Below are 56353 nucleotides of genomic sequence, written 5' to 3'. Positions count from 1 at the left end.
TTCTATCGGAAGGAGTTCGTTAGAACTTGAGTCAATTTGAGGCGATTTTTAAAGAGTTGAGGAGATCTATCGTTTGACGCTGGCCCACAGTCAGATTGGACTTGGGCCAAGGCGAGTCGAGGGAAATTACTGCCCAGAAGCAGCAGAATGTGCCGAACTTTCAGTCGTTTTAGCAGGTGTCACCGGAACTTCAGTGAGAATTTTGTTAGCCAACTCTGAAGGAGATGTCGACTTTTTCATTGTACGAAGACTGCGTTCGTTCGCCGCCTCTTTCGTTACTTCAATCTTAGCATTGCGCACGCGTTCTGCTAATTTTCTCTCGAAGCCGTCTGTTTTCAAGTAAGGTTTGACTTCAGACAAGAGGTTCTCAAGGAAGACCATATAAGTGACTTGCACCGCTGGTTTAAATGCTTTTGGATTTTTCAGAGCATTGATGGCTTCGTCAGTTAATTGACTGAGAACTTTTTCCCATGAGTCTAACTCATCGAGTTGTGTTCTAAGTGGGCCCACAACTTTGTCGATCATTTGATCATCGTTGGGTCTTGCATAAACGGCTTGCAATGCTTCTTTCAAAGGAACAATTTTGCCGTTCTCTTCTTTTTTAGACTCTTCCACTTTGTTAAGTACCATCTCATTCATTTGGTCGAGGTCTTTCAACATCAACTGAGAGTAGTTAAATAACAAACCCGCGTGGGCCTGCGTTGAAAATACAAAGGATAAAACTGTTAGAATAAAAATTGATTTTTTCATAGCTCTCAGTCTAAGCGGAAGAAGCTCACATTCAAGGCCAGAATTCCCTGGACCAAAGGCGTGAACAATTCCCTTGCGCAAGTGCTAAAGAGCTTCCATCTCTGTTAAAAGTAGTGGCAAGATAAAGGGGCTCAAAAAATTTCAAAATTATCCATATGGAGGCACCTTTTGAAAGCACTTAAGTTAGCAACAATTTCCGCATTGGCACTTTCCCTTGTGAACTGTGCTCCTTCTGCAAAACAACTCAAAGAAGCAGTTGAAAAGGATCCAAGCATCGTTTTCGCTGCTATCGAAAAAGATCCAGAGCAATTTATTGAAGTAGTGAACAAAGCTGCTCAAAACGCTCAACGTAAGGCTCAAGAAAAAGCTGTAGCTGACGAAGCTAAAAAGCGTGACGAAGAGTTCGCGAATCCTTTGAAACCAACTATCGAAGAAGGCCGCGTTGTTTTCGGTCCTAAAGACGCAAAAATCACAATCGTAGAATACTCTGACTTTGAATGCCCATACTGCTCTAAAGGTCACGCAACTGTTGACGAAGTGATGAAAGCTTACCCTAAAGATGTACGCGTTGTTTACAAACACTTGCCTTTGGATTTCCATCCGATGGCAATGCCAGCGGCTCGTTACTTCGAAGCAATCGCTTTGCAAGACCATGCTAAAGCTGAAAAGTTCTATAACATCGTATTTGAAAACCAAGGCGACCTTCGCTCTAAAAAAGAAGCTTTCTTGAAAGAAGCTGCTAAAAAAGCCGGCGCGGACTTGAAAAAAGTTGAAAAAGACCTTGGCTCTGAGTCGATCACAAAACGTATCGAAGCTGACATGGAAGAAGCTCGTAAGTTCAACTTCTCTGGAACTCCAGGTTTCTTGATCAACGGTGTTTCATTGCGTGGTGCTTATCCATTCCCTGAATTCAAATCGATCATTGATCGTCAATTGGGCACAGAGACTAAAAAAGAGTAGTTTCAAGTTAAAAATCGAAACATTGAAAACCCACAATTCGAAAGGATTGTGGGTTTTTTATTTCCCAAAATTCCTTCAAACGTCTAGAGTAAGGCAAAGGAGTGAAACGCATGAATCCAGCCGTGAAATCCCTGATCATCAAAGCCCAAGACAATATCGACACCGCTAAAAAACTCCTCTCCGACGATAAACAGCACGATATTGTCGGTTACAATCTTGCCCAAGCTGGTGAATTGCTGCTTAAAGCACTTTGCGAGATGCGCCAAGTTGAGTATTCACATGAAGATGAAGGACACGATCTTGATCTTTTGATGGAAACTTTGGAAGAAAGCGGTTTTGGTGCCGTTTCTTCTTATGCAGACGTTGTCGAATTAACTATGTATAACGCAACAAATGCGTCTGTTCGCAAAGATGATCGTTTAGATTTAACGGAGTACTTAGGACATGTTGAAGATCTTAAGAAGTTCGTTGGTGAACAGTACAAACTTCACTAATTCGTGAATTTAAGGGCCCTTAAACAGAAGGGCCAATATTTGGTGGGCAAACTCCACTTCTTTCTCGCTCTTACTTTTCAAAAGCATCTGCACTCTGCGAATGGCATCACTTTCTTTATCACTCATTTGCTGAGGCATAAAAAGTTCGTACGGATCACACCCTACTGATTGCGCCAAATTTTCCAATGAAACTAACGTGACAAAGCGATCTCCATTTTCAATCTTCGCAATATTTTGTGGAGAAAGGTGGCTGAGTTCGGCGAGCTCTTCGCGCGTGTAGCCCATGGCCTCACGTCGTGAGCGTAAGTTCTGGCCAAATACCAGTCCCAATGTCTTGAATTGTTTTCCTTTGGCTGCCATTCTTCCCCTATTGTGGGTCCCTTTATAGAAGAACTAACATATTCTTTAAGGATATTTAAATTATCCCTAAAGGATTAATCCTCACATCCGAAGAGTCAGCTAAACAGAGATGAGTGCAGAAACATTACCATCTCACACCAAATACTAAAATTAGCGGGAGTAATAGATGAAAGCTTGGAGCCTGAACGCCAAAATGGCGTTCGTTATTTGTATTCTGATCGCCGGCAGCGTGATCATCTCTGGAACTGGTCTTACTAAAATGAGCGAGATCAATGGTCTACTCACAGAGGTGACTGAAGTCACGGCGAAACGAATCGAAACTGATTTAAATGTAAAAGCTTTGTTCTATATTCAAGTAATCAACGAACGAAACTACGTGATTGACGACTCGCCAGCTGGTCGCAAAACAAATTTGGAACGAATTCAAGGACGCGACAAGGAACTTCGTGCCTTGCTTGTTGACCGCCGCAAAATCGCCGATGAAAACGGCCTGAAAAGTATCGATGACTTCGAACAGGCATATGAAAACTGGCTCACAGTCAGCCGTGAGATTCTGGCCTTAGCTGATGCTGGCGATCAAAAAGGGGCGATTGCATTGAGCTTAGCAAAAGGTCGCCAATTGCGTTTAGCAGTTGAAGACATCGTGGATAAGATGGTGGAGAGAAACATTCAAGGCTTAGCTCGCAAAACAGAAGAAGCTCATACTCTTTATGCAAACGCGCGCTCTTTTTCTTTGATCACGACAGTTGTCAGTATTCTTTTTGGTGTGTCGTTAGGTTTTATTATTCTCCGCGCTCTGGCCCAGGCTGTTAATAAAGTGATTTCAACACTCACGGACAATTCGAACCAGGTCACCACGGCTGCCCATCAAATTGCAGCTGCATCAGAGGAACTTTCTCAAGCTTCCACTGAACAAGCCTCATCTTTAGAAGAAACAGTTGCAACACTTGAAGAATTGACATCAATGGTAAAAATTAATTCAGAAAACGCCAAAGAAGCGGCCAAACTTTCTGAGAGCACACAAAGCGTGGCCTTTAAAGGTGAACAAGAAATTCGTGCCTTGGTTCAATCGATGGGCGAGATCTCGGCTGATTCGAAAAAAATCGAAGACATCATCAATGTTATCGACGATATCGCATTCCAGACAAATCTTTTGGCTTTAAATGCTGCTGTTGAGGCTGCTCGTGCCGGCGAGCAAGGTAAGGGCTTTGCCGTGGTAGCCGAAGCCGTTCGTAATTTGGCGCAAAGAAGTGCTTCTGCAGCGAAAGACATCACCGACCTTATCAAAGGCAGCGTTCAAAAAATCGAAGTGGGCACGCAACAAGCGGGTCGCGGCGGTCAAGTTTTGGGCGAAATCGTTTCGTCCGTAAAAAAGGTTTCAGAATTAAACGCTGAAATCGCCAATGCTGGCGAAGAGCAATTCAATGGCATCAATCAGATTGGCAAAGCGATGAACCAACTGGATCAGGTGACACAAATTAATGCTGCAACTTCCGAGGAAGCAGCAGCATCAGCGCAAGAGCTTTCAGCCCAAGCCACTCACCTCACACAAACAGTAGATCTCCTTGTGACGACCATCAAGGGAGCCAACGCGAAGGTTTCATCCCACGATGATATCGTCCCCGCACCGACAGCGCATCACTCTAAAAAAGTGGTGCCTTTTGAAAAGAAAAAGTCGACAGCGATGCATCGATCTGACGATGAATCTCAGCAAAAACTCGGCGACACTGTCGGTTTCTAATTTGACTCTTGAATTTTTCCTGGGCCCTGCAATGGGCCCCTTCTCTACCATCCAATGCTTGTCCATGTTTCCGCTCATGTTGATGCAGTTTGCCGCAGATTTCCCCTTCCAACCTAGGTCCTGTAATTTTCATTTCCTTTTCATTGGTTGAGAATGCTTCTCAAGTCAGAACATCCTTTGTTAGCCTTGAAGAGTGGCCCTTTCACGGAAGGACGTTGCAATGGTACTCACAAGAGTGGTTTCTCAGGATGAATGGAATTCGGTACTTACCAATCCCAAGGCGTTGTTAAAACTGCGCGTGCTTTTCTGGAGAGATCCAGTGATCGAAGAAGCCTTAAAGGCGATGTCGCATGAAGGGAAAATCTGTCCGGTTATTGTGGCCTGCCGCAAGATTTTGGATCTCGCGAAACAAGCCGCTTAGAAGGTCACTAGTTCATCGCGTAGATGATACTGCCGCCCTTGATCGTGTTGATAATCTTGGTTTTATTCGCTTGCGAGAATGCTGGGCAACCCCAGCTGCGACCTTGAATTCTGTTTCTGTCTTCGACATAGTCGGCACCGTGAATAACAACGGCACGCGAACGAGCATTGGAATTTGTTTTAGACAGACCATCCAGGCGAAGCGAGTAACCATTGCTGCCGTTATACGTTTCAGCCGTCATGTAAAAACCTAGCGAACTCGCATTCGATCCTTCCGTGTTGCTGAATTTTTCTGCGTAGCCGTCGTGATTGCTATCAGAGCCTTTACCATGTGACACGTGATAAGCCGCGACCGCACCTGTTTTCATGTCGATCAAGAAAAATCTTTTTTGCGTTGAAGACTTTGAGAAGTCCAAAACTGAAAGATAATTTTTGTTTTTGATTTTACTTAAGTTCGCATCGTAATACAAAATCGCTGCTTTCAAGTGTTTTGTTGGCACGATGTTTTCTGGATCAACGTAGTCATATTTTGCAAGGATGGCATCTTCACCGCTTCCTGGATTAGGAGCCGGTTCCGTCACTTCCGGAGTTGTCGGAGGCACCACACTGGAACTGCCGTTTTCACCATTGTCGACGGCAGATGATTCGTCTTGGGGATCATCCGGAAGTTGTGAAGCCATATCAAACCCGCCCGGAGCGCAGGCAGAAATCATCATCGAAGCCAGAGTGAGAGTGATTATTTTATTTACTGAAAGCTTCATATTTCCTCCGTAGTTCAAGCACAGGAGCAACATCGGCCTTCGATAGAGCGAACTTTAATATCCAAAATTGTGTCGGTTTCATTGACGAATTTTGAGATTTTGATGCTAGACCAATAGACAGAAAACTTAAAAAGTCTTCAAAGCCCTCCTCTGAAAAACCGATAAAATGAGAGATGTTAGGTACTGTTTTTTGGAGTTTATTTTCTGTCGCCACTGCTGTTCATGCGGAGAACCTTCGCGTGGGTGATTTCGATTGCGCACGAGCACAGGCTAAGAAAGACAAGGTCTGTGAGTACTATGTGTGCCAAGGTCCCCACGGCTTTGCATTGGGAAATAAGATTTTAGGAAATACACCTAAAGGAAAATCCAAAGAACCCGACCGAGTTTTGCTCTTTCCGGTGAATACACAAAATAAAAATTCCTATTTCGAACGCTGGATATACGGAACTATCAACAAAGATGGCTCCATCACCCGTCTGCCAACCAAGCAAGACTACCTACCAACGGTCTTACCGGACGAAGCCAAGGACGACTTCTTCTCTTACCAAGTGTTGTCGCGAAAAGGTTTTACTAAAAACCGCGATCAAGAAATCGAAGAAAAATGCGATGACACCGAACTACTAAAAACAATTTCCGCAATTGAAAAACATAAAAAAGTCATAAGTGACAGCCTCGTGAATCGAGATTACGTCAAAGTCGTTGATGCCGTTGGCGATATGAATCTTGCTTCTAGAATGATTCCTCGCGACGCGATACCTGCGGAATATTGCAATATTGGCGGTAGCACTTTTGCATCACCTGAAGCCGTCGAGCGACTGGAAAAAACCCAATTCAAAGAACCCAAAGGAAAAATTCTTTCTGAGAAAGAAGCGCAAGAGGCGTTTGACGAAATCAAAGCGATGAAAGATCTTCCGTGGGAGTTCACCTGGGATGGCTGTTTCGCACGAGCGCAAACGTCCGCCGAACGCTTGGAAGCCAAAGGCATTGCGGTCGGCAAAGCTTGGTTTTTCGGAGATGATATTTGGCCTAACAATATGGAAAAGAAACAAAATGACGGTTGGGGATATCACGTCGCCCCTTTTGTGTACGTCAAAGGTTCTGATGGAAAAATTCGCAAAATGGTTTTAGATCCCGCTAGCCAAAAAGGGCCCGTCGAGTCATTCGAATTTGCAAAAAAATTGACAACTCGAAAGGATGCTCAAATCATCACGACTCGTTGGGCCGGCGGACCTTCGCAGGTCGGCCTCCCGTCGATTCAAATGATTTTTACAAATTTAGATCATTACAACCCGACCGAAGCTTATCCCTCTGATCGAGCTAAAAATCACGAAAGAGCTGAACAAGACAACGCGTCTTATATGAAAAGCCTCAAAGAGCTTGAACAAAAAAAGCAGCGCGACTTAACCAAGTGATGCCGTATCAATCACGAAACGGTATCGCACATCACCTTTGAGCATTCTCTCGTAGGCGGTGTTGATATCCTGAATTTTGATTTTCTCGATATCAGAGACGATGCCGTGTTTCGCACAGAAATCCAACATCTCTTGAGTTTCGGCGATACCACCAATCAATGATCCCGCGAGACTGCGACGACCCATGATCAGAGGGAAAGGATGAACTGGTTCAGGTTTTTCTGGAACTCCTAAAAGCACCATGGTTCCGTCACGCTTCACCATCTGCAAATATGAATTCAAATCAAGAGCCGCTGACACCGTATTAATCATCAAATCAAAATAACGATTATGAGTTTTGAAAGTTTCAGGATCAGCTCCGTTGGCAAATCTTTTCGCACCCAAGCGAAGAGCATCTTCCTTTTTCTTCTCCGAGTGACTGAGTACTGTGACTTCGGCGCCCATAGCTGCCGCAAGCTTAACAGCCATATGCCCCAAACCGCCAAGACCGACAACAGCCACTTTGCTCCCCGGTCCGACCTTCCAATGCCTCAATGGAGAATAAGTCGTGATCCCCGCACACAACAGAGGTGCTGCTTTATCGAGAGGTAAATTGGGAGCAATTCGCAGAACGAATTTTTCATTCACTACAATTTTAGTCGCATAGCCACCGTAAGTAGGGCGACCATCTTTTTCTCGACTGTTGTAAGTTCCAACAAAACCTTTTTCACAATACTGCTCAAGACCTTCTCCGCAGGAAGCACATTCTTGACAGGAGTCCACCATGCAACCCACACCAACCGAATCGCCTACTTTGAATTTTGTGACAGACGATCCAACCTGTGCGACATACCCCACAATTTCATGTCCCGGCACCATTGGAAAAATGGATCCGCCCCACTCGTCGCGAACCTGGTGCAAATCCGAGTGACAAACACCGCAAAACTTGATGTCGATCACCACATCGTGACGACCTACTTGGCGAGTCTCGAATGAAAATGGGCGAAGTTCTTCTTTTGCTTTATAAGCCGCAAACGCGTGTACAGATGACATAAGAATCCTTTCTTAAAGTTTCACTGGTAAGATATTTTCTGACAGACTGATTTCAAGGGGCGTGAGATCCACCACGAACGGACTGATTTTCAATCCCTTATGATAAGCTTCACGCAGCAACTTTCCGTATTCAGGATCAATATCGTCAGCTGGCGCAAAAGAACCACAATCATGACGTTGAACTGTAAATACGAGTTCGGCTGTATGACCTTGCTCTATTAACGTCATCAGCTCACGCAAATGCTTTTGCCCACGCACCGTTTCCGCATCTGGAAATTTCGCGACACCTTCTTCACAAAGCGTGACGTTTTTAACTTCAATAAAATGCATTTTGTCGGAGTTTTTCTTCTTCAACACAAAATCCAATCGCGTTTCCGCGGAAATTTTGTATTCGTGTTTTAACTCATCAAACTGAGACCAATCAGAAAAAGGTCCCGGAGTTTTTTCATGCTTCCCAACCCATTGTTCGAGAGATTCTTTCACGATCATGTTTGGTACTGCTGTGTTCACACCCACCCAAGATCCCGCTGGTGACTTGATCATTTCCAACGTGAATTTGAGTTTTCTTTCGGGATTATCGCTTTCTGAAAACAGACAGTGCTGGCCAGGGTTATTTGCGCTTTTGAGGCTGCCTGTATTGGGAACGTGAGCGACAATGGTATTGCCGTTCCATTCGATATCGGCAAAGAAGCGTTTGTAGCGTTTAAGGAAGATTCCTTCCTGCAACTTACGAGAGTATTTCATAGCAGTCTCCACTATACTAATTTCAATAACTTAGGCTCTCCTATCCGGGGTGTTCAACCCGAAATGCCCCACGGCGATAAATACCTGCTTGCTAACACGGACTTTCCCTTCGGGCGCGGCGCGTAATTCAGTGCAAATGCTCTATGACCGGACTAGAAGGAAGAGTTCTAAATTTAGATGATTCTTCATAGATAAAGGAAAGGAACTTTCTCATCATGGCAACTGACGTAAAACTCCCTGAATTGGGCGAAGGCGTAACGGAAGGTGAATTGGTTAAATGGTTGGTAAAACCAGGAGACTCAGTTAAAGCGGATCAACCTATTGCCGAAGTTCTCACTGACAAAGCCACTGTTGAAGTTCCTTCTCCAACAGCAGGTGTTGTTCAAGATTTGAAATTCAAACCGGGCCAAGTTGTTAAAGTTGGTTCGACAATGATCACATTGAATGGCGCGTCCTCCTCCGCTAAAGCTCCGGCGGATGTAGCTGCTTCTAAACCAGCAGCACCTGCGGGCTCGCCCGCCGTAGCCCCAGCGCAGGCGGGTAAAGCAATGGACGTAAAACTTCCAGAGCTTGGTGAAGGTGTGACTGAAGGAGAACTTGTTAAATGGTTGGTAAAACCAGGTGACTCTGTAAAAGCCGATCAAGCAATCGCTGAAGTTTTGACTGACAAAGCAACTGTTGAAGTGCCAACTCCATCTGCGGGTGTAGTAAAAGAGTTGAAATTTAAATCAGGCGACGTTGTTAAAGTTGGTTCAACAATGATCACTCTTGAGGGTGCAGGCGGCGCTTCTGCTTCTGCTCCAGCGGGTGCTCAACGTGAAGTTCCTGCTTCTGCGCACGCAAACTTTGCAGCAGCTTCTGCAGCTCCGGCTCCAGTTGCTTCTTCTAAGCAAGCTCCTGCGGGTGCTTCTGCTGGTATTTTCCCACCTGTTGCTGACTCTCGCGTTCTTGCAACTCCAGCGACTCGTCGCTTGGCTCGCGAAACTGGCGTAGACATCAACGGTTTGACTGGCACTGGTCTTGCGGGTCGTGTAACTCGTGAAGACGTTCTAGGTGCTGGCGGTGGCGCGGGCGCGATGTCTGCGAAATCTTCAACTCCAGCTTCGGCTCCGGGCATGACGATTCCTCGTCCTGCTTACCAAGGACCTGCTGGTGCTCTTGAAGAGCGCGTACCTCTTATCGGTATCCGTAAAAAAATCGCTGAGAACATGCAAAAATCTAAACACATCGTTCCTCACTTCACGATCATGGATGAAGCAAAGGTCGATGCGATGGTTGCATTGCGCGAATCATTGAAAGAATACGCAGAGAAACAAGGAACAAAAATCACTTACTTGCCTATCGTGATGAAAGCGATGATCGCAACTATGCGTGAATTCCCAATGTTCAACGCATCTATTGACGATGCGGCTGGTGAAATCGTTTACAAAAAATATTTCAACATCGGTTTTGCAGCTGACACTCCAAATGGACTTGTTGTTCCAGTAATCAAAAACGCAGATCAAAAAACGATCGTAGAAATTTCTAAAGAGATCTTGGATCTTTCTAAACGTGCTCGTGATGGCAAATTGAAACCAGACGAAATGAAAGGTTCCAACATCACTATCACAAACATCGGTTCTATCGGTGGAACTTACGCAACTCCAGTGATCAACCACCCAGAAGTGGCGATCCTTGGTATGTACAAAATCGACGAAAAACCGGTTATCAAAGATGGCCAATTGAAAGCTATCAAAGTGATGAACTACACAATGACAGCGGACCACCGTTTGATTGACGGCGCGGTTGCAGCTCGTTTCTTGGCAGCCTTCATCGCACGTATTGAAAACCCTGGAAAACTTTTGGTGGAGTTGGTCTAGCCAAAGGCTAGCAACTGGAGAAACTTAAAATGGCACAATCTTTCGACATAGTAGTAATTGGTGCGGGTCCTGGCGGTTATGTAGCTGCCATCCGCTCTGCACAACTTGGATTTAAAACAGCAGTTATCGAACGCGAATTTTTGGGTGGCGTGTGCTTGAACGTGGGTTGTATCCCATCTAAAGCAATGATCACGGCGACTCACCTTCTTCACAAAGCTCAGCACAACTTCAAAGATATGGGCTTGATGATCAAAGGCAATATCGACGTGGATATGAAGCAACTTGTGAAGTGGAAACAATCTGTCTGCGATAAAATGTCAGGCGGCGTGGGCCAACTTCTTAAGGGTTACGGCGTAACTCATATCAAAGGTGATGCTGAATTCAAAAATTCTAAAGAAATCACTGTGAAATCTTCTGCAGGAACTGACACAGTTTCTGCAAAGTACTTCATCGTGGCAACAGGTTCTCGTCCAATTGAAATCCCTGGTTTCAAATTCGACGAAAAAGATATTTGCTCGTCTACTGGCGCATTGGCATTTGATACAATTCCAAAACGCGTAGCAGTCATCGGTGGTGGTTACATCGGTCTAGAGATCTCTTCATACCTACGCAAACTAGGAACTGAAGTGACTGTGATCGAAGCAATGCCTTCATTGCTTGCGGGCGTTGTTGATCCAGATTGCGCAAACGTGGTTGTACGTAAGCTTGATAAAGCTGGCGTTAAAATCATGTACGGTGCAAAAGCTAAATCTCAGAAAAAAGTAAAAGACGGCTACGAAGTGACTGTTGAAATCAACGGTAAAGACGAAGTTGTTAAATGCGATAAAATTCTTGTGACAGTAGGCCGTCGTCCAAATGGCGACCAAGCAAACTTGAAAGCAGCAGGAATCGCAGTTGACGAACGTGGCTTCGTGAAAGTAGACGCTCAACGCAGAACAAACGTGCCGAACATCTTTGCTATTGGTGATATCGCAGGACAACCAATGCTTGCTCACAAAGCTTCCCATGAAGGGGTTCTAGTTGCTGAAGTGATCTCTGGCGCGAACCGCGTTTACGATGCGAAAACAGTTCCAGCAGTTGTCTTCACAGATCCAGAAATCGCATCTGCAGGTATGACAGAAGCTGAAGCGAAAGCTAAAGGCTACAACGACCTCTTGATCGGCAAGTTCCCATTCGGAGCGAATGGTCGCGCCGTCAGCATGATGGAAACTGAAGGCTTCGTGAAAATGATCGCTGATAAAAAGACACATGTTCTTTTGGGCGTTCATATCGTGGGTCCTGAAGCTTCTAACTTGATCTCGGAAGCTGTTCTAGCTATCGAGATGGGTGCACGTATTGAGGACTTGGCTCTTTCAATCCATCCGCATCCAACATTGGGTGAAACGATCATGGAGTGCGCAGAGGCAACTCTGGGTCACGCGATCCACATCATCCAAAAGCCTTTGAAACACTAGTTTTATATTTTAAAATTAAGATTCAAAAAAGGGAGCTTTCGAGCTCCCTTTTTATTGGAGATTACTCTTTAGTCGAAATCTTTGTTTTTACACCGTGATCAGACTTCTGAGCCGTGCCTTTGGCGATCCCAATGCAAACACCTAAAACTAAAACCAACCCCATCAAAACGAACTTCATGATCGACGCTTCCTTTATCTCTCTATCTTATCGGTAAACATCGCTTCGAAAAGACCGGGCAAAATATAATTCAGAGAGTCTGGGCAAAACTTGCCGCATCGACTTCTTCTGGACCCAGCAAACGTCTGCAAGACTTCGAACCAGACGCCTCGATCACATACTTAAAAGATATTCTGATTTCCGACACATTTTTCATGGAGGAAAAATGAAGAACCACTTGTTGCACTTTGTGCTCGTGTTATTGGCGTTCCCTTTTGCTTCGATTTCTCAGGCGGCCGAGGTAAAAGAATGGAACTTCCTGGTCTTTATCAACGGCGTGAACAATCTCGACCGTTTCGGCAAAATGAATATCAACCAAATGGAAGAAGTCGGCTCTTCTGACAAAATGAACATCCTAGTTCAATGGGGCTCACTCGCTAACCCCAACACCACTCGCCTGCTTGTTCAAAAAGACAATGATAAAACAAATGTGACGTCTCCGATTGTTCAAAACTTGGGGAACGTGGATATGGGTGACTATCGTGAACTCATTCGTTTCGTTGAATGGGCTCAACAGAACTATCCGGCCAAAAAATACTTTATCACAGTATGGAACCACGGTTCTGGTTGGAATATCGTGAGGGCGAACGGGACAGAAATCCGCCCGACTGATATTTCTTATGATGATCGCACGAACAACCACATCACGACGGAACAGCTCGCAACTGCGATGGCGGAATCTGCAAAAATCATCGGGCACAAAGTTGATATCTACGCTTCGGACGCTTGCTTAATGGGTATGGTTGAGGTTGCATCGCAAATGCAAGATTCAGTTAGCTACTTCTTAGGTTCACAAGACAACGAACCAGGCGAAGGATGGCCTTATGCTCACTTCCTAAGACAATGGGCTCCGAAAGTAGATCAGTTAAGCGCAAAAGAAGTCACGCAACTTCATGCGAAGGAATATCTGACGGCTTATTCCCCAGGTGGCGTTTATCGTGCGTCCGAAGTGACGATGTCGGCTTTCGATTTAAGTAAGATCTCAGCCTACGAATCTGCGATTCGTAGAGTTTCAACTTACTTGCAGAGTTTAAATTCAGCAGATTTGACGAAAGCTCGTCAGGCCGTTTCTGCAACCAAACAATTCGGGTACGCAAACTTCTACGACATCGTGGACTATGTGTCACAACTTGAGAAAAAGGGACTTAACAATCCAAGCTTCTCAGCTCTTCGACAGGCACAACAAGATTTTGTGATAGCGAATGAGCAGAACCAAGATCAAAATACCTATGGCGTGTCTGTGTGGATTGCTACGGGCTACAATTACAGAGCCGATGCCAACCGCTACAACGCTCTTGAGTTCAATAAAAACTCTCAATGGGGCGGCTTCCTGAACGTTTTAAACAAGTAAGTTCTAGAAATAACAAAAGCCGCTTCTTCAAGCGGCTTTTGGACTCCTTTCGATTAGAATCTACTCGCTATTATCTCAAGCAAGAGTAGTACACCTCGTAGTTTCCTTGAGGCAACATATCGTCGAACGCTACGTTCATACCTGTTACAGTACGAGCGCCTTTATATTCTTGACCATCTTTAAGAACCAACAATGATCTCATTGAATCGATCACAGGTTCGCAAGCCAATGTCACAGTTTTCAAAGTTTTACGAACACCTTCCGCGACACCTTGAACTTGTGCTGCGTAATCAGATGCACACACGTCACCGATCACACCACCAGTCAATTTAGAAAGAGCATCGTAACGGTGACCTGCAGCGTAACCTTCACCGCTTAAGCAAGCTGTATCACCAGGGCGAGCGATGATGGAGTGGAAGCTAAATGCTTTGCTGCCACCGTAAGTTGATTGAACGAACTTAACGAGGTTAGCTGGGTCATTTTTAGCTGTGTTAGCTGATTCGTCTTCGTCCGAGATGATAACAACTGCAAGTTGAGCATCAGGGCGTACAAAGTTCACGTTACCACCTTGAGCTGTCAAAGAGCGTTCGATTGCACGGTAAGTTACGTAGATACCTTGTTCAAGACCTGAACCCGTTTCTGGACGTTGCAAAGTCGCACCCAAAGTTGCTTTCGCATCAGCAGGATCCATTGCAGAAGTCAGGATATATTGACCTTTTTTACCAGAAAGTTGAACCAAGCGACCATCACCTAAAGTGATATCGCGTGGATCCGTTGTTGTGACCGCGATTTGCCAATCAAGACCGTTGATAACACTCAAGAAGTTTTGCACACGAGAAGCCATGCTTTTTTGTTCGTAAGCCATTGAACCGGAGTTGTCGATCACAAACAAGATGTCGACTTTTTTGTTCTCAGTTACTTTCACGTTTTGAGCCATTTGTTTATACAAAGATGAAACTGTGAATGAAACTGATTTGCTTGATGAATGACCCAATTTATCTGTTGCTGACACATCAATTTTATAAGTGCCGGCAGCCATTTTTGGGATATTCAAAGTGTTTGAACCAGCAGCGCAAGCTTTAGATACGCCACCGAAAGAGCAAGATACCGAAGCCACACCAGCACCTGCATCAGTTACACTGAAGATGACCTGAACGTCAGAACCTTCTTCAACAGTTGTAGATGGATATTTATTGAAAACGATATCCGGACCCGCTTCATCGATATAGATGCTGCGTGAATAACAGTCAGAAATCACACCGTCGAAATCGCGATAACGAACTGACAATGTTACTGATTGATTTGTTTTTAAAGAAAGATAGTCACGACCTGCAACGTAAGTCGCGTAAGTACCACCTTCACAAGTTCCGTTTTCAGAGATTTTCAACTCATTAGCATGGAAAGGAGCATCGAATTCAAGTCTTAACATTGGAGAAGCTGCCATTGCAGCGCCACCATTGATAACGAATTCACCAACATCTTGCCCAGGAACAGGAGCTGTTGGGTCCCCGCCACCAGTTGATCCGCCAGTACCGTTTCCGTTTCCAGGTTCAGTAATAACTGAAAAGTCATTGTTGTTGTTGAGGTCTTTTGTTACCTCACTACCTGGGCCTACCTCAAGACATCCTGTCAGAAACATTCCGGCTATCAAGATTACCAGTTGCGTGGAAGTTCTCATAAATTCCATCTCCTATCTGAATACAAGCTTCAACTGGTTCTGGGAGCATTTCAATGCAATCTCACTTCGAGATTTTTTCGACTAGAGGTTCGACATTCGACGGGAAATCTCCGTCTAAAAGTTCGTCACTAGTTTCTAATACCTTGAAATGTTTGGTAAAACTGTAAGATGAATTTTCGGAGAGTTTTAGGTGAGCGCAGGAGCGGAAGCGCGGAATTTACGTAGGATCGGCATAATGAGCGCTCTATTGTTTGCACCTGCTTGCACACAGACGTCAAAGAACTCAACCAACTCCTCTGTTTCATTTGACGAGATATCGCCATCAAGATAGGCCATGCTCCAATCACCAAAGAGTCGTTCTCCATTGGCTTCAATAAGCACACGCAATGAATGATTACGATCGTCCATCATGATATTGCCTAGAACTTTTTTAACTGCATTTTCGGTGCCTTCAAGAAGCTGAAGGAAGAAGCCCTCGCGAAATATCAACAGCCCAGTGATGTTTTCTTGGGCGTTGTTTTTTCGCGAGACTTCGAGAATATCGCGAATATCCGTGTAGCTGATATCCTCGACAGCGTGGCTTACATAGACAAGATGAAAGACGGAAGAACTCATACGTATTCGCCAGGGGCCGCCATCATAATCATAGCCTCCCCTTTCACGACGATGTCTCCGTTTTCTTTCGTCGCGTTTGTTTCCACCATAGCAATACCTTTTTCGCGACGGATGTTTGTGATTTTGATCGTCACAGTCACCACGTCATCGATGTACACAGGATTTACGAACTTCAAGTTCTGTCCCATATAGATACCACCACGGCCGATGCCATCAACTAAGGCACGAGAGATCAATGCTCCAACGATCATACCGTGAGCGATACGGCGTTTAAACCGTGTGTTCTTAGCATATTCGTCGTCAAGGTGAATAGGATTGTGGTCTCCAGATACATCCGCAAATTTGCGAACCATTTGATCCGTGATTTGCGTCTTAAATGAAGCTGTAAAGCCTACTTCAACTTCTTTTTCTAACATGATCTCTCTCCCGAAAAAAAATCCTACAAAATATTTGCTGCCAACTCAGCAAGCTCTGAACGTTCACCTTTTGTCAGTGTCACGTGAGCTGCGATTGGATGACCTTTAAATCTTTCAACTGCATAAGTCAGACCGCTATTCGCTGAGTCTACGTATGGGTTGTCGATCTGATAAACGTCACCAGTCAAAACGACTTTCGTTCCGCGACCGGCACGGGTAACAATTGTCTTGATCTCGTGCGGAGTCAAGTTTTGAGCTTCGTCGACAATCAGGTATTGCTTCGGAATGCTGCGACCGCGAATGTAAGTCAGCGGTTCAATATTCAACATACCCTGATTGATTAACTCTTGTGCACGACCCGCCGCTTTCTTGTCGGAACCCATCAAGAATTCAACGTTATCGAAAATAGGCTGCATCCAAGGATTTAATTTTTGCTCGATATCACCTGGCAAATAACCAATATCCTTACCCATTGGGAAGATAGGACGTGACACTAGCAATCTTTGGAATTGTCCCATGTCGAGTGTCTTATGAAGACCTGCAGCAATTGCCAGCAATGTCTTACCTGTACCTGCTTTACCAACAAGCGATACGAACAAAATTTCATCATTCATCAAGCAGTCCATGGCAAATGCTTGCTCAACGTTGCGAGCATGAACTCCCCAAATTGCGTCCGCAGCTTGCACCAATGGCACAATCGCTTTTTCAGCCGCACTGAAGCGACCGATCGCAGAGTGATTCGGGTTTGATGCGTCTTTCATGATCACGTATTGATTCGCGTAAAGTTTTGCATCTGGAACAAATCTTTTTTCACGATAGAACGTATCGATCTGCTCTGGAGAAACTTGGATCTCATGATAGCCTTCGTACAAATCATCTTGATTGATGTCTGAAGTTTCATAGTCACGAGCGAAAATTCCATACACGTCTGCTTTGATACGAAGATTGATGTCTTTCGTGATCAATTCGACTTTGTAGCGTGGATGTTGTTTTTGCAAAGCCAGCGCCGTATTTAAAATACGGTTGTCCGCTTTTTGGTGATCCAATTCTGTCGGCATACCAGCCAACATCAAATCTGTGTTGATATAAACCATTGTTTCGGAGTTATCGATTTGCACTCCGCTGGCTAGGGATCCTTTCGCACGCAAGACGTCGACAAAGCGACTGAATTGACGAGCATTTCGACCGTTCTCACCCTGGTCACGTTTGAATCGATCCACTTCTTCAATGACAGAAATGGGAATGTGCAGATCTGCTTCTCCGAATCTCAAGATTGCTTGAGCGTCGAAAAGAATCACATTCGTATCGAGAACAATCTTTCTGCGTTTAGCTTTACTCAAAGGACGGCCCTCCGTAGTTGGTCCAAGAAAGGCTCGCTTCATGCGGGCCTCTCTTAAATTCGACCAAATCGCAGGACCAAAGTCTACGGGAAAAGGGCTTTATCTAGGAAATATGAGAGACGAGAACGTCGCCATTATCTGTTTTCAAGCTGGCACTTACGTTTTCGATGAATTTCACAAAATGATGGAGTGCAACATCGTTCATTGTGCCTTTTTCGAAGTTAGCACCATGACGAATCAAGTTTTCATCTTCAACTACACGCGCGTGCGTGACTTTGATTGTGAATGGAAAATAAGTCGTGTGATTGAGGTAAACACGCATCGCCACCTCTTCACCGTTTTGGAAGCCGCCATCTAACAAATCCAGGTCAAACGAGAGACCTTTTTCAGAAATGTCATAGAGAGCTACTTTGAGAAGTCCTTTTTCAGGAAGCACCACAAAAGCCCCAACGAATTCAGTCAGAATTGTACGTTTCACGACACGGCGGTCGCGGCTTAGGATTTCCTGGCGAGCTTCTGTAATATCGAGTACTTGCGCTTCGGCTTTGGCTGGAGTTTTAGAGTTATGAGTTGGTTTTAAGCGTGGCGTAATATCGAGGACTTTCCCCATTTTCCCCCCCGGGTAATGTCCTCATCTTATCGGCAGATATTGTTTCAACTTTAGCCATCTTGCCCTTAAGTCCAGTTTAGTCTTAGAATGAGACGATGCCGGTTATTCGCGCCATTTTATTTAGCTTTGGCTTCCATATCTTGCTACTGACAGCAGTGGTTCTGCTTGCGCCTATTCTGGCAGCCCCACCTAAAGAAGCACCCATTGAAATTGCACTGGTTCAACCAACGGCACCCGTCAAAAAGCTAAAAAACAAGCAAGACTACACGGTGAACCCGATGGCACCTGATCATCTCAAAGCTCCAGACGATGAAACGCTCGCGAAACTTCTGTCCAAAGAAAGACAACGCGTGAAACAAGAAATGGTCGCTCCGCAATTTGGTAAAAACGAAAATCGTTCGAACCAAACTGCGCGCCCGTCTGACGTACAGAAAAAAGTCGGCAAGAACGGACAACAGCAAACTGCGAAGAGCGAAGATGGCTACAAAGCATTTAATCCTGGCGAAGAACTTCAAGACACGAGTAAGTTCAATGAAGGCGTGTCGACTTTCTCTGGAAGAGTTGCCAACGATGTGCGCACCGGAATGTTCACGGCGCTAAACGCAGATCGCCACTTGTATTATTCTTTCTATAGCCGTCTGTACGATCTTGTCAGCTATCGCTACGATAAAACTACCGACCAGGCCTATCGCTCACTCGATCCATCTAAATTTATGGACTACGTGAACCGACGCTTTATCACCGAAGTTGAATTTTTGTTGGACTCGGATGGAGTTTTGCAAAAAGCGATTTTAATGAAAGCATCGGGCCTCCCAGTGTTCGATAACGCTGCTATTTTGGCTTTCCAACAAGCTCGTGTTTTTCCCAATCCTCCTCAAGAAATGATCGAGGACGACGGATACATACATTTGCGCTTTAGTTTCGAAGTCCGCTTGGCGCCCCCAACTCTTGTTAATCGTAACTAGACGTTTCTAGACTTCGACCTTGAACTAGAATCCTTGCGGTTTCGTGTCACCCTACAGAGGGCTTTGCTAGAATTTTCCTATATGAAAAAGATTCTGTCCGCGTTTTCTCTGTTAGTCTTAGTTCTTTCAACTTCATCTGCCCATGCCTTTTATACCGAATTGGGTTTGAACTACGGCCGCAAAATGACGACATTCGATGAAAACAATACGTTTGATTCAGAATCCATTTCCGGTTCAATCTCTTTGTATTTCTTAGAGCGTCTTGCCGTCGAGCTCAGTTACACAGATGCTTATGGCGTGAGAAAAGAAAAAGCCTACTCCGGCGATCCCCAGCGTACGACGACTCAAAAATCACAGATCATGGGTGCGGATTTGATTTTGGTTTTTGCAGATAAAAAAGCCTTGTTCCAACCATATATCAAAGCCGGTGGCGCACAAATCATTCGTAAACAAGAAGTCAAAATCGAAGGTCAAAACACTTACACCATCGATCCAGAAAATGCGACCGTACCGAGTTACGGTGTCGGTATCAAAATTCCAGTCACCGAAAGCTTCGGTATTAAATTGAGTTATGATGTCTGGAAAACTCCCGTCGGTGATGGAGCGCAAACAGACGACACATCTCTCCGCGCTGGTATCACTTGGGTTCTCTAAAAAAATTCACACTTAGCTTTGCTTTGACGGCTTGGTTGCCATTGTCGGGCTGCCAAATGGGTTACATCTTTCAATCCGCTTACAATCAAATGAAACTTTTAAATGCCCGCGTCCCGATGGACAAGGCATTGAAAGATCCGAAATTAACCGAAGAAGAAAAACGTAAACTGCTTTTAGCGCAAGAAGTTCGTCAATTCGCCGAAACGGAATTGCACTTGGTGACTTCAAAAAACTACAGCAGCTACGTGCAGCTGGATCGCCCGTACGTAACTTACGTGGTCAGCGCAGCTCCAAAATGGGAACTGAAACACTATGAATGGTCCTACCCGTTTTTAGGACGTATGCCCTACAAAGGGTACTTCAATGAAGCCGACGCCAAAAAACAAGAACAAGAGTTGATCGAACAAAATCTAGATACCTACCTGCGCGGCGTTTCTGCATTCAGTACGCTGGGTTGGTTTGATGATCCGTTGCTCAGCTCCATGCTTCGTTATCAAGACTATGACCTTGTTAATACGATTATCCACGAAACTGTGCACGCCACTTTGTACATCAAACACGCCGGAGACTTTAACGAGCGTTTGGCAAGTTTCCTGGGCGCCAAAGGTGCCGAGTTATTTTATTTGAAAAAAGAAGGCCCGAATTCTCCGACCCTGCAATGGGTTCGTAACGACAACGCCGACGAAAAACGTTTTTCTGATTTTATTTCCGGTGAATTAAAAACTTTGGGTGCTTGGTACAAAACAATTCCTGAGGCGGAGCGTGCCGAAAATAAACGCCAAGAACAATTCCGCATGATTCAAACACGTTTTGAAACAGACGTGTTGCCACAAATGAAAACCGACAACTACAAACGCTTCAAAGAGGCCAAACTCAACAACGCCCGCTTACTCATTTACAAAACCTATATGCAAGATCTCAGCGATTTCGAAAAGCTCTTCCAAAAAGTCGGCGGCGACTTCCGTAAATTCCTAGAAGCCTGCAAAGCCCTCGAAGACAGCAAAAACCCCGACGAAGCCCTCAAAGCCCTCTAAAAGGTTCCTGTTTCTTTTTTAGGTCTACACCGCATCATTTATAAACTTCAAGACATCTCTGCCCGTCCGCATCGCAACAAAATCTAACAGAGCACTTTCAACTTTCATTATCCGGACGGATTCGGATTTTCTTTGCCTTCCCTCATGACCCCGAATAAGCCTTTTAAGGTCGTCGGAGAGGTTTATGATTCGCGCCATTTTAGCATTGTTGGTAGTCGCTTTTATTGTTCCAGCATACGCAGTAAAAATTCAAAAGCTTGAATGCTTTGCTCAAAATAAAACTAAAGTTGAAGTGACGTTTGTTCGTGCGATTGATCCGCTTAATCCTTGGATTGGAACTTATAACTTTGGCGCACAATTAGAAGTTTTCTCTTCACGCGGAATTTATGGTCGAACAGATATGCGCATGAGCCCTCTTCAATACACAACTGACATTGACATGCGAGGCGATGCGGCGGGCCTTGATGGCGGCGCGGTCTATTTGCGTCTTTCTCCGATTGTGAGTGGTGGAAATTTCTCTGGTCAGTATCGCGGGCAACTTTTCGTGAATGATCTTGATGCCAAAGCTTATTTTAATTTTAGAGATGCTGGAAACCAACCCGGCCTTACCTGTACAGCTCAATAAGGAAGTATTATGAAACACATTCTTGCGGGACTAATTCTTTTCGCTTCAACTCAAACTTTCGCTGCCGCTGACTCAGTTGCAGTTTTCTTTTCAACAAAAAAAACCGTTGTGCTGGTAAACGAACATTCTCCGAATCGCATTCATGCCTGGATGGATCAACTGGGTGCTTCAAACGAATTGCATATCTTAAGCACTGACGAAAGCATCAAAATCGATTGCGGTCGCACGGCGACCACAGCGAGTTGCACATTCCGCCTTCTTCCTTCTGAACAAGTTCAGTACGGCAATAAAACTGTTACTGCTGAAATGGAACTAACAGATACTTTCGGTGGCTCTTCTTCTTTCGAGTTCCACAGTTCGCGCGGAGACCAACTCACTGTTACGTCTTACGAAGGCAACATTTCTTTGAAAGCTAAAAAGGCAGCGCAGTAGATTAAAAGAGGCTCCGTTAGCCCTTTACTCAACGATAACTTTAGGATTCGGCAAAGGTTTCTTCACAGGAAGAGACTTTTGCTCGGGGTTAGCGAGCATGCTCTTGATACGCCCCGTGAGATCTTGTTTGATTTTTAAGTACTGAGCCAGGCGATCTGTGCCTAGTACTGTTTTTAATTTATCGACCTCTTCTTCAGAGATTTTATTGTAAGCAGTGAGATTCTTACGGTAACGGCCCATTTCTTCTTCGCGTTCTTTCGAAGTTTTCGCCGCAGCCATCTTATCAACTGAATCATGCAGGGATTGATTCAGATCGGATTTTCTTTTGTTCAAAGATTTGATGATGTCGGTGAACTTCTTTTCTTCTTGGGAAGAGAGCTTGAGCTCGTCACTGGTTTTCCAGATAAAGAGCTCTTCTAATTGGTTTTTCTTTTCGTCGGCAAACGCCTGAAAACCAGAGAGACAGATAACTAAAGCTAGAAAAGTGTGAAAACCACGCACGTTCGATGACCCACCCAAAATGGGTGATTAGCGTCGGCCTTCACCCATAATCTGATTGAACTTAGATACAGATAAAGTTTCGATTGATTCCGTGGCTACGTCCACAAAAAAGTCAGATTCACTTTGTGTGCTGATTAAAGTCTGGGACAAATCCGTTGGATCCAAAAGTGCTTCCGCAACGATGCGTTCATGGCCATCGCTGATTAGGCCCACACGTTGCATGGACTGGTTCACTTTTGACACTTGACCTAGGAGCATTGACGTAAAGACGAAGAGTGATGCCACTCCGCCGAGAGGATAAAGCCATCCACGCCAATGTGCGCGCAACAAATTCCGAGGCGTCATCAGCATGGGTGGCGGAGCTACTTCCGTCTTGTCGACTTCGGCCATGATTTTGTCGTGCAATTTATCGAAGAAGTTATCATCGAATTGCATTTCAAAATCATCGGCCTTCTTTAAGCCTTTGCGAATTTTTTCTGTTCTATCGAAGCGATCATCCATCATATCAACCTTCTGCCTCCGCATAGACGTGATTCACTTCCATGAAAAATCCGCCCACTTCTTCAGTCCAGTTCTTCAATTCAGCCTGTTGCTCGAACGTTTGGCGAAGCTTCATCAATGCATGACGGTAGTTCGCCTTCGCAGTGTCGTATGGACACTCCATAATATCTGCGATTTCGTTGAAGCTTAGATCTTCGTATACACGTAAGATCAAAGCTGTCTTTTGCTTGTGCGGAAGTTTGTCTACTTCCTGGTGCAAAAGATTCGCAACAGCACCGTGAACCAGAGTTGTTTCAGCTTCAGCTGCAACAGCAAGCTGAACATCCTCAACGTCCACGGTGTCCTTCTTGAACTCGCGAAGTTTGTTCCTGGCTGTATTGACAGCGATTTGGAACAACCAACTTTTGAAGGACGCTCTCCCTTCGAAGGTGTTCAGCTTCTCGTAGGCTTTAATGAAAGCCTCTTGCGTCACATCCTCCGCTGTGTCCATGTCCTTTACAAAACGCAAACTCAATCGCAGCACACCTCTTTGGTGTCGTTTCACGAGTTCGGAGAAGGAGCGACGGTCACCCGCCTTCACTTTCTCAACCAGTTCTAGATCTGAAACTAAAAGATCTCCCTGCATATCTTTGACTCGCTTCTGTCTAAGTTCGGTTAACGTTCTGAATTTTTTTCTTAGTGGAGTCTTTGTGACCCCCCTCAGCCCCCGGTAAATTCGCCCCCAAACCCGGCCGCCTACACACTTATACATAGGTGCAATCTTGATGCCGAAATCAGCAGTGTCAATATGCCTTAAATATATGAAATAACTTATGTTTTTAGAATTTTGTTATACCACCCATAAGGAATGCTTATGGGTCAACGCGCATTCATTTTTATTCAAAAAAATGAGCTTCTTTTTAACCGAGAGAAACTGCGAGCGCGTCTAGAAGTCAGAAGGCACACAAAGGCCTTTTAGAAAGGAATCACCAAAAAGACATCTATATATAGATAGAAAACTGGAAGCGAAAAACGAAACCCTAACCACAGAGGTCAAAAAAGATTTTTCATATCGCACTCCTAAATGAAGAAAACAAACTGATCACAAACTCATTCAATGAGAGGTCAACAAAACTGGAGAATCAAAATTAGAAATCGATTTTATTTTTACTTGGAGAGATAACCCGCCCCTTAAAAGGCGGGTTTTTTATTTTTCGATACAATGAGGTTGGTAAAAAAGGTTCAGATGCAAGGCGGAACGCAGTCAGATGGGCCTTTTTTACCGACCGGCTAGCCGAGAGTCGTACGGTTTCTTCCGCCCTGTTTTGACTGATACAACGCTTTATCGGCGCGGTCGTAAATCTGTGTCCATTCTGTTTCATGTGGGAACTTTGTTGCAACTCCCACTGAAATCGTCACAGGAATTTTCTTACCATCGAATTTGAATTCACTTGTTTCAATCGTGTGACGAATACGTTCACCGATTTCACCCGCGATTTTCGCATTCGTTCCTGACAACAAAAGAACAAACTCTTCACCGCCATAACGAGCAAAGAAGTCGTTTGCGCGGATCAATTTTGAAATCACGATTCCGCAAAGTTCTTTCAATACGTAGTCGCCACCTGGATGGCCGTAGTTGTCATTGATCTTTTTGAAATGGTCGATATCGAAAGTCACGATCGAGAAGTCTTCATTCAAAACTTCAGAACGCTTCATCGCCTCAGGGCCTTTTTCAAGCAAGGCACCTTTTGAGTAAGCCCCTGTCAACGCGTCCTTTTGAGCACGCTCGTACATCGCTTGGTTGGTCATGGCTTCTAAACTTCCTCTTTCAAGGAATTTGAAAATCACGTTACCGGTTTTGATTTGATCATTGTTTTTCAAAATGCACGAAGCAAGTGGCGGAATGACTTGGCCATTGACGATGGTTTTATTCGTAGAACCTAAATCGATAATCGAAACTTCAGTGCCATTCACTGCGAATTTAGCATGCGAGCGACTTAAACTTTTATCGTCGATGTAAACTTGGCTTTCTACAGAACGACCAATGACGATGTCACTTGCCGTTACAGGATATTGTTTTCCAACGTAGCCCGGAGGTCCGATCAGAACCACGATCGCGGGAGGCACGTCATCGGCCTCCTTCAATTTTCCGCGGAATGTGTCGCTGGCGACAATACTGGTCTTTTCTAATTGGTCGGTAGAATCATCATTATGAGCCATAGGGAAAAGTATAAAACTTCGCCCTTCCGAATGACAATCAAGCTTTCTTCAATTTCTCTTTCGCTAGTCTCTTGCCTAGTTCGACACCCGGTTGGTTGAATGCGTCGATTTCTAAATACTCACCGAGTCCCGCAACAACCAACTGCCAGAACATAAACATATAACCCAGGCATTCTTCGTCTAAGACCTTCGTCTTAAGTGTCAGAGTAGAAACTCCATTCTCATTCAAAGCCTCTTGTGTGGCCAAAGCTTCTGCACGCAAAAGCTCACCCATAGTACGACCGAGAAGATCTTGAGTTTCTTTGAACTGAGCGCGAAGTAATTTTTGAGAACCGGCCTCTGACTCCGTAACACGTTGGAAGACGACGAACTTATCGTGTGTTCCTTCCATCACTTGTTGAAGAATGGAGTGCTGATCAGAAGCGCCAACGGCCCACATCGGCGTGCTCACGCGAGGAGCTGGTTTCCCATCACGAGTTTGAGTTTTTGCAAGTGATTCAGCCCACAACTGTTGATACCAAGAACCGAAATTTTTCAGGCGAGAATTATAGAACCACAACAATGTGATCCATTCTTCACGTTGAAAGCTTTGCGCCATGTGCGCCATCACCTGAGAAACAATTTCTGTGTTCGCCAAAGCACGTTTTGCACCTAAACGGATTTTTTCCAAATCCAAACCGATAAAAGATGCTGGCATCATTCCCACCGGTGACAAAACAGAAAAGCGCCCACCGACATCAAGAGGAATTTCACATTGAGGAATGTTTTTTGATTTTCCCCAAGCAGTCAATGTATTCACTTTATTTTCAGAGATGATTAAACTCTGAGATGCCAGATTCAAACCTTCTTGCGAATAGATTTGATCCAAAAATTCCAGAGAGCACAGTGACTCAATAGTTCCGCCACTTTTAGAAATAAAAGCCCACGCGACATTCTTAAGATCTCCGAGTTCCTCCACCAAAGTTTCAAACTCGAGAGCATCGACATTGTCGATAAAGAACAAAGATTTGGAATTGAAAACTTCTGCCAAAACACGAGTCCCAAGGGAACTTCCACCCAATCCAACGACAACAAGCTTTTTAAATTTACTTGAAAAAAGCTGACCCATTTCATGAGACTGCTGCCAGAGAGGAATGCGCTCCACTAAGTGGGGAAAACCGATGTCCGTTCTCTTTAAGAATTTTTGAAGCGAGTTCTGACACTTTTGAACGATTGCGGCGTCCAAGTTACGACTTGCATGAGAAATTTCCAACATAAACACGTTCCTTTAGGAAACTGCCACGTCTTCCTCAATGCGGTGGTAACCTTTCCACTCTTTGAGTCGCCCACGAGGACGGCTGCCGTCTTCTGGGTACTCAATCAACACATAGGTCAACTTCGTGATTTTTCCTAAAGAGACAATATCTAAAGAAGTGATATCAGTCCATGTTCCAGTGTTAAAATATTCTTTGTCCTCAGACCACTGACGATACTGATAGACGTGCGTGTGACCGAATATGACGGTATGCACACGTTCGTCCGACAAAACTTTACGCGCCGACTCACTTAAATCAGGGAAAATCGCACTCTCAAAAATCACCTGGAGGAGTCGTTTAATCGGCCATTGGCGGCGAGGATCTTTGACCACTGCACTTTTCGTGAAATAACCCAAAGCCATTACAAACGAATGCAAAATCAAACGTGTTTCATTGATTAAAGCCCAACGCAGCATTTTCCCAAATGGGCGAATCTTATCGACGTGTGGGTACTTCTGTTTGATCTTTAACACGACTTCTAAAAAGAAATGCGATCCAAACGGCAAATTCAAAATCGGCTCTACCAAGTCTTTTTTTAGAAAGAACTTTTTAGGATCCATACGATTGGCCGCTTCATGCATATGACCGTGTTCGATATGCACGCCATCAAAATAATAAACGATGTTTTTATAACGAATCGAAGCGCCGATCACGCTATTCAGATAAGCGCGACACGCCGGCCACAACATGCCTTGATCGTGGTTTCCAACGACATAGGTGATGGAGTTGCCTGGTTTCGATGCAAACTCTTTAAGCGCATCAAAAACAGCTTTGTGACCTTTTACGATTTCTTTGAGGATTTCGAGCGTCACTTGCTCTGTGATCACCGTGAGAATATGGCCCTTGTAATCACACTGTAGGAAATTAAGGAAGTCACCATTGATGATGATTTCAACTTCATAGTCGCGATAAGTGCCCGTGGAGTAATAATCGATAAACTCGACAAGTTTTTCGCCAAAGTAGAATTCTTCCAGAGAGTTAAGACCGCCTTTTTCCAAAAGACGACCTTTCCCCAAATGGAGATCGCTCAGAACCACCTTCACTTTTTTGACAGGGGCTTTAATGACAGCTGTGTTGTCAGCGATGTTTTCTACAGAGGAAGCAGACTCCATGTTACTCGGCTTTCTTTAGTGGAACGATATTCTCCTCTTTAGGTTCAAGATTCGTCAAAGCCAAACGCAACGCGCGTTCCGTTCGCTTAAACTGTTCTTGATTCGCGTCAAGGGCCTTATTGAGCTCCAGACACTTCTTACGGTAATTATCGAGTTCCTGAGAAAGCTGATCAACCTTTCTTTTCTGCTCCAAGATATACTCATCTTTGGACCGAACGATGGCTGCTTTTTCAGCACGCAAAAGCTCTAGACGATTTTCTAGCTCTCTTTCGCGCACACGGATCTTTTTAAAGTCAGATTTTAGTCGAGATTCGAGCTCTTCTACCTTCAAACGCGCTTTGGCAGCTTCGTTTTCTTTGTACTGCAAATTGCCTTTGAGAATTAGCAATTCACTTTGTGCAGATTCACGCATTTCCACTTTTTCTTTTTCAATCGCCGTAATGCGCGCAGCAAGTTCCTCTGTTCTGTTACGAACAACTTCACCAGCTGAAGCAAGTTCTTCATTTTCTGCACGAAGAATCTCATTTTCTTTTTCAAGCTCTAGAATTCTTTGCTGAGCGATGCGAAGATTTTCAGCTTGCGCCAAACTCGCATCGACAGAAGTGAATACATTGGCAGTTCCAGGGCGTTGAGCTCCACGGAAACTTCCGACACTTACTTTGACATCAACATCCAAAGGCTTGCGACGCCCCAAACGAGCGTTTGCAAAACCTTCCACCGCAACAGTTTTATCTCCATCTCCTGCACTCTTCGTCACAGGACCGTTGTGTGTTGCTAGGACATTCACATCTTGTTGAATAGAAACTGTTTTATCTTCACCACCCGCTGGTGATGACATCGCCATCACGGGACGAGTGTGATCATCTTCTTCCTGCGCACGTGAAGCCTTTGAAGATTTCACGACAGGAGGAGGTGGCGGCGCTTCTAAATCTTCAGCAGATTGATAAGCCGGATCCGCAAGCTCGGGACCGTCGTAGCGATCTTCTTCCGCAGACGGAAGCTCATCGCCCCAGCCTTCTGGAAGATCAGAAGAATCATCACTGTTGAATTCAGAGGCTTCAATTTCTCCGCTCAGACCTTTTTCAAGATTGTCCCAGATATTTGCAGCTGCTGGATTGGTTCTTTCAAGGCGATGCTCTCCGGAATCAAGCCCGGGAATTCCCTCAAAGTTGTCATCATCTCGTGATGCCAAAGGAGCATGGTAAGAAGCCTCGGACTGAATGCCTTTTAAGTCATCCATCAAGGATTCAATCAGATTTTCTGCAGGTGAGGACTTCTTTTTTCTTTTGCTCATGACTATGAGATTTATCGGAATTTTCCCCTTCCCTCTTAAGACCTAGGGGAAGGAACCAGACCTTCGACCGGCGAATCTCATTTTGATACGCGGGTACCAGCTTTCTTTCGTGGACAGAAAGAACCTGGTACCTTTTCGACACGAAAGGAAGCAGGTACCTAGCGGAGTTTTTCCCAGAGGTAGGTGTATTCTAGGGAGTTCCATAGAACCGATTGCTCAAGGTTGGCGTTGCCCGCGTGACCGCCCTCGATGTTTTCGTAGTAGTAAACTGGGTGGCCTTGTTCTTTCATGCGTGCGACGAATTTACGCGCATGACCTGGGTGAACGCGATCATCTTTTGTGCTGGTCATCACAAATATCTCTGGATACTTCGCCAACGGACTTAAACGTTGATAGGGCGAGTACTTTAAGATGGCTTCGCGCATCTTTGGATCGTCTGGATCCCCGTATTCCGCCATCCAGCTCGCCCCTGCTAACAACTTGTGATAGCGAAGCATGTCCAGCAATGGAACTTGGCAAACAACGGCGTTGTAAAGATCCGGGCGCAAAACCATGGTTGCTCCCACCAACAATCCACCATTCGATCCACCGGCAATACCCAAATGCGCTGGCGATGTAATTCCGCGAGCAATCAAATCCTCTGAAACCGCGACATTGTCTTCATAAACTTTATAGCGATTTTCTTTCAAGACCGATTGATGCCACTCAGGCCCAAACTCTCCGCCTCCGCGAAGATTTGTGAGAACGTAAACTCCGCCCTTTTCTGCCCATACTTTACCAATGAAGGAAAGATAGTAAGGTTGCTCCGGAACTTCAAATCCACCGTAACCATATTGCAACGTCGGATTTTTGCCATTGAGCTCAATCGCTTTTTTTGAAACTACAAAGTATGGAATTTTCGTTCCATCTCTGCTCGTTGCTTGGAATCTCTCAACCTTCATGCCGTCGGAATCAAAACGCTTCGGGCTTTGCTTTAAGAGCTCAAAATCATTTTTCGCATCAGAAGCATTGGCTACAAATGTCGATGTCGGCGTTAAGAAATCAATATATTGCGCGAGATAAACATCACTCTCATCTTCCGTGGAACTGACATTCGCAACACCGTTTTGGCCGAGCAATACAGCCTCAGATTTCCAAGTATTCGGAGCCTCAAAAGTCACCTTTTCAATACGTCCCAAAACATTGTCCATTGTATTGATCAGCAGATAATTTTTCGTTGTTCCTATATTAGAAAGGAACTTCTTCTGGGTCGGCGCAAAGACCAACTGCAAAGACTGCTGTGCCTTTTCGCCTTCACCAATCTTTGAAACTGGAAGCGCAACCAAGCTTCCCACCTTAAAGCTCCCCATTGGTGAGCGCAAAGTAAAGAGGAAGTGATCCTTAAAGACGCCCTCTAAATTCGCATCGTCAGGCATTGGAATGTGCGTCTGTTTGCCATTTTCATCTTCGTAAAAAAACTTCCCCGTATAAAACGAATGAACTAAATTCAAGATTCGATACGTCTTGCCATCGCGATCCAGCGTGAAGCCAGTCGCCATATTATCTGTCAGTTCCGCAGTCAATTTCAGTTCGGCGTCACTCAACGGCGTGCCTCGCTTCCATAACTTTGTTAAACGCGGATAACCCGCATTCGTTAAAGTCCCCGGGCCGAAATCAGTTCCTACATAAACCGTGTTTTCATCAATCCAATCCATGCGAGATTTGGCTTCAGGCAGATTAAATCCATCTGTCACAAACTTTTTCGTTTTCACGTCGAACTCACGAATGACAATAGCGTCTTTGCCGCCTCGAGAAAGATACATCAGCACGCGTTCATGCTTCGGCGGAAGTGAAGTCGTTCCCTTCCAAACCCAGTTTTCTTTCTCATTTTTTGCAAGTTCATCGAGATCCAGAATGATTTCCCATTTTGGATTGTTGGTTTTAAAACTTTCAATGGAAGTTTTTCGCCACAAACCACGCACATACTTTTCATCTTGCCAGAAATTATACAGCTCACCGTTTCTCAGCGAAACGCCAGGTACGCGGTCTTTCGCGAAGATGATCTTACGAATGTCAGACTCGATAGATTTAAAATCGCCGTTCGCTTTGAAGTGATCGATGGAACGTTTGTTCTCGACCTTTGCAAAGTCCAGTGCCTTAGAACCTTCGACTTCTTCTAACCACAAATAAGGATCTTGGATTTCATCCATCGCAATAACTCCTTTGCCTTGATTGGGTGTGCTCTTGCACGCACTCAACGCCAATCCAGAAATCAAAACTAAGCTCATCCAACGAAATGTCATGTGTGCTCCTTGGCTATCAGATAGCCGCAAAAAGCATACTGAGCTTGATTTTTTTGGCAAACCTATTTCACGCCGACATGTTGCAGAACTCGTCGATACGTAGGAAACGCAGCAAGTTGTCAGATGCAAAGCGCCCCAATTTATATTAAATTTTTTAACCGGAGACCTTTATGCTTGACCTCGAAATTGTTTCTGACCGATCAACGCCGGAGTTCCTGCAAGAGTGCGGACCTCTGCTTTATCAAGCAGAGCCGGTCAACAGTCTTATGATTGGATTATTAGAAGGCATGGTCACAAATCCTACGAAGGACGCTCCTGTTCTTTTACGAATTGTTGAAAATGGAAAAACAGTGTCGGGTGCAGTTTGTTTTCGAGCGAATCCGATGAATCTCATCATTACCTACGCAACCGCGCGGCAACTTCGATTGCTCTGTCAGCATATGATTGATACGAAAGAAGTTTTCTCAGGCGTTGTCGGTCCTCGCTTTGAATCGGAAACTTTTGCCACTATCTGGTCAGAACTTACGGGAAAAAAGTTCGATTTGGGAATGGCACAAAAGATCTACAAACTTGAGTCGGTCATTTTCCCTCATAGAATGAACGGCACAATGAAAGTCGCAACCCCGGCCGATGCTGATTTTGTTTTTGGATGGATGAAAGCTTTTGCAGAAGAAAGTCTTCCGAACGATAAACGCACGGACGAACAATGGAAGGAATTTGCAGATCGAATCATCCAAAGACAAGGCGTTCATCTTTGGCTCGTCGACGACAAGCCCGTTGCAATGGCTCTTTTCAGCAGACCCACTCAAAACGGAATCTCAGTAAGCGGCGTTTACACTCCGCCTGCGAATCGAAAAAAAGGATATGCTTCAGCAGTCGTGGCGAGCCTCAGCCAAAAGGCTCTTGATCAAGGAAAGAAATTCTGCGTTCTCTATACCGACATAAAAAATCCGACCTCCAACAAGATCTATCAAGAGATCGGATATCAAGAAGTCTGCGAATCCAGACATTTTAATTTCTTATAATAAGCCCTTCTACTTTTCGAGAAGAGCTTTAAGTCTTTGAAGATCGCCTTCGACCATTTTTGCATCTTCGTTAAAATCTTTGTCAGAGGCTTTTGGTAAACGAAACAGAGTGAATAAAACTTCGCTTCCTTGACCGTTTGGCACAACTCGCATCGGATTGTGATTCACCTCGCCCGAAGGCAATGTCACATCGTGATCGACAACGCCGAAGTTGTTTTTCTCTGCGAACTTTATTTTAACTTTCCCCATCGGTGAATCAGCGATCCACGAATCACCCGATTTCACAATCGACGAACGACTAAGCCCCTGCGCCCACTGAGGCAAGTTTTCCGGATTGGCAATAAACTCATACACAGCCGCAGGAGATCGATTGATTGAGACCGTAATATGCTTCACAGGATAAATCACAAACTTCTCCTTACCCACCGGCTTCCCAGCCCACGCCACATTCGCAATAACCGAAATTAAAAATAGAATCTTCGTCATACAAAAAATCCTAATACAGGAAGACCCATCGTCAAAACAAAAAACCCCGCGAATGTTATCCGCAGGGTTTTAACTTTATTTAAGGTTGATCAAAAGTGGTCAGATGCAAGGCGGAGGGTTTCGCGAAGCGCGGAGGCGTACTTAATGTACGTCGCAGCGATTCGCGAGGCCCGACAACGCGGCAGATGGCCGCTTTTCATCGACCTATACTGTGATGACTTTTTTGTATTCGTTCAAACGTTTCTCGAGGTCCGCCATCGTCACTTTAGACAAAGCTTTGACTGAGAAATCTTGGATCGTGTGGCTCGCCATCATTGAACCCATGATGCAGGCTTGTTTCATGTGCGCAACAGTTGGTTTTGTTTTTTGAGCTGCCAAGTAACCGAAGAAACCACCAGCGAATGTATCGCCAGCGCCCGTTGGGTCAACAACTGTTGGGATCGGCATAGCAGGCAAGATGAAGTAGCCTTCTGCTTTTGTATACATCGCAAAACCGTACTCACCACGTTTGATAACAACTGCTGAAGGACCCATTGCCGTGATCATTGGAGCCGCTGAAATCGCGTTAGAAGCGCCCGTGAGCATTTTTGCTTCACCTTCGTTGATCAAAACAAGATCGACCTTTTTCATCACGTTCAAAAGAACGTCTTTTTTGATCGAAATCCAGAAATTCATTGTATCCATACCAACGAATTTTGGCTCTTTTACTTGTTCCAAAACTTGCAATTGCAATTCAGGAGCAATGTTTGCCAAAAACACGAAAGAAGAATCACGGAAGTGCTCTGGCAATTGTGGATTGAAGTCAGCAAACACGTTCAAATCAGTTTGCAACGTTTTAGCTTCATTCATGTCGCCTTCGTAAGAACCCGCCCAGTGGAATGTCTTCCCAGGAACTTTTGAAAGTCCCGCAAGGTCCACACCACGGTTGTTCAACATGTCGTAGTCTTTTTGTTCGTAATCTTCACCAACAACACCGACGACGCGAACTTTAGAGAACAAAGACGCTGCCAAAGAGAAGTAATTGGCAGAGCCACCCAAAGCGCGGTCCGCTTTACCAGATGGTGTTTGGATTGAATCGTACGCAAGACTTCCTACTACTAAAATTTCAGACATTGTTCTGTTCTCCGTTTTAAAACGTAAAAGCTATTCTAAATCGTTATCCATGTCGACAGCATTTGCTGCCGCATTGCGAGCTGCGAACTCAAGTGCATGTTGTGCAAGCAACTCACGTTTTGCCTTCGGCATACCGCCCAATTTTGAATTCGAGATGTCCATCTTCGCATCCAATTCCTTGTGCGTGCTATTAAGCTGTCCGCAAGCTGCGAAGATATCGCGCCCCATTGAACGACGCAAAAGAACGTGAACGCCCAAACGGTTTAATTCTGTATGGAATGCCTCGATCGTCTCATCAGAAGGACGTTCATAGGGAGACGCCGGATGTTCATTGAACGGAATGATATTGATCTTACAAGGAATATGACGAGTGAGCTTCGCCACTTGGCGTGCATGCTCAAGCTGGTCTGTCACACCTTTTAACAAGACATATTCGAACGTCACTTTGTCGCCGGTCTTGTCGGTATAGTCCTTACAAGCTGCCAACAACGCGTCCACATTCCATTTCTTATTAATCGGCATGACTTGCGTACGAACTTCGTCGCTTGGAGCATTTAAGCTCACAGCCAAACGAACCTTCGCCTCAGCAATACGCCACATTTCAGGAACAATACCTGAAGTTGAAACCGTGATTTTCTTACGAGACAAATTAATGCCCCATGGAGAGTGTAAAACGTCGATGGTTTTGAAAACCGGTTCTGGATTGTCGAGTGGCTCACCCATGCCCATGAACACGATATTCGTGATACGTTGACCTTCGTCAAGGCTGTCGTTCACGGCCATGTATTGGCCAACGATATCTTCTGTGCGCAAACGACGTTTTAGTTTTTGCTTTCCCGTGAAACAGAATTTGCAACCAATGTTGCAACCGACTTCCGAAGAAATACACAACGTCAGACGGCCTTCAGACGGAATCACCACGGATTCCACACTCATGTTGTCGCCCATATCGAAGAGGAACTTTTGTGTTCCATCGACAGATTTCAAGTGAGTCAAAATTTTTGGAAGTTCGAAAGACAAGATGCCCGGAAGTTCTTCACGGAACGATTTCGACAAGTTCGTCATTTGTTCAACGTCTGTTACGCGTTGTTCGTAAACCCATTTAAAGATTTGCTGAGCACGGAATTGCTCTTTGCCTTTTCCTTTAAGGAAGGCTTTCAAATCTTCAAGTGTCATTGAATAGAAGTTTGTAGGTTTGTTTTCGAGAGGTTTGAAAACGTTGTCGTCAACGTAGTTCACAGGCGCTAACGCCGGCGTTGTGGAATTCAGTTCCATCTTTGGGCTCCTTGGGCTTGTTACAGCCATGCTTGTTACAGCTGGGACTTTGGTGGTCCCTTTAAAGTTAAAGGATGCTGGTTTGTAGCATACGGCCCCGTTATTTCCCAGATATTTCAGCTAATTGAAGGCTGCCTCGAAATTCCTACAAACCTTAGCCCGGACCTCGAGAAATATACGAGATTTGAGCGGGATTTTAACAAAATTTTGTTTAAACAAAACGCCCCCTCTAACCGATCTATTGTTTATGAAAACACTTCTCTTAAGCCTTGTTATGACCCTTTTGTTGTCTGGATGTATGAAGGAAGAATTGCTCCTGCCGAGTACGGATCTGACCGGTGGGACTTGGAAGTCGCAATGCCTCTCTGGGACATTGGCAACAGGTGCGCCTGCCCATCTTCAGCTAACGATGACCTTTGACGGAACCAATCAAGTCATGGAGACGACAGCCTATAGCAGTTCGAATTGCACAGGCAGCAAATTATTGGGCTCGACCGAACGATATGGTTACGTTGTTGGTGGTGCAAGTTCCTACAATACCGATGCAATCGAAATTGACTATACTCTTCAATCAATAACGGCCGTGGTTTACAGCTCTTCGGTAGCAACTGATTTTAACAACCAAAGCTATTGCGGCACTTCAACATGGACAGTGGGACAAGCTAAAAACATTGAAGGCTTAACCTGTGGGACTTCGACAGTTCCTACGGCAGGAACTGTCTCTTATGATATTTATGAGATTGTGAAAATCGTTGATATCAGTTCTGGAGCCGGCTCTGGAGACTTACTCATAGGCATGTCCGATGGGACCTATGACGGAAGCACTCCCGCAAAACGCCATCGCTATACAGCACCGATTTATTTCACCAAAAACTAGTGAGCTGTTTGAATATATTCGATCAGCTCTGGAATTTCGCATGGTACGCAGCCGACTTTACCGACTACAACACCTGCTGCGTAGTTCGCGAGCATACAAGAGTGAACCAGCGACAAGCCTGATACCAAGCCCAATGAAAGAGCCGCGATCACCGTGTCACCCGCACCCGTCACGTCGAAGACTTTACGCGCGTAAGTTGGAACTTCTGTGATCTCTTTCCCAGAGAAAATCACCATGCCATCTTTACCACGAGTCAAAACAACTTCTTTTGCACCCGTGATTTTTTGCAAGGCTTGACCAACTTCAACAACTTTATTTGGGTTGTGACGAAGATCATCAAAATCCATTCCCGCCAAAGTCACAGCTTCATCGAAGTTTGGTTTGATCAAATCAACACCTTGATAGAACGGACCAGACGAAGTTTTGTGTGGATCAACGAGAACGCGCTTGTTGTGACGCTTACAAATCGAAACAACATTTTCGATGATGTTGCGAGAGATCACACCCTTTTTGTAGTCTTCAATCACGACGCAATCAGCTTGTTCAACACATTCTTCCACTCGACGAATCAATGCGGCTTCGGTTTCCGCGGAAAGCGGATTGCGAACTTCATAATCCACACGCACCAAGTGATGGTGCTTGGCCATAACACGCATTTTGCGAGTTGTAGGACGGGCATTATCGATCACAAGATATTCAGAATTCACGGCACTTTTTGCGCAGAGATCACGCAGCAAGTTCGCACCTGTGTCGTTACCAACAACCGAAACTAAAATCGCATGGCCGCCAAGACTTGCCACGTTTTGCGCCACGTTGGCTGCCATACCTAAACGGATGTCTTCTTCTTCAACATCCAATACTGGAACCGGAGCTTCAGGACTGATACGACGAACATCGCCCATGACATATTCATCAACACAGACGTCACCGATAATGAGGATTTTTTTATCTTTAAGTTTCGGGATCTGATTGATCAGAAGTTGTTTTTCTTGAGGACCCACGTTGGCCATCACAGGTGTTGTCATTTTTTCATCCTCCCAAAGCATTTTTCTACCGGAAGGACCCCGCGCTGTCACCTTCTAAGAAGCCCGCACTTGGCCATTCGCCCCTCTTTATGTTAAAAGAACCCCCTATGTACAGACCTAAACCGCCGCCAAAATCAGTCCAAAGAGCAGGTGCTCAAAAGCCACAGGGCAAAGCTCAAAGCGGCCGCGGTTTGGTGTATAAGCCCGAATACGTTTCCCCTCGTGAAAAAGAAGAGATCTTAAAATATCTCAGCACTCTTTATCCCATTTGGGAGATGCGCTATTCCAAAAATAACCCTCCCCCAGAAAATCAAAAACAACGTCCCCTATTGCGTCCCGTTTATTGGTTGGGAAACTGGCAATTTGCTTGCTTGAATTACTATCATCCGCCAAAAGGAATTTTTAACCGCTGCGTTCAAGCCGAAGGTTACCCACCAGTTCTGGAAAACCTTGTGCAAAAAATCGAAGCCCTCGTGCGTGACTCCTTTGAACCTCGAGACATTCCTCGCGGTTGGCATCTCAACACTTGCTTGATCAACTACTACGGAAATCAAATCACCGAAGATGGTAAAAAAATCGACTGTGCTCGCGTGGGTGAACACAAAGATTTCGAACCGGGACCAGTGGCATCTGTATCTTTGGGAGAACGCGCTCTTTTCCAATTCGTTTCTAGTAAAGGAACCGAATCAAAATCCAATGTTGTTTTACAGCAGTGGTTGGAAGATCGTTCGCTGCAAATTTTTGGTGGCGACAAATTTAAAAAATTATTGTTTCACCGAGTGCAGCGCGTGGATAAAAAAGACGGCGCTTTTTTCCCACTGAATGAGATTGAAAATTTCGAAACTCGTCGAATTAATTTCACCTTCAGGTACGTGCCAGATGAACACATCGTGCCTTATGCAAAACTTTCGACAGAAGCCAAAGAAGACGTTCAAGGATATATGGAAAAGCTTGCGACCAAATCAGCATTCTTCCAATACGAATTGCAGGCTGATAAAGGCCTCTAGCTTTTCATCAACCATCAACATTTTTTTAACAGGTTGTTATAGCTAAGTACCCGTTTTTCCAGCCTGAACTCCCGTTCGTCGCTTTATGAAAAATTCACAAATACTGGCTAATCAATGACCAACCACATTCGCTCTATAAGCATTCATTCCAGTTTATATTGGCAAGCCCGTTGCACTAGGCATTTCCGAATTATTTAACTGGAGATTCTATGAAGCGCTTGTCTTATTTCGTAATAGCCGCTGTTTTAACTCAAAGCTTGGGTGCGCATGCTCAAATTATGGACCTTCCAGATCCAGGACTTGGTATTGATTTAACTCCAGATCCAATTCCGGTTCCGCCAACACCACCAGCACCTGTGCAGCCAAAACCAGCGCCAGCACCCGCTCCGGCTGAAACAACGACTCCGGCACAGCCGTCTTATGCAAAATTTGAAAGCACCGAAAAAGTATACAGAATTTCTCGTAAAACTGGCGGGCTGGTTTATCGCCTTTTGTTAAAACCTGCGATCTCAGTTCGCAACATAGCATTGACAGCAACAAAATCTCGTCTGATCACACAGGAAGCTTACCTGATCACAGATCGCGATGAGAAAGTAAAGATTCAAAACTTCTCAGCTAGCCAAGTTATTGAAAATGGTATCACTGCAGTTTCTGAAACAATCGACTATCGCGGCAAAGTGACAGCAATTGATCTTCGCATGGAAGCCATGGGCGGCGAAGCGGACATCAAAATAAGTGTTTACTCTGATGAGTCTCGTACGAAAGTTGAATGGCAAAAACCAGAAGTTACAAAACCTGTTAACCCAACCACAGAAAAACCAAACCCAACCACCCCAGGAAAACCTGGAAACTCAGCGCGACCTTCTCCTTCAACTGAGATCCGTGTGGGTGATTTAGTCGTAAGAACGTACGGTGGTCGCGCCTTAGCGGTCGTTCGCGGAATCAAAGGAAGTCAATATTTGTTGGACAACGGTTCTTGGTATGACCAGTACTACGTTCAAAAGGCACTCAAAACGTATAATAACATTTCGGTCGGAGAAGTTGCTGTTCGAACATATGGCGGCAGACAACTCCAGTATGTTCGCGCAATCGCAAGCGATGGCACGTTCCTCCTGGATAATGGCAATTGGTATGATCAGTACTACGTTCAAAGATCGGTGCAGACTTTCAATGGCATTAAGGTCGGCGACGTGGTCGTCCGAACTTACGGCGGAAGACAGCTCCACTACGTTCGCGCAATCGCAAGCGATGGCACGTTCCTCCTGGATAATGGCAATTGGTATGATCAATACTACATTCAAAAGTCACTGCAAAAACTCGACGGCTACGTTGTTGGAGAGATAGTCATCCGGACTTACGGTGGCAGACAGCTCCATTACGTTCGTGCGATTTCTGGAGACGGTGCCATTCTCCTCGATAACGGTAATTGGTATGATCAGTACTACATCAAAAAGTCGTTGCAGAACTTAAATGGTATTAAGGTTGGTGACGTCGCTGTGAAGTCATATGGCGGACGCTCCCTTCATCATGTCCGCGGCATTGCAAGCGATGGTAAATTCCTATTAGACAACGGTTCCTGGTATGACCAAATGTATGTCCATAAGTCTCTTAAAACGAAAAATGGTATCTCCGTTGGCCAATCCGTTCTCCTAACTTATGGCGGAACAAGCGTTCAAACGGTTCGCGCGATCAGCAGTGACGATGCCTACCTACTTTCTAACGGGAACTGGTATCCAGGGGATTATATTCAAAAGCGATAAGATAGGATTGCTCCCACCCTTCTTGAGAGCGGGGCGCATTTAGTCCTCTGCAAAGCTCCTAGACACCATCTAAAATCTCGGGATCCATTTTATTCATCCCGAGGTGGGCCCGCACTTTGCAAAATCTCTCACCATTGATAATTTTTAAGGAGAAAACCCAATGAAAAAAGCAATCTTTGCCCTTGTCGCGACCCTCTCGGTATCTGCAATCAGCCATGCTGGTGATCATCTTTTTTGCCAAGAGACTGTGACTAACTCTGCGAGCATTTCGTTCCAAGTCATTACATCTAACCAAACGCGCGAAAACTTTGTAGAGATCGTGTATCTTGATCGCGACAACAACACGTTGCGCTTCCCAACACGCTTTGAAACTGTTCAGGAATTTCTTGAGAAATCAAGTGAGCAACCTATGACGTTTAAAAATAGCAGCGGCGAGCTCTCGTTCGATCAAAACCACCGCAACTACGAAGCGAAAAGCAAAACTCAGTACTTCAAGCGCAATGGTGGCTTGATGTGCGAGTACACTCGCCATTTCCAACAATTGTTTCGCTAAATCTTAAGGCGCGGCTTGGTCGATACTAAGCCGCCACTTTCCAAGAAATTTTTAACTGTGGATTGCGTTCGTTGGTGAACTCCAAATGCAGATTTTGATTGAGCCAACGCACGATCATTTCAGTTTCCGCATCACTCAGTTTTTCATTGTAGAAACGGAAATCAAAATCAGATAGTGGCAGACTTAAATTCAAAGTCTTTTCTTTGCCCTCGCCGTTGGTGACAATCACCTCAAGCTTCACAAAGTTTTTGCTTTTCCCCGGTTCATCGACTTCAAAACGCGCACTCATTGCGCCTTTTGCAAAGGAAGTCCATTCTTCATCATCTAGATTCATTACCAGTGATTTCTGCTGAAGCTTAAAGCCTGGAGAATGCGATAGTACGTAAGACTGCAAAATCGTCGACAGCGCCTTCCAGTCGTAAGAAATCGGAAGTGTGCAATGATATCCCTCTGGCAAGTTCACAACACGGATATTTTTAGAATCGACCTTCAAGGATTTGTTTTGCAGTCGTCCTGAATTCACTTCAAATGGAACCGCAGGATCCTTATCAGTCGCCAGAATCAACACAGGCTGTTTCACGTCGCGATAGAATTTCCAAAAATCATTCAAAGCCCAAAAGTCTGAACTGTCCTTCATTCCCGGTGGCAAATGCACAGAAGAAATATAGGAAAGACCACCATGATAAGTTCGAGCAATTTCCGAAACCGCTTTTTTCAAGAAAGAAAAATTATCGTACTCATTTACGCCGGAAAGCTTATCAGACAGGCCACGCAGACGCGAACGACTCCAAACATCCACCAAGGCCGAAAAAGTTCCACCTTGTGTGAGGCTTTCCATTGTATGCTGCAAATCCACGACAGGACACATACCTAAAAAACTCTGAATCAATGGACGATTTTTTGGAGAATTGTATTCATTCAACAATGAAGCGAACAAAACCCCATTCCCGCCTAAACTCATTCCAAACATATGAACGCTGTCGATAATGCGAGAAATCGGCTGCTGCGAATCTTGAAGCATTTGCGCGACTAGAATATTTTGCAAGCCTTCATCATACCCGCCGAAAGAGAACTGACTGTTGTTAGCGATGAAATCTCCACTCGACATGTTCTCAAGTAAAAGAACATTAAACGGCGATTGATCAAAGTACATCATTGTCCAGGCACGCTCAGGTTTGAAATCTTCGACATTCGAAAAGATCCCCAAGCGCATAATCACCAGAGGACGTCTTTTCATATCGCCCTTTAAACCCAACAGACCTTTGAGCTTGATGTTTCCTGGCAGCTGCAAAATCACACGACGTAAAAAAGGATGAGTGAGTGGCTCATACTTCATCGTCATCATTTTTGTCATATTGACGATGGCCCCGATGTTACCGGTACTCAAATCCGTCGCACAATCTTGGAAATACTTTTGAACCAATGCTCCCTGCAACGGCACCTGATCGCGAACTCGAGGATCTTGCAGACGCTCCCCCCAAACTTCGGGAAGGCAGGCTGGGGACATGACTTTGGGTTCTCCCGTCGGCACCCAGCTCAGCACATTCGTAAAGAGGAAGTTCAGAAAGAAGGGATAACGCCCCGAGCTGTCATTGAGAATGGGAGCATCCTCGGAAGGAAACCACATGCGTGAGCTTTCAAACTGCTCTAAAAACGCCCGTTGGGGGTTTCCGGCATATACTGAAAGACCAGAAAGTTGAAAAATGATGAAGAGCGCAAGACCCGACCGAAGCATAGATCTATTGTGTGCAAAAAGAACCAGTGAGTCATCACCTTTTTCCCCAGTGACTCTGAGTTTTTGCTCCATTAAACTCGTTTCACTTCCTTAAGGAGAATTTAAATCATGGAACACAAGATTGAGCCTGTTTATGATGGGCCTCTTTTTAGAAATGCCATTCAAACTCTTGAAGAGTCGGCTAAAATTATCAATTGCGATCCGAACGTTTTAGAACGTTTGAAACGTCCTCGTCGTTGCATCACAGTTTCCGTTCCAGTTCGTATGGACGACTACAGCGTTAAAGTATTCACTGGCTACCGTGTGCAATACTCTCCAACTTTGGGCCCTTACAAAGGTGGAATTCGTTATCACCAAAACGTCGATCTTCCAGAAGTTGTCGGCCTTGCGGCTTTGATGACTTTCAAAAACTCAGTTTTGGGTCTTCCTTTGGGTGGAGCAAAAGGTGGTATCACTGTTGATCCAACTAAATTGTCTCGCACTGAAAAACAAAACCTGACTCGTCGTTATGCTTCTGAAATTGGACCTTTCGTCGGACCAACTAAAGACATCCCAGCTCCAGACGTGGGCACAGATCCACAAACAATGGCTTGGTTCATGGACACTTACTCGCAAGAGCAAGGTGGCTTTGCACAACCAGGTGTTGTGACTGGTAAACCGGTTGAAATCGGTGGATCTTTGGGACGTAACCACGCAACTGGTTTGGGTGTTGTTTATGTTGCTGAAAAAGCTTTCGAAGTAAAACAAATGAGCATGAAAGGCGCAACTATCGCAATCCAAGGATTCGGTAACGTTGGTTCTTTCGCTGCGAAATTTGCTTATGAGCGCGGTGCTCGCATCGTTGCAGTCAGCGACGTATCTGGTGCGATCCACAATGGCGACGGCCTTGATATCCCAGATGTTCTTGAGTACGTAAAAGCTCACAAATTCTTGAAAGGTTATCCAAAAGCTCAACCGATCACGAATGAAGAACTTCTTGAAACAAAATGTGACGCTCTTTTCCCATGTGCTCTTGAGAACCAAATCGACACGCACAATGCTGAAAAGATCCAAGCTAAAATCATCGTTGAAGGTGCCAACGGTCCTGTTACAAATGCAGCGACTAAGATCCTTCATAAACGCGGTGTTTTCATCGCTCCAGACGTTATCGCGAATGGTGGCGGTGTGATCGTGTCTTACTTTGAGTGGGTTCAAGATATCACTTCATTCTTCTGGGATGAAGACGAAGTTAACGGCCGCTTAAAAGGCATCATCACGAAAGCTTTCGACAAAGGTTATAGCCTTGCGAAAGATAAAAACATCGACATGCGCTCCGCTGCGATGGCGGTATCTGTGCAACGACTTGAAAAAGCGATGTTGCTCAGAGGTTTGTACCCTCGATAGAAACCCCGGCTTGCACGCCAAAACGTGCAAGCCTTTTTTTTGCGAAAAATTTGATATGAAACCCTGGATGCTCCTGCCCGCTCACTGGGCCCATGATTTAAGTTCGATCGGTCTTCCTCTTGCTTCTCTTATTTACGGAAGAAAAACTCCTCACTGGAAAAGCTTCGATTGGAAAGGTTTGCACTTTGCAAATCCCATGGGAATCGCCGGTGGTGTTGATAAGAATGCCGAACATTTGCGAGAGTGGTGGTCACTTGGTTGTGGCTTTGTCGAAATTGGAACGGTCACGCCTCGTCCACAAAACCCGAATCCCGGCAAGATCATGGATCGCCACATTAAAACACAAGCGATGTGGAATAAAATGGGCTTTCCCAGCCATGGAGCTGAAGAGGTTTTTTATAACTTAGCAAGTTATGGCCCTCATTTTCGCACTCCGATCTTCGTCAACATTGGAAAAAATCGTCATACTCCGAATGAAGTCGCAGTCAGCGATTATGTTTCAGTGATTGATCAACTCCGTCCTTTTGCCGATGCCTTTGTGGTGAATATCTCAAGTCCCAACACCAAAGGACTTCGTGATTTACAAAACAAAGACAGTTTGACCAATTTGCTGGGACCCATTCTTGATCGCGTTTCCCACTTTGAACCGACGCCTGTTTTGGTTAAACTCAGCCCAGATATGGGCGATGAAGCCCTTTCTGAAACGGTGCTCCATTGTCAATCTTTGGGAATCGACGGCTTCGTTCTGACAAATACGACTCTCTCCCGCCCTGAAGGATGCCCCTTCCCCGCAGAGGGAGGAATGTCAGGCGCTCCTCTGAAAAACCTTTCGCGCCGCGCCCTTGAAGTGGCCGTACAGAGCCTTGGTAAAAAACGCGAAGGCCTGCTTCTCGTCAGTGTCGGTGGAATAATGAGCCCAGAAGATGTCTTTGAAAGATTGCAAATGGGCGCAGATCTTGTTCAAATTTACTCTGCCCTCGTGTTTCATGGACCCGATTTTTTCCACGAGGTGGCTAGAAGGTATAATGACGGAAGATAGCACCACTTCGGTAAAACCCCGCAAATCCAAAATCCGTAAAGGACATTGGATTCCTGTTGTCGCGGGATTTTTAAAGAAAGATGGGAAAATCCTCGTTGGCCAGCGTCCCGAGAACAACTCTTTGGCAGGCCAGTGGGAATTTCCTGGCGGAAAAATTGAGTTAGGTGAAACACCTGAAGAAGCTCTCGCACGCGAACTCGATGAAGAACTTGGTATTCAAGCGCAAGTCGGCGACCTTAAACTAGCCTGCACGCATTCCTATGGAGATGTAGGGATTCTCATATTGTTCTATGAAATCCTGTATTGGAAGGGCGAGCCTCGGGCCAAACATCATATGATGCTAGAGTGGATTCATCCTGAAGAACTCAAACATCGCAACATCCCCGAGGCAAACCGGAAGATTTTAGACAAAATTTACCGTGCGTTGGGGCTCGAATGGCGAAAATAATTCTTGTAAGCAAACACGTCCACTCGACTGCGTGGCAGCTGGCGCAAGCCTTGCGAGCCCAGCAGCACGAAGTCGTTTTGCTCACAAGTTACGGCGAAAGTCCCCGCGATGAATCCAATATTGAATTCATGGCTTACTTCAAAAAATGGAGTGCGCTGGAAGGACTGCGCATTATCCCCGCACTTTTTGGCGTACAACCGCAAATTTTGCATTTGGTTTTAGACGAAGATCAAATGACTCCCGCACAAGCTGTTCTTTCGTTATTCGCAAAATCCCATCCGACATGTGTTCTGACGACATCGCTTTTGGATATTCGCAGAGGTTTGAAACGTCGCAATCCTGTTCGTTATTTGATCGAAGAAAGTGATATTGTCACGTGCCCGACGATCGAGGGATTGGGGCAATTGCGCGGGCTTGATGTGAGATCACCACGTCAAGGGCGCGGAATTCTCGCTCCGGTTTTAGAATTTGGTGAATCACCTTCCACAGAATTTTCCATCGAGCACCAAGATGAGATTCGCCTGCTCGAACAGCTTGCGAAAGAACCGTATTTCGTATTGCCGTTTCGTGAAAAAACATTTGAGCCTGAATCCGAAGTATTCGAACATCTGCGCACACTCGCTCAACGCCATAAAGTCGTTTTGTGGGGATCTTATTCTCATTGGAGTTTAAGGGATCGCAAAAAATTTGCTTCTTGGATGGAGAAATTCGACTGTGGCCAGCGCTGGGTGATGACAGGCTCTATGCCTCTCAACAACAGCCGCTTACTTTTGGAAAAATGCGAAGCTTTTGTACTCGCAGGTCAACACTTCTCCCCTGTTGAAATGACCGAATACTATATGCGAGCGATCCAAGCCCAAGCTGTATTAGTTTTGGATTCCAAACAAATCAGCGTTCATTCGGATTTGTGGAGAAACGCGGTGAATTGCTGGGTGCTCAATGCCCATCATATTCAACGAGATTTGGTCAAACTTCTTTCAAAACCAAACCTCAAATTACCTGAAACACTCTCGGAAGAACTGGCCCTAGACCGTCATCTTATTGATTCTTCAATGAATGAGCTGAACCGTCTGTACAATCGTGCCCTGGCTCATTTAAGATAAAAACATGTTCACGAAAAAAGCGCGGCTGCCTGAAAGTCTCAACATCTGCTTGGTCTCACATCGTTTTCCGATTTTGAGCCGTGCGACGGATCATGGATTTTTATGGCCAATTGCTCGCGGCCTGGCTCGCGAAGGTCACAAGGTCACGGTGATCGCGGGAAATTCCGCTCTTAAAAAACCCGAAGTTCTGAGAGATGGTGTACGGGCTTTCTTTTTAAATGAAGGTGTGAAAAATTCTTCGCACATGAATTTCCAATTGGCCGCTCGCCAAAAATTCAATCAGCTTCATCGTGAAAATCCGTTTCATATTGTTCATAGCATCGATAAATCAGGTTATCGCATTGGTTCTCGTAAAAAAGAATTCAATGTGGCGATGGCTTATGACGTAGAGGCCACTCAGATGTCGCAATTATTTGCGATCCTCGCGATGAAGCGTGAAACCTTAGGCAGCATGCTGACGACGGCAATTGCAACTGGCTACAAATTTTTGACGACGTACTATGGTGGTGATCGCCAGCTGCTTTCGACAGCGGATGGAATTTTCGTTACCAATCCTCAGCAAAAAATTATTCTTGAGCGCTATTATCTTTATCCTGATTATCATACCTACACAGTTCCCTACGGTATTGAATTGGGAGATTTAAGTCCGAAAGAAAAGTCTCTAGAGCTTCGTAAAAAACTAGGGCTGCCGGAAAACTCTCACGTTGCGGTGACGATCACCGACATGACCGAGGTTCAAGAGCTGATGCCAATGCTTCAAGCTTTTGAAAAAGTCGCGATTAAAAAGCCGAATAGCTACCTGATTATTGTTGGCAATGGTCCGCGCTTTAAAGAAATCGAATACGAAATGTTGAACCTGGCTCTTGGCAACCGAGTCATTATGACGGGTGCGGTTCCAGCCGGGGAATTGGAAGATTACATCGTTTTAGGCGACGTTTTTATCAACATGGGTTCGCGCAGTACCGGTTTTGAGCCTTCAACTCTAGAAGCTATGGCGCAGAAAAAGGTCGTTCTGGGTTCAGAAGTTTCCCCGATCGCCAACATCATCGAAGACGGTCGCGATGGCTTCCTCCTCCGCCCGGCCGATGTCGATTCTATGAGTAATTTGTTAGTTGAGATCTTTTCGGGGACAATGCCTGCGGACGAAATCGGTGATCGCGCCCGCCAGAAGGTCGTTGACCTGTTTGATACCGGTAAAATGGTCCAGTCTGTCCTTGATGCCTACCGTAAAATCCTGCTCAATACCGGAATGTATAAGAAGCATTGAGTTATTTCTTTAAAAAGCGCTAGTCTGCCACCTTATGATCTGTATAATCGAGAGTGTTATCAATACTTTAAGTTGGGAAACCTCGCCATGACAAAAGCTGATTTGATTAACTTGATCTCTGAAAAAGCTGGTATCACTCGCGTAAAAGCAGAGACAGTTGTTAATACTATTTTCGACTCTATGGTTGAGGCACTTATGCGTGACGACCGTATCGAAATCCGTGGATTTGGATCATTTGTAAACCGTCAATACGGTGCTTACAAAGGACGCAATCCGCGCACAGGCGAAATCATCAACGTCGAAGAAAAAAAATTGCCATTTTTCAAAGTCGGAAAAGAACTCAAAGAAGACATCAATAACGGCGGAAAAAAAGCCTAATCACTTCAAAAGTGAGAATAAAAAAGGGAGCTACAAAGCTCCCTTTTTTATTACTGTTCAATGATCTGACGAGCGATGCTGTTAGTTCACTTGATCACAGAATGTGTCGACCAACTTGTAGTTGCCAACTTTGCCTTTATAAGAAGTTGTGCAATCAAAAGTCGGAACAATACCTTGAACTTTGTATTTACCTTTAACAGTCGTTTTCACTGCCAAACCGTCGTTGGTTTTTTCAAATTTATAACCAGAAACAGAAACGTCGCCTTCATCAAAACCCAAAGTTTCAAGAACGCTTTCATTCGTTGATTGCCAGATTTCTTTCATTTTACCGGCAAATGCAGGCATTGCTGCTGATACCACTACGAGAGAGATAATAAGCTTTTTCATAAAATACTCCTATAAACGGCAAGGGTTTTATCGAAGAAAACCGTCTAGAGACAGGACAGAGTGAGGCGCCTGTGAAATTTCCAGAACTGTCACAATTTTTGTTATTTCAGAGGGAAAAGCCTGATTTGAGAGATTTTTTCAAGACCTGTCAAAGCCATGTACAGTCTTTCAACTCCTAATGCAATTCCGCCGGATGGAGGCATGCCTCCGTCGAGAGCTTTAAAAAACTCTTCATCGAGCGTGATTTTTTCTTTCCCCATGGCTGTCTTTTTTTCAAGGTCCTCGCGTGATCTGTCACGTTGGATTTCGGGATTATTCAACTCGTGGAAGGCATTCGCGAGCTCCATGCCCTTCCAATAAACTTCGAAGCGATCGCCCCATCCGTCAGGTGTAAGACGCGCTAAGGCCGCTTGATAGGGAGGATATTTTTCGACGAAAATCAGATCTTCGGGAGGCAAAACAGCTTCGATTTTCTCCATGAAAATAAGGAAGAAATAATCATCAATTGTCTCAGCACTTCTCACGTCGACGCCTAATTTTTCACCGAGTTCTTTGAGTTCCTCCAGGGAAGTATCAGGGCGCAAATTGAATTGGCAATAGTCTTGAAATAGTTGAGAAATACTTTTGGAATAAACTTTTTTAGGACCCGCCGTTTGCATTTTTGCAGCGAGATCTTGCACCAAGCTCACAACATCTTTTTTGATTGTTTCAAGATTATCAAAAGCTCTGTACCACTCGAGCATCAAGAATTCTGGCTGATGTCTCTCTGTTACTTCACCGTTGCGATAACACCAAGCGAGTTCAAAGATTTTTTCTGCCCCTTGTGCGAGCGCTTTTTTCAAATGCAGCTCTGGACTGGTTGGAAGAAATAATTTTTCTAAGCGTGAACCAATTTTGAGTTCCGTTGAAAATACATCCAGCGATGGCTCTGTTCCGGGACACACCACCAACTGGGGAGTTTTAACTTCGACAAAATCTTGGTCCTCAAAAAAAGCACGCACATCTCGCAAATAACGATTCCATTTTTGCAAACGCTCTTTCGGAAAAGCCTTATCAAAAGAACCCGTCCCTGGAGCCAACAGTAAAATTTCATTATCAGGTAAAAGGGCAACAAGATCGCCTTCACGAAGAACTTGAGAAAGGGAGGGGCTTTTAGGGAGATCAAATTGTTGGTTCTGACCGTCACGCCAGATTTCGATTCGGCAGCCTGAGTTTTCAGAGGTGATTTGCACCAGACGACCAAGAGCTCGAGCATTTGCCGGAGCTTCGGGATAGGAATTCCAGATTGTTTTTAAAAACTCGTTTCTTTCCAAGGTCTTGCCACTTTAGCGGCAAAGACCCTGTCCACGCAAGGAATCAAGTTGGTTGATGATCGCAGCCATGTCGTTTGCGCCGTAAACCACGTCTTCGCCTACCACGATACGGTGCTTCATCCACCAGCCTTTGTAGATTCCTTCGCTCATCAAAGAACAATCCCCTTGTTTCGAAGTTTGGGGCACAGCTGCACCTGCCGGAGCAACGTGAGTGAGTAGAGCAATGAAAAGTGTCGTCAAAAGTGCGAGTAAAATTCTCATCGTGATTCCCCTTTGCTGAGAGCTGGTTCTTGATGGCACCAGGCGATTCTGAAATCTCTATAAAGCAAGAGGCTTGCCAATGAAAATTGGGTCAAATTGTCACTCCGCTGAAGGACTTCCAATTTGCGGCACTTTTTCGAGGGAAAAGGTTGAACTTTTGCGCCGCATCTACTATTTGAAGTCCATCTATTTCAGAGAGGAAATACCATGGATTTATTAAGCACTCTCAATTCCCTGAAATCTTCGGTTGATTGGCTCCAAATTCGTCACGTGCGTGAAAAAACCACATATCGTGGGGTACGCGACGAAAAACCAAATCACAATCACATCAGTTTTGACCAAGGCGTGATGATTGAAGTTCTTGTAAACGGACACTTTGGTTACGCAGGAACGAGCGATCTTTCTCCAAGTGGTATCAAAAGAGCTCTGACAAAAGCTGTCACTATGGCAAAGGTAGCCTCTCCTTACAAAGTTCACGAGTTCAGTTTGGAGCAACGTCCAGCAACAAAAGGTTCATATCAATCGCCTGCCGTTCGCCCGTTGGACTCGGCTTCAGCAAAAGAGATCGCAGATATTTTCATCGATGCCACTCGCGCGATGAAAGTTTCTGACAAAATCATCAGCCGTTCTGCAAACACAATGATCACAGAAACAGAATTTGAAACTTTGAGCTCGCATGGAACTGAGATCCAACAAAAATTCTCGATCGTCAGTACGGACTTCTCGGCAACAGGGATGCAAAATGGCGATACACAAACTCGTTCTGATGGCGGGGGTCTTGCTCGTTGCCGTCAAGTCGGTGCCGAGATCTTTGATCGCGCCGATATTTTAGAACGCAGTAAACGCGTCGGTGAACAAGTTCTTGAACTCTTGGCTGCCGAAAACTGCCCCTCAGAGACAATGGATCTTTTGCTAGCTCCCGACCAAATGACTTTGCAGGTGCATGAATCTATCGGTCACCCACTCGAATATGACAGAATCCTGGGTGATGAGCGGAACTATGCCGGCTGGAGTTTCGTGAAGCCTCAAGACTTTGGAAACCTGCAATATGGTTCACCATTGATGAACGTGACTTTCGACCCAACTATTCCAGACGCTCTTGCAAGTTACGCGTTTGACGACTCGGGAACAAAAGCGACGAAAGAGTTCTTGATCGAGAATGGTAAATTGATGCGCGGATTGGGCAGCTTGGAATCACAAGCGCGCTTGAATCTTCCGGGTGTTGCGAACTCTCGCTCGTCTTCTTGGAATCGCGCACCGATTGATCGTATGGCCAATATTAACCTAGAACCGGGCAAGTCGCGTCTAGAAGAGATGATCGCCTCTACGGAGCGAGGCATTTTCATGCAAGCGAACAAGTCCTGGTCGATTGATGATTACCGCAACAAATTCCAATTCGGCTGTGAATATGCGCAGCTGATTGAAAACGGCAAGCTAACGAAAGTTCTTAAAAATCCAAACTATCGCGGTACGACTGTGAAGTTCTGGAACAGCTTAAAAGCTGTCAGCGAAGCTCGCCAAACTTGGGGCTCCCCTTACTGCGGTAAGGGTGAACCAAATCAAGTGATTCGTGTGGGTCATACGACTCCATATTGCTTGTTCTCTAACGTTGAAGTGTTCGGAGCGTAAGATGAGTTTTACAGAAAATCTAAAATCTTGTTTCAATCAAGTTTCTGACGCTCTTTTGAACGAACTTAAAGAGGGTGAAAACGCGAATATCAATTTGCATGGTGAAGAATCTTTGTTCGTTCGTTTTAACGGCAACAAAGTTCGTCAGAACACGCAAATCGAACAACGCTCGATCAGTTTGCTTCTGCAAAAAAATCAGCGCACCGCTTCGATCAGCTTTTCTATCTCAGGAAATGTCGAAGAAGATTTGAAGCGAGCTTCTTTCTGGTTGAATGAAGCTCGTCAAGAGTGCGCTCTTTTGCCAGAAGATCCATATCAAGTGGCATTGGTAAACAACGGCAATAGTGATATCGCGCTTAAAGGAAAACTCTTGAGCGATTCCGATGTGGTTGCTGCGATCACGGGGCCCGCACAGGGTTCAGACCTTGCGGGTATTTACAGCGGCGGTCCATTGGTCGCTGCCAATAAAAATTCCAAAGGTCAAAGCCACTGGTTCTCGAATGAGAATTTCTCTTTCGATTATTCTCTATACTTGGGTGAAAAGGCCGTGAAGGGTGTTTACGCTGGCACCGAGTGGAATCAAGAACGCTTTAAAACTTCTTTAGCAGAGAGCCGCAATAAATTGGCGTTGCTAGATCGTCCTCGCAAAACTTTAAAGCCAGGTGCTTATCGCACTTATTTGGCTCCTGCAGCCGTTGCGGAAATTGCGACGATGTTCTCTTGGGGTGCATTTAGTTACAATGCTTTCCGCCAAGGTTCTTCGGCTTTGCAAAAAGCTGTGAACAAAGAAGAAAACTTCTCCCCGCTTTTGAACATTCAAGAAAACTTTGCCTTGGGACTGACTCATCCATTCAACTCGTTGGGTGAATTGGCTCCAGCAAAAACTGATTTGGTTCTCAATGGTGAACTCAAAAACCTTATGATCAGCACGCGTTCTGCAAAAGAGTACGGTGTTCAAGGCAACAATGCTGATAACTCCGAAGGTCCTCGTTCGCTTGAGATCTTGCCAGGCAGTTTGGAAGAGCAAAATATTTTGAAAGAACTCGGCACAGGCTTGTACTTGTCGAATCTGCATTACATTAACTGGTCCGACCGCATGGGCGCTCGCATCACAGGCATGACTCGTTATGCGTGTTTCTGGGTTGAGAATGGGGAAATCCAAGCTCCGATCGCAGACATGCGCTTTGACGAGAGCCTTTACGATTGCCTTGGTAAAAATCTTGTTGCCATCACGAAACAGCAAGAGGTTGAACCAAATGTGGGAACCTATGAAGCTCGCGGATTCGGCGGCATGAAGGTTCCAGGACTTTTGATCAACGATTTTAAATTCACGCTATAGGAAGAGAAATTATGGTTACCTACATTGTTCAACTCAAAGTGCGCCACGAAGTTTACCCTGAGTACGTTGAATGGCTTAAAAATGAACACATCAATGAGATGCTTACATGCCCTGGCTTCTTAGAAGCAGAGCTTTGCTTGCGTAAAGGTGGATCGATGGAAGCGTCAAGCAAAGATGTCGATATCATTTATAAAATTAAGGATGAAGAAGCACTCAAAGTCTATATGACAGAGTACGCGATGAAATTGCGCGAAAAGGGTCTTGAAAAATTCCCAGGTCAATACTCTGCTCAACGCGAGATTTGGTTAGAAACGATTAAATTTGTGTCAAAGTAAACAAGCAGGTCTTTTCATTCTGAAAAGGCCCGTGTATGGTTAAAACTTCTTTAAAAGGAGATTGTATGGCGACAGCAGCATTCCAAAAACTTCTTACGAACCTTTCTAAAAATAAAAACGTGCAGAACTTGCTCGAAAATTTCCAAACTTTGAGCGATGAAATCAAAAAGAAAGAATCGCAATTGAAAGGTCGCATCGATCAACAAAAAGAAGAAAAGATCGAAATGGCTTGGAAAACATACCAAGACATCGTGAAAGTCTTGAGCGTTTCTGAAGAGAAACTTGAAAAAGAAGTGAACACAACAATCACTAAAATCAAAAAGTCAGCTGATGATCTTGAAAAAAACATCGCGGCTTACAAAAAGAAAGCTTTAGCAAAAAAATCTGAGCTAGAAAAAGCTTTGTTCAAAAAGCAAATGGCGAAGAAAACAACTAAGAAAGCTTCTTCTTCTCGCACGACTGCTAAGAAAGCCGCTCCTAAAAAAGCGACTACAAAAAAAGTAGCAAAGAAGACTTCTCGTAAGAAGTAATCTGAACGACAACTTCTAAAACTAAAAAGCCTATTCCGCAGGGAATAGGCTTTTCTTTTTTCTACATATTCACTTCTAAATTTTAGAGTGAAACGATATCCGCGTCGCTGACTTTTTCTTTAGGTGGACGAGTTTCCTTCGTCAAAAGATTCTTAAGAACCAAACGAGAACCGTCATCCAACATCAAAGTAAACCCACGGGGAACAGAGGCATTGCGATCAACCGCACGTTTTAAATCTGGGTTGAAAAGTAAGAAATCTTCTTTCGACAAACCGCTTAGACGCAGCAACTCTTTAGCACCAATCGAACGAGCCAGCTTCACAGTGTGAAGATCAAGCTCTCTTTCATACTCAAGATTAGAGAACATTTCGTCGTGATAGCGCTCCGCAAACAAAGCGGCCAAGAACTCTGAGTAGAAATTCGAAGAAGCAAAATCAAAAGAGCCCGAGCGATATTTAGCGACGATTTGAGAGAGATCTTCACTCCCCGCGCGTTTCATCGCTTTACGAATGCCAGAAGGCCCGTGGTTCCACGCCGTCACAGCCAAAGGCCATGAGCGCTTTAAAATCATATGATTCTCTTTCAACAAGCGAGCTGCTGCTTCAGTAGCTTTAAATGGTGAAGTTCTCTCGTCGATATGGTCCTGCACAACCATGAATTTACGGCCGGTGCTATCCATAAACTGCCACAAGCCTGATGCGCCCACTTTACTTTTCGCGTGTTTATTGAAGCTGCTTTCCACGAATGGCAAGCGCGTGAGTTCTACAGGCATATTGTGATTACGGAAGATTTCTTCCATGCCTTTTAGATACAGTGGACTGACTTCAAGACCTTCTTCAAAGAAATTACGTTGACCTGTTTGCACACGAACGTTGTACAAAGCTTTTTTCGCATTTTCTTTTAAGCCACCCGGCAATACAGAAAGACTTTTTTCAATCGCAACATGATACTCGTTAGCCGTATTAACTGGCTTACCGCGAGAAAGCTCACGCAAAGCCTTACGGAATTGCTCAAGCTCTTTTTGTACCGTCTTATCGGCTTTCACATTACGAAGCCAACGCACGCGCGGTTCTTCCGCATTAATAATATCTGTGACATCGACCACTTTAAAGATCACCCAAGGGAAATCCGAATGATGGATGATGCGGTTGTTATTATCGTATTTCGTATAAACGTCGAACCAAAAACCCACTCGGTCACGAAGGCCGTCTGGAATATGGAATTGTTCAGATACTAAGTCTCTGTAATCAGAAAGGATCAATTCACGATTCGGAGCGAGAGCTGGAGCGGCTTCTTTCACCTCGTCCGTGCTGGTAATAGATTCAAGGAGGGCAGCAGGATGCAATGATGAATCGCCCATCTCGGCGGTCACCATGATCAAGGCTAAGTTCACGCCCACAATAAGGCTCCCCATCTTGAGAGCTTTCTGCTTCAAGCTTGGGACGGGTCTTTCTTTGGGTTTTACAAGATTTATTCGCATTCTCATACACTCCACGTGCTCACTCTTAGAGCAATGCCAGTGCCGAGCCCCAGAGGGGCCATAACGCTTTAAATGGCTTTTATAGGTAAATTTTTGCTCACAGAGACGTTTTGCGCTCACAGGGGGCCGAAGCATGTTTCAGAGTGAAACCCCTATTACTTGATACTCACATTTAGATGCTTTAACTATGGAGGGATGGAAAAAGGTCTTACGCGCTTTCAAGTACTCTTCATGACTCTCACCTGTGCACTTGTGACAGGAAATCTCTACTACAACCAGCCGCTTCTCGGAATTTTAGCGCGTGAGTTTGCAGTTTCTGAACAAGCTATTTCAGTTGTTCCCGCTCTGACATTGATCGGTTACGCTCTGGGAATTTTGTTCCTCGTTCCACTTGGTGACATGATTGAACGCCGCAAACTTTTGCAAGTGAGTCTTTTAGCGGCGGGATCTTTTGCGATTGGAATTGCTTTTAGTCGTTCCTACTATTTGCTTTGCGCGCTTAGTTTTGCGATGGGCTTTTTCAATATTTCGGGTTCTGTGCTGATTCCGTTTTCAGCCCATCTCGCTCGTCCACGCGAAAGAGGCAAAGTCGTCGGCACTGTGCTTTCCGGAATTCTTTTAGGCTCCTTGATGGCCAGAACCCTTGCGGGAGTTTTTGGGGAACACTTTGGTTGGCAGAGTGCATTTATCTTTGCAGGCAGTGCGAGTTTGATTTTGATGCTCGTGACTCCGCTAGCGCTCCCATCATCGGAACCTTCGTTTAACGGCACCTACAAAGACCTTCTCGTTTCAATGAAAAATCTGGTTCGTGATCTACCGGTCGCTCGTGAAGCCGCGATGATCGGGAGCTTGGTGTTTTTGACCTTCTCGGCATTTTGGACGACGCTGACATTTTTGCTTGAAGGCGAACCTTTTAATTACTCCCCTCAGACGATTGGATTTTTTGGCGCACTGGGCATGATCGGAGCGTTGGCGGCCCCTTTGACGGGACGTTACGCAGATAAAAAAGGTGCCGCTGCAACCATTCGCTTAGGAATTTACAGCACGATGGGTGCGTTTCTGTTGTTGGGTATTGCCGGCTCTCAGGTCGTGGGACTGATTATCGCAGTTTTGCTTTTAGATATGGGAGTTCAAGTCGCCCATATTTCCAACCAATCCCGTATTTTTGAGCTCAATGCCGAAGCCCGCAGCCGTCTGAACACGATTTATATCTTCTCGTACTTTGTCGGAGGCAGCCTGGGATCCTTTATTGGCTCACAATTGTGGAGCTGGGGACGCTGGCCTGCTGTCTGTTTGGGCGGATTGACGATCTGTGGCCTTGCTATGTTGATCTTCCGTCGAGGCGAAAAGCGTAGACAAGAAGCCACAGCAGCGCAGCTAGCCAAAGCTTCCGGCCAATTGGGCCAGGAAGCGTCTTTGTAGCCCTAGCGAGTCTTCAAAATTTAGCCTATAATTTCAGCACTTCACTTTGCATTGCCCCGCATTCACTTTGTGACA

At 45.1% G+C, this 56353-nt stretch carries 56 protein-coding genes; 29 read left to right on the top strand and 27 right to left on the bottom strand.

Features of this window, described 5'->3' with window-relative positions:
* Positions 1 to 126: 126 nt before the first annotated feature.
* Positions 127 to 750, bottom strand: a complete 624-nt coding sequence (locus tag ACLWOR_RS10615) for a hypothetical protein (protein ID WP_413940682.1) — start codon at positions 748 to 750, stop codon at positions 127 to 129.
* Positions 751 to 918: 168 nt separating this feature from the next.
* On the opposite strand from ACLWOR_RS10615, the gene ACLWOR_RS10610 reads away from it, so the two are divergent.
* Both ACLWOR_RS10610 and ACLWOR_RS10605 read left to right on the top strand, forming a co-directional pair.
* Positions 919 to 1710 carry a DsbA family protein gene (locus ACLWOR_RS10610; protein WP_413940681.1) on the top strand — a complete coding sequence of 264 codons (792 nt, stop codon included), beginning with the start codon at positions 919 to 921 and terminating at the stop codon, positions 1708 to 1710.
* Positions 1711 to 1820: 110 nt separating this feature from the next.
* Positions 1821 to 2204, top strand: coding sequence for a HEPN domain-containing protein (locus tag ACLWOR_RS10605; protein WP_413940680.1), 384 nt, complete (start codon positions 1821 to 1823; stop codon positions 2202 to 2204).
* A 9-nt stretch (positions 2205 to 2213) separates the two neighbouring features.
* Here the strand turns inward: ACLWOR_RS10605 and ACLWOR_RS10600 are convergent, their stop codons facing one another.
* Complete coding sequence (locus tag ACLWOR_RS10600) at positions 2214 to 2564, bottom strand: helix-turn-helix domain-containing protein (RefSeq protein WP_413940679.1); 351 nt, start codon at positions 2562 to 2564, stop codon at positions 2214 to 2216.
* 166 nt (positions 2565 to 2730) lie between these two features.
* Here ACLWOR_RS10600 and ACLWOR_RS10595 point away from each other — a divergent pair, with 166 nt between their 5' ends.
* Both ACLWOR_RS10595 and ACLWOR_RS10590 read left to right on the top strand, forming a co-directional pair.
* Entirely contained in the window at positions 2731 to 4305 is a 1575-nt protein-coding gene (locus ACLWOR_RS10595) for a methyl-accepting chemotaxis protein (RefSeq protein ID WP_413940678.1), read from the top strand.
* Between the two features lie 220 nt (positions 4306 to 4525).
* Positions 4526 to 4726, top strand: a complete 201-nt coding sequence (locus tag ACLWOR_RS10590; RefSeq protein ID WP_413940677.1) for a hypothetical protein — start codon at positions 4526 to 4528, stop codon at positions 4724 to 4726.
* Between the two features lie 7 nt (positions 4727 to 4733).
* On the opposite strand, the gene ACLWOR_RS10585 is transcribed toward ACLWOR_RS10590, so the two are convergent.
* Positions 4734 to 5486: a murein L,D-transpeptidase catalytic domain family protein gene (locus ACLWOR_RS10585; protein WP_413940676.1), complete on the bottom strand. Its 753-nt coding sequence runs from the start codon at positions 5484 to 5486 to the stop codon at positions 4734 to 4736.
* A gap of 173 nt (positions 5487 to 5659) precedes the next feature.
* On the opposite strand from ACLWOR_RS10585, the gene ACLWOR_RS10580 reads away from it, so the two are divergent.
* Positions 5660 to 6898, top strand: coding sequence for a protein-glutamine glutaminase family protein (locus ACLWOR_RS10580; protein ID WP_413940675.1), 1239 nt, complete (start codon positions 5660 to 5662; stop codon positions 6896 to 6898).
* Here ACLWOR_RS10580 and ACLWOR_RS10575 read toward each other — a convergent pair.
* Positions 6887 to 7930, bottom strand: coding sequence for an NAD(P)-dependent alcohol dehydrogenase (locus tag ACLWOR_RS10575; RefSeq protein WP_413940674.1), 1044 nt, complete (start codon positions 7928 to 7930; stop codon positions 6887 to 6889). The two genes, ACLWOR_RS10580 and ACLWOR_RS10575, sit on opposite strands and share 12 nt — an antisense overlap.
* Positions 7931 to 7942: 12 nt before the next feature.
* The gene (gene sfsA, locus ACLWOR_RS10570; RefSeq protein WP_413940673.1) at positions 7943 to 8674 is read right to left on the bottom strand and encodes a DNA/RNA nuclease SfsA; all 732 of its coding nucleotides are present in this window, start codon (positions 8672 to 8674) and stop codon (positions 7943 to 7945) included.
* A gap of 215 nt (positions 8675 to 8889) precedes the next feature.
* On the opposite strand from sfsA, the gene ACLWOR_RS10565 reads away from it, so the two are divergent.
* The 3 genes from ACLWOR_RS10565 (at position 8890) to ACLWOR_RS10555 (ending at position 13555) form a co-directional block, all read left to right on the top strand.
* Positions 8890 to 10533 (top strand): 2-oxo acid dehydrogenase subunit E2, encoded by a 1644-nt coding sequence (locus tag ACLWOR_RS10565; protein WP_413940672.1) that lies wholly within the window; start codon positions 8890 to 8892, stop codon positions 10531 to 10533.
* Positions 10534 to 10562: 29 nt separating this feature from the next.
* Positions 10563 to 11987: a dihydrolipoyl dehydrogenase gene (gene lpdA, locus ACLWOR_RS10560; RefSeq protein WP_413940671.1), complete on the top strand. Its 1425-nt coding sequence runs from the start codon at positions 10563 to 10565 to the stop codon at positions 11985 to 11987.
* A 383-nt stretch (positions 11988 to 12370) separates the two neighbouring features.
* Complete coding sequence (locus ACLWOR_RS10555) at positions 12371 to 13555, top strand: clostripain-related cysteine peptidase (protein WP_413940670.1); 1185 nt, start codon at positions 12371 to 12373, stop codon at positions 13553 to 13555.
* Between the two features lie 70 nt (positions 13556 to 13625).
* Here the strand turns inward: ACLWOR_RS10555 and ACLWOR_RS10550 are convergent, their stop codons facing one another.
* The 5 genes from ACLWOR_RS10550 to ACLWOR_RS10530 all read right to left on the bottom strand — a co-directional run bounded on the left by ACLWOR_RS10550 (position 13626) and on the right by ACLWOR_RS10530 (position 18214).
* Positions 13626 to 15233, bottom strand: a complete 1608-nt coding sequence (locus ACLWOR_RS10550; protein ID WP_413940669.1) for a hypothetical protein — start codon at positions 15231 to 15233, stop codon at positions 13626 to 13628.
* 186 nt (positions 15234 to 15419) lie between these two features.
* Complete coding sequence (locus ACLWOR_RS10545) at positions 15420 to 15848, bottom strand: BLUF domain-containing protein (protein WP_413940668.1); 429 nt, start codon at positions 15846 to 15848, stop codon at positions 15420 to 15422.
* A complete protein-coding gene (locus tag ACLWOR_RS10540; RefSeq protein ID WP_413940667.1) occupies positions 15845 to 16264 on the bottom strand; it encodes a MaoC family dehydratase in 420 nt (139 codons plus the stop codon). Before ACLWOR_RS10540 ends, ACLWOR_RS10545 begins: the two co-directional genes overlap by 4 nt.
* A gap of 23 nt (positions 16265 to 16287) precedes the next feature.
* Entirely contained in the window at positions 16288 to 17646 is a 1359-nt protein-coding gene (locus ACLWOR_RS10535; protein WP_413940666.1) for a PhoH family protein, read from the bottom strand.
* A gap of 61 nt (positions 17647 to 17707) precedes the next feature.
* Positions 17708 to 18214, bottom strand: coding sequence for a PilZ domain-containing protein (locus ACLWOR_RS10530; RefSeq protein ID WP_413940665.1), 507 nt, complete (start codon positions 18212 to 18214; stop codon positions 17708 to 17710).
* Between the two features lie 95 nt (positions 18215 to 18309).
* Between ACLWOR_RS10530 and ACLWOR_RS10525 the strand changes: the two genes are divergently transcribed.
* The 5 genes from ACLWOR_RS10525 to ACLWOR_RS10505 all read left to right on the top strand — a co-directional run bounded on the left by ACLWOR_RS10525 (position 18310) and on the right by ACLWOR_RS10505 (position 21924).
* Positions 18310 to 19179 (top strand): energy transducer TonB, encoded by an 870-nt coding sequence (locus ACLWOR_RS10525; protein WP_413940664.1) that lies wholly within the window; start codon positions 18310 to 18312, stop codon positions 19177 to 19179.
* 81 nt (positions 19180 to 19260) lie between these two features.
* The gene (locus ACLWOR_RS10520) at positions 19261 to 19833 is read left to right on the top strand and encodes an outer membrane beta-barrel protein (RefSeq protein ID WP_413940663.1); all 573 of its coding nucleotides are present in this window, start codon (positions 19261 to 19263) and stop codon (positions 19831 to 19833) included.
* Positions 19821 to 20867, top strand: coding sequence for an aminopeptidase (locus ACLWOR_RS10515; protein ID WP_413940662.1), 1047 nt, complete (start codon positions 19821 to 19823; stop codon positions 20865 to 20867). Before ACLWOR_RS10520 ends, ACLWOR_RS10515 begins: the two co-directional genes overlap by 13 nt.
* 184 nt (positions 20868 to 21051) lie before the next feature.
* Positions 21052 to 21492, top strand: coding sequence for a hypothetical protein (locus tag ACLWOR_RS10510; RefSeq protein WP_413940661.1), 441 nt, complete (start codon positions 21052 to 21054; stop codon positions 21490 to 21492).
* 9 nt (positions 21493 to 21501) lie between these two features.
* Complete coding sequence (locus ACLWOR_RS10505; RefSeq protein WP_413940660.1) at positions 21502 to 21924, top strand: hypothetical protein; 423 nt, start codon at positions 21502 to 21504, stop codon at positions 21922 to 21924.
* Positions 21925 to 21948: 24 nt separating this feature from the next.
* Here the strand turns inward: ACLWOR_RS10505 and ACLWOR_RS10500 are convergent, their stop codons facing one another.
* From ACLWOR_RS10500 to ACLWOR_RS10465, 8 genes are all read right to left on the bottom strand, one after another.
* Positions 21949 to 22443 carry a hypothetical protein gene (locus ACLWOR_RS10500; RefSeq protein ID WP_413940659.1) on the bottom strand — a complete coding sequence of 165 codons (495 nt, stop codon included), beginning with the start codon at positions 22441 to 22443 and terminating at the stop codon, positions 21949 to 21951.
* Between the two features lie 9 nt (positions 22444 to 22452).
* The gene (locus ACLWOR_RS10495; RefSeq protein WP_413940658.1) at positions 22453 to 22929 is read right to left on the bottom strand and encodes a hypothetical protein; all 477 of its coding nucleotides are present in this window, start codon (positions 22927 to 22929) and stop codon (positions 22453 to 22455) included.
* A 1-nt stretch (position 22930) separates the two neighbouring features.
* Positions 22931 to 23551 carry an RNA polymerase sigma factor gene (locus tag ACLWOR_RS10490; RefSeq protein ID WP_413940657.1) on the bottom strand — a complete coding sequence of 207 codons (621 nt, stop codon included), beginning with the start codon at positions 23549 to 23551 and terminating at the stop codon, positions 22931 to 22933.
* A gap of 644 nt (positions 23552 to 24195) precedes the next feature.
* Positions 24196 to 25125, bottom strand: coding sequence for a diguanylate cyclase (locus ACLWOR_RS10485; RefSeq protein WP_413940656.1), 930 nt, complete (start codon positions 25123 to 25125; stop codon positions 24196 to 24198).
* Between the two features lie 37 nt (positions 25126 to 25162).
* Complete coding sequence (locus ACLWOR_RS10480) at positions 25163 to 26380, bottom strand: glucose-6-phosphate isomerase (protein WP_413940655.1); 1218 nt, start codon at positions 26378 to 26380, stop codon at positions 25163 to 25165.
* Between the two features lie 12 nt (positions 26381 to 26392).
* Positions 26393 to 27532 carry a hypothetical protein gene (locus ACLWOR_RS10475; protein WP_413940654.1) on the bottom strand — a complete coding sequence of 380 codons (1140 nt, stop codon included), beginning with the start codon at positions 27530 to 27532 and terminating at the stop codon, positions 26393 to 26395.
* 1 nt (position 27533) lies between these two features.
* Entirely contained in the window at positions 27534 to 28826 is a 1293-nt protein-coding gene (locus ACLWOR_RS10470; RefSeq protein ID WP_413940653.1) for a hypothetical protein, read from the bottom strand.
* Between the two features lie 158 nt (positions 28827 to 28984).
* Positions 28985 to 31108 (bottom strand): prolyl oligopeptidase family serine peptidase, encoded by a 2124-nt coding sequence (locus ACLWOR_RS10465; RefSeq protein ID WP_413940652.1) that lies wholly within the window; start codon positions 31106 to 31108, stop codon positions 28985 to 28987.
* Between the two features lie 170 nt (positions 31109 to 31278).
* On the opposite strand from ACLWOR_RS10465, the gene ACLWOR_RS10460 reads away from it, so the two are divergent.
* Positions 31279 to 32133 (top strand): GNAT family N-acetyltransferase, encoded by an 855-nt coding sequence (locus tag ACLWOR_RS10460; RefSeq protein WP_413940651.1) that lies wholly within the window; start codon positions 31279 to 31281, stop codon positions 32131 to 32133.
* A 9-nt stretch (positions 32134 to 32142) separates the two neighbouring features.
* Here ACLWOR_RS10460 and ACLWOR_RS10455 read toward each other — a convergent pair whose 3' ends face one another.
* The 3 genes from ACLWOR_RS10455 to rlmN form a co-directional block, all read right to left on the bottom strand.
* A complete protein-coding gene (locus ACLWOR_RS10455; protein WP_413940650.1) occupies positions 32143 to 32619 on the bottom strand; it encodes an SRPBCC family protein in 477 nt (158 codons plus the stop codon).
* A gap of 204 nt (positions 32620 to 32823) precedes the next feature.
* Positions 32824 to 33732 (bottom strand): PfkB family carbohydrate kinase, encoded by a 909-nt coding sequence (locus ACLWOR_RS10450; protein WP_413940649.1) that lies wholly within the window; start codon positions 33730 to 33732, stop codon positions 32824 to 32826.
* Between the two features lie 30 nt (positions 33733 to 33762).
* Positions 33763 to 35007: a 23S rRNA (adenine(2503)-C(2))-methyltransferase RlmN gene (gene rlmN, locus ACLWOR_RS10445; RefSeq protein ID WP_413940648.1), complete on the bottom strand. Its 1245-nt coding sequence runs from the start codon at positions 35005 to 35007 to the stop codon at positions 33763 to 33765.
* A gap of 247 nt (positions 35008 to 35254) precedes the next feature.
* Between rlmN and ACLWOR_RS10440 the strand changes: the two genes are divergently transcribed.
* Positions 35255 to 35884 carry a hypothetical protein gene (locus tag ACLWOR_RS10440; protein WP_413940647.1) on the top strand — a complete coding sequence of 210 codons (630 nt, stop codon included), beginning with the start codon at positions 35255 to 35257 and terminating at the stop codon, positions 35882 to 35884.
* Here ACLWOR_RS10440 and rfaE1 read toward each other — a convergent pair.
* The gene (gene rfaE1 / locus ACLWOR_RS10435; RefSeq protein WP_413940646.1) at positions 35881 to 36909 is read right to left on the bottom strand and encodes a D-glycero-beta-D-manno-heptose-7-phosphate kinase; all 1029 of its coding nucleotides are present in this window, start codon (positions 36907 to 36909) and stop codon (positions 35881 to 35883) included. The two genes, ACLWOR_RS10440 and rfaE1, sit on opposite strands and share 4 nt — an antisense overlap.
* Positions 36910 to 37016: 107 nt before the next feature.
* Between rfaE1 and ACLWOR_RS10430 the strand changes: the two genes are divergently transcribed.
* The 3 genes from ACLWOR_RS10430 to ACLWOR_RS10420 all read left to right on the top strand — a co-directional run bounded on the left by ACLWOR_RS10430 (position 37017) and on the right by ACLWOR_RS10420 (position 40229).
* Positions 37017 to 37916, top strand: coding sequence for an alpha-ketoglutarate-dependent dioxygenase AlkB (locus ACLWOR_RS10430; RefSeq protein WP_413940645.1), 900 nt, complete (start codon positions 37017 to 37019; stop codon positions 37914 to 37916).
* Between the two features lie 209 nt (positions 37917 to 38125).
* Complete coding sequence (locus ACLWOR_RS10425; RefSeq protein ID WP_413940644.1) at positions 38126 to 39676, top strand: beta-sandwich domain-containing protein; 1551 nt, start codon at positions 38126 to 38128, stop codon at positions 39674 to 39676.
* 160 nt (positions 39677 to 39836) lie between these two features.
* Positions 39837 to 40229 (top strand): hypothetical protein, encoded by a 393-nt coding sequence (locus ACLWOR_RS10420; protein ID WP_413940643.1) that lies wholly within the window; start codon positions 39837 to 39839, stop codon positions 40227 to 40229.
* A gap of 25 nt (positions 40230 to 40254) precedes the next feature.
* On the opposite strand, the gene ACLWOR_RS10415 is transcribed toward ACLWOR_RS10420, so the two are convergent.
* Positions 40255 to 41964: a hypothetical protein gene (locus ACLWOR_RS10415; RefSeq protein ID WP_413940642.1), complete on the bottom strand. Its 1710-nt coding sequence runs from the start codon at positions 41962 to 41964 to the stop codon at positions 40255 to 40257.
* A 108-nt stretch (positions 41965 to 42072) separates the two neighbouring features.
* On the opposite strand from ACLWOR_RS10415, the gene ACLWOR_RS10410 reads away from it, so the two are divergent.
* The 6 genes from ACLWOR_RS10410 to ACLWOR_RS10385 all read left to right on the top strand — a co-directional run bounded on the left by ACLWOR_RS10410 (position 42073) and on the right by ACLWOR_RS10385 (position 47582).
* Positions 42073 to 43347, top strand: coding sequence for a Glu/Leu/Phe/Val family dehydrogenase (locus ACLWOR_RS10410; protein ID WP_413940641.1), 1275 nt, complete (start codon positions 42073 to 42075; stop codon positions 43345 to 43347).
* Between the two features lie 55 nt (positions 43348 to 43402).
* Positions 43403 to 44386, top strand: coding sequence for a quinone-dependent dihydroorotate dehydrogenase (locus tag ACLWOR_RS10405; protein WP_413940640.1), 984 nt, complete (start codon positions 43403 to 43405; stop codon positions 44384 to 44386).
* Positions 44373 to 44834, top strand: coding sequence for an 8-oxo-dGTP diphosphatase MutT (gene mutT / locus ACLWOR_RS10400; RefSeq protein ID WP_413940639.1), 462 nt, complete (start codon positions 44373 to 44375; stop codon positions 44832 to 44834). Before ACLWOR_RS10405 ends, mutT begins: the two co-directional genes overlap by 14 nt.
* Positions 44822 to 45937: a hypothetical protein gene (locus tag ACLWOR_RS10395; RefSeq protein ID WP_413940638.1), complete on the top strand. Its 1116-nt coding sequence runs from the start codon at positions 44822 to 44824 to the stop codon at positions 45935 to 45937. Before mutT ends, ACLWOR_RS10395 begins: the two co-directional genes overlap by 13 nt.
* Before the next feature lie 4 nt (positions 45938 to 45941).
* Positions 45942 to 47204 (top strand): glycosyltransferase family 4 protein, encoded by a 1263-nt coding sequence (locus ACLWOR_RS10390; protein ID WP_413940637.1) that lies wholly within the window; start codon positions 45942 to 45944, stop codon positions 47202 to 47204.
* Between the two features lie 87 nt (positions 47205 to 47291).
* Positions 47292 to 47582, top strand: a complete 291-nt coding sequence (locus ACLWOR_RS10385; protein ID WP_413940636.1) for an HU family DNA-binding protein — start codon at positions 47292 to 47294, stop codon at positions 47580 to 47582.
* Between the two features lie 81 nt (positions 47583 to 47663).
* Here the strand turns inward: ACLWOR_RS10385 and ACLWOR_RS10380 are convergent, their stop codons facing one another.
* The 3 genes from ACLWOR_RS10380 to ACLWOR_RS10370 form a co-directional block, all read right to left on the bottom strand.
* Positions 47664 to 47969, bottom strand: a complete 306-nt coding sequence (locus ACLWOR_RS10380; protein ID WP_413940635.1) for a hypothetical protein — start codon at positions 47967 to 47969, stop codon at positions 47664 to 47666.
* 101 nt (positions 47970 to 48070) lie between these two features.
* Positions 48071 to 49282 carry an EF-P lysine aminoacylase EpmA gene (epmA, locus tag ACLWOR_RS10375; protein WP_413940634.1) on the bottom strand — a complete coding sequence of 404 codons (1212 nt, stop codon included), beginning with the start codon at positions 49280 to 49282 and terminating at the stop codon, positions 48071 to 48073.
* 12 nt (positions 49283 to 49294) lie between these two features.
* Positions 49295 to 49543 carry a hypothetical protein gene (locus ACLWOR_RS10370; RefSeq protein WP_413940633.1) on the bottom strand — a complete coding sequence of 83 codons (249 nt, stop codon included), beginning with the start codon at positions 49541 to 49543 and terminating at the stop codon, positions 49295 to 49297.
* Between the two features lie 207 nt (positions 49544 to 49750).
* Between ACLWOR_RS10370 and ACLWOR_RS10365 the strand changes: the two genes are divergently transcribed.
* From ACLWOR_RS10365 to ACLWOR_RS10350, 4 genes are all read left to right on the top strand, one after another.
* Positions 49751 to 51172 carry a TldD/PmbA family protein gene (locus tag ACLWOR_RS10365; protein ID WP_413940632.1) on the top strand — a complete coding sequence of 474 codons (1422 nt, stop codon included), beginning with the start codon at positions 49751 to 49753 and terminating at the stop codon, positions 51170 to 51172.
* 1 nt (position 51173) lies between these two features.
* Complete coding sequence (locus ACLWOR_RS10360) at positions 51174 to 52511, top strand: TldD/PmbA family protein (RefSeq protein WP_413940631.1); 1338 nt, start codon at positions 51174 to 51176, stop codon at positions 52509 to 52511.
* Between the two features lie 11 nt (positions 52512 to 52522).
* Positions 52523 to 52846, top strand: coding sequence for a DUF4286 family protein (locus ACLWOR_RS10355; protein ID WP_413940630.1), 324 nt, complete (start codon positions 52523 to 52525; stop codon positions 52844 to 52846).
* Between the two features lie 65 nt (positions 52847 to 52911).
* Complete coding sequence (locus tag ACLWOR_RS10350; RefSeq protein ID WP_413940629.1) at positions 52912 to 53376, top strand: actin-binding protein; 465 nt, start codon at positions 52912 to 52914, stop codon at positions 53374 to 53376.
* Between the two features lie 82 nt (positions 53377 to 53458).
* Here ACLWOR_RS10350 and ACLWOR_RS10345 read toward each other — a convergent pair whose 3' ends face one another.
* A complete protein-coding gene (locus ACLWOR_RS10345) occupies positions 53459 to 54856 on the bottom strand; it encodes a lytic transglycosylase domain-containing protein (RefSeq protein WP_413940628.1) in 1398 nt (465 codons plus the stop codon).
* A gap of 195 nt (positions 54857 to 55051) precedes the next feature.
* Between ACLWOR_RS10345 and ACLWOR_RS10340 the strand changes: the two genes are divergently transcribed.
* A complete protein-coding gene (locus tag ACLWOR_RS10340; protein ID WP_413940627.1) occupies positions 55052 to 56278 on the top strand; it encodes an MFS transporter in 1227 nt (408 codons plus the stop codon).
* The last annotated feature ends 75 nt before the right edge of the window (positions 56279 to 56353 follow it).

This window comes from Bdellovibrio sp. HCB2-146, assembly GCF_047345725.1.
Classification (GTDB): Bacteria; Bdellovibrionota; Bdellovibrionia; order Bdellovibrionales; family Bdellovibrionaceae; genus Bdellovibrio.
Note: the sequence above shows the minus strand (reverse complement) of the source record. Positions and strands in the feature narration are given on the sequence as shown.

Excerpts from the sequence above, each read along its gene's own strand:
- ACLWOR_RS10615 (WP_413940682.1), bottom strand. The coding sequence starts at position 750 with ATGAAAAAATCAATTTTTATTCTAACAGTTTTATCCTTTGTATTTTCA.
- ACLWOR_RS10385 (WP_413940636.1), top strand. The coding sequence starts at position 47,292 with ATGACAAAAGCTGATTTGATTAACTTGATCTCTGAAAAAGCTGGTATC.
- ACLWOR_RS10345 (WP_413940628.1), bottom strand. The coding sequence starts at position 54,856 with ATGCGAATAAATCTTGTAAAACCCAAAGAAAGACCCGTCCCAAGCTTG.
- sfsA (WP_413940673.1), bottom strand. The coding sequence starts at position 8,674 with ATGAAATACTCTCGTAAGTTGCAGGAAGGAATCTTCCTTAAACGCTAC.
- ACLWOR_RS10555 (WP_413940670.1), top strand. The coding sequence starts at position 12,371 with ATGAAGAACCACTTGTTGCACTTTGTGCTCGTGTTATTGGCGTTCCCT.
- ACLWOR_RS10510 (WP_413940661.1), top strand. The coding sequence starts at position 21,052 with ATGATTCGCGCCATTTTAGCATTGTTGGTAGTCGCTTTTATTGTTCCA.
- ACLWOR_RS10430 (WP_413940645.1), top strand. The coding sequence starts at position 37,017 with ATGTACAGACCTAAACCGCCGCCAAAATCAGTCCAAAGAGCAGGTGCT.
- ACLWOR_RS10380 (WP_413940635.1), bottom strand. The coding sequence starts at position 47,969 with ATGAAAAAGCTTATTATCTCTCTCGTAGTGGTATCAGCAGCAATGCCT.
- ACLWOR_RS10490 (WP_413940657.1), bottom strand. The coding sequence starts at position 23,551 with ATGCAGGGAGATCTTTTAGTTTCAGATCTAGAACTGGTTGAGAAAGTG.
- ACLWOR_RS10450 (WP_413940649.1), bottom strand. The coding sequence starts at position 33,732 with ATGTCTGAAATTTTAGTAGTAGGAAGTCTTGCGTACGATTCAATCCAA.
- ACLWOR_RS10370 (WP_413940633.1), bottom strand. The coding sequence starts at position 49,543 with ATGAGAATTTTACTCGCACTTTTGACGACACTTTTCATTGCTCTACTC.
- ACLWOR_RS10475 (WP_413940654.1), bottom strand. The coding sequence starts at position 27,532 with ATGGAGTCTGCTTCCTCTGTAGAAAACATCGCTGACAACACAGCTGTC.
- ACLWOR_RS10580 (WP_413940675.1), top strand. The coding sequence starts at position 5,660 with ATGTTAGGTACTGTTTTTTGGAGTTTATTTTCTGTCGCCACTGCTGTT.
- ACLWOR_RS10410 (WP_413940641.1), top strand. The coding sequence starts at position 42,073 with ATGGAACACAAGATTGAGCCTGTTTATGATGGGCCTCTTTTTAGAAAT.
- ACLWOR_RS10390 (WP_413940637.1), top strand. The coding sequence starts at position 45,942 with ATGTTCACGAAAAAAGCGCGGCTGCCTGAAAGTCTCAACATCTGCTTG.
- ACLWOR_RS10530 (WP_413940665.1), bottom strand. The coding sequence starts at position 18,214 with ATGGGGAAAGTCCTCGATATTACGCCACGCTTAAAACCAACTCATAAC.
- lpdA (WP_413940671.1), top strand. The coding sequence starts at position 10,563 with ATGGCACAATCTTTCGACATAGTAGTAATTGGTGCGGGTCCTGGCGGT.
- ACLWOR_RS10525 (WP_413940664.1), top strand. The coding sequence starts at position 18,310 with ATGCCGGTTATTCGCGCCATTTTATTTAGCTTTGGCTTCCATATCTTG.
- ACLWOR_RS10350 (WP_413940629.1), top strand. The coding sequence starts at position 52,912 with ATGGCGACAGCAGCATTCCAAAAACTTCTTACGAACCTTTCTAAAAAT.
- ACLWOR_RS10465 (WP_413940652.1), bottom strand. The coding sequence starts at position 31,108 with ATGACATTTCGTTGGATGAGCTTAGTTTTGATTTCTGGATTGGCGTTG.
- ACLWOR_RS10355 (WP_413940630.1), top strand. The coding sequence starts at position 52,523 with ATGGTTACCTACATTGTTCAACTCAAAGTGCGCCACGAAGTTTACCCT.
- ACLWOR_RS10535 (WP_413940666.1), bottom strand. The coding sequence starts at position 17,646 with ATGAAGCGAGCCTTTCTTGGACCAACTACGGAGGGCCGTCCTTTGAGT.
- ACLWOR_RS10470 (WP_413940653.1), bottom strand. The coding sequence starts at position 28,826 with ATGAGCAAAAGAAAAAAGAAGTCCTCACCTGCAGAAAATCTGATTGAA.
- ACLWOR_RS10340 (WP_413940627.1), top strand. The coding sequence starts at position 55,052 with ATGGAAAAAGGTCTTACGCGCTTTCAAGTACTCTTCATGACTCTCACC.
- ACLWOR_RS10585 (WP_413940676.1), bottom strand. The coding sequence starts at position 5,486 with ATGAAGCTTTCAGTAAATAAAATAATCACTCTCACTCTGGCTTCGATG.
- ACLWOR_RS10520 (WP_413940663.1), top strand. The coding sequence starts at position 19,261 with ATGAAAAAGATTCTGTCCGCGTTTTCTCTGTTAGTCTTAGTTCTTTCA.
- rfaE1 (WP_413940646.1), bottom strand. The coding sequence starts at position 36,909 with ATGACAACACCTGTGATGGCCAACGTGGGTCCTCAAGAAAAACAACTT.
- ACLWOR_RS10485 (WP_413940656.1), bottom strand. The coding sequence starts at position 25,125 with ATGGCTCATAATGATGATTCTACCGACCAATTAGAAAAGACCAGTATT.
- ACLWOR_RS10575 (WP_413940674.1), bottom strand. The coding sequence starts at position 7,930 with ATGTCATCTGTACACGCGTTTGCGGCTTATAAAGCAAAAGAAGAACTT.
- ACLWOR_RS10360 (WP_413940631.1), top strand. The coding sequence starts at position 51,174 with ATGAGTTTTACAGAAAATCTAAAATCTTGTTTCAATCAAGTTTCTGAC.
- ACLWOR_RS10395 (WP_413940638.1), top strand. The coding sequence starts at position 44,822 with ATGGCGAAAATAATTCTTGTAAGCAAACACGTCCACTCGACTGCGTGG.
- ACLWOR_RS10425 (WP_413940644.1), top strand. The coding sequence starts at position 38,126 with ATGAAGCGCTTGTCTTATTTCGTAATAGCCGCTGTTTTAACTCAAAGC.
- ACLWOR_RS10545 (WP_413940668.1), bottom strand. The coding sequence starts at position 15,848 with ATGAGTTCTTCCGTCTTTCATCTTGTCTATGTAAGCCACGCTGTCGAG.
- ACLWOR_RS10440 (WP_413940647.1), top strand. The coding sequence starts at position 35,255 with ATGAAAACACTTCTCTTAAGCCTTGTTATGACCCTTTTGTTGTCTGGA.
- ACLWOR_RS10565 (WP_413940672.1), top strand. The coding sequence starts at position 8,890 with ATGGCAACTGACGTAAAACTCCCTGAATTGGGCGAAGGCGTAACGGAA.
- ACLWOR_RS10495 (WP_413940658.1), bottom strand. The coding sequence starts at position 22,929 with ATGATGGATGATCGCTTCGATAGAACAGAAAAAATTCGCAAAGGCTTA.
- ACLWOR_RS10605 (WP_413940680.1), top strand. The coding sequence starts at position 1,821 with ATGAATCCAGCCGTGAAATCCCTGATCATCAAAGCCCAAGACAATATC.
- ACLWOR_RS10550 (WP_413940669.1), bottom strand. The coding sequence starts at position 15,233 with ATGAGAACTTCCACGCAACTGGTAATCTTGATAGCCGGAATGTTTCTG.
- ACLWOR_RS10505 (WP_413940660.1), top strand. The coding sequence starts at position 21,502 with ATGAAACACATTCTTGCGGGACTAATTCTTTTCGCTTCAACTCAAACT.
- ACLWOR_RS10420 (WP_413940643.1), top strand. The coding sequence starts at position 39,837 with ATGAAAAAAGCAATCTTTGCCCTTGTCGCGACCCTCTCGGTATCTGCA.
- ACLWOR_RS10540 (WP_413940667.1), bottom strand. The coding sequence starts at position 16,264 with ATGTTAGAAAAAGAAGTTGAAGTAGGCTTTACAGCTTCATTTAAGACG.
- ACLWOR_RS10455 (WP_413940650.1), bottom strand. The coding sequence starts at position 32,619 with ATGACGAAGATTCTATTTTTAATTTCGGTTATTGCGAATGTGGCGTGG.
- ACLWOR_RS10460 (WP_413940651.1), top strand. The coding sequence starts at position 31,279 with ATGCTTGACCTCGAAATTGTTTCTGACCGATCAACGCCGGAGTTCCTG.
- ACLWOR_RS10415 (WP_413940642.1), bottom strand. The coding sequence starts at position 41,964 with ATGCTTCGGTCGGGTCTTGCGCTCTTCATCATTTTTCAACTTTCTGGT.
- ACLWOR_RS10590 (WP_413940677.1), top strand. The coding sequence starts at position 4,526 with ATGGTACTCACAAGAGTGGTTTCTCAGGATGAATGGAATTCGGTACTT.
- ACLWOR_RS10595 (WP_413940678.1), top strand. The coding sequence starts at position 2,731 with ATGAAAGCTTGGAGCCTGAACGCCAAAATGGCGTTCGTTATTTGTATT.
- ACLWOR_RS10365 (WP_413940632.1), top strand. The coding sequence starts at position 49,751 with ATGGATTTATTAAGCACTCTCAATTCCCTGAAATCTTCGGTTGATTGG.
- mutT (WP_413940639.1), top strand. The coding sequence starts at position 44,373 with ATGACGGAAGATAGCACCACTTCGGTAAAACCCCGCAAATCCAAAATC.
- ACLWOR_RS10600 (WP_413940679.1), bottom strand. The coding sequence starts at position 2,564 with ATGGCAGCCAAAGGAAAACAATTCAAGACATTGGGACTGGTATTTGGC.
- rlmN (WP_413940648.1), bottom strand. The coding sequence starts at position 35,007 with ATGGAACTGAATTCCACAACGCCGGCGTTAGCGCCTGTGAACTACGTT.
- ACLWOR_RS10480 (WP_413940655.1), bottom strand. The coding sequence starts at position 26,380 with ATGTTGGAAATTTCTCATGCAAGTCGTAACTTGGACGCCGCAATCGTT.
- ACLWOR_RS10405 (WP_413940640.1), top strand. The coding sequence starts at position 43,403 with ATGAAACCCTGGATGCTCCTGCCCGCTCACTGGGCCCATGATTTAAGT.